The sequence below is a fragment of the Chryseobacterium sp. CBo1 genome (assembly GCF_001693475.1).
In the GTDB taxonomy this organism is placed as follows: Bacteria; Bacteroidota; Bacteroidia; order Flavobacteriales; family Weeksellaceae; genus Chryseobacterium; species Chryseobacterium formosense.
This window is the reverse complement of the sequence record NZ_MAUH01000020.1, coordinates 1-50,689: the sequence shown is the minus strand read 5'-3', so window position 1 is coordinate 50,689 and position 50,689 is coordinate 1. Positions and strand designations below refer to the sequence as shown.

Genomic DNA, 50,689 nt, shown 5'->3' with positions numbered 1-50,689 from the left:
AACATTTGCTGCGATCGGGGCTAAAATATTCAGACAACAAATCAAAGTTTTGTCAAGATTCAAGCATTCATAAGGATAAGATTATAGATAAAAACATCAATAGAAACGGGCTTTAGCCCGTTTAAATAAAAAAATAAAATCAAACGGCTTTAGCCAAAACCTAAAGAAAGATGAGTTTAAAATTAAAATATCTACCGCTTTTACTTCTTCCATTTTCCCTAAGCCTAAACGCTCAGGAAATAAAAGCCGAACTCAACAAAGAAATTAAAAGACAGGAAAAAATTTCCTACATTTTAGATTACCCTCAGAAAGTAAAAGGAAATGTTCCATTGATTGTCTTTCTTCACGGTTCAGGAGAAAGAGGAAACGATTTGGAAAAAGTAAAAGCGCACAGTCCGTTTACCTACAAGAATTTAATTAAAGAACCTGTGGCGATTTTAGCACCACAATGTCCTGAAAATGAATGGTGGGACACGGTAAGTATTTATAATTTAATCAAAGAAATTCAGAGAAAATACAAAATTGATGCTTCCAGAATTTACCTTACAGGGCTTTCGATGGGAGGTTGGGGAACATTAAAATTAGCAATGGAGCATCCCGAAATGTTTGCTTCCGTGGTTTCAGTTTGCGCACCGACAGATCGTGTGATGTATGCGAATATTCATCAGTATAAAGATCTCAATATGAAAATCTTCCACGGAGGAATGGATGATGTTGTTTTACCTGAAAATGCATTTAATTTCTACCAAAAACTCCATCCTGTCAATCCATCAGCAGAACTAACGATTTTCCCGAATGATAATCACAATTCATGGGATTCAACCTACTCAAATCCTGCTTTATACGAATGGATGTTGTCAAAAAGAAAAGAGAAATAATTTATCGTAAATATTCTATGAAACGCCTTTGCGAACAAAAAATATGCAGGGCAATTTTAAACAAAAATCTTTGCGAACTTTGCGTTTAAAATAAAATATAAAAAGAAAAACAAAAAAGAAATATACTTAAAGAAGAAGACGTATGAAATCGAAGATTCACGAATTCCTTAAAAAAATGAAGAAGTTATGAGTAAAAAGTTAATTGTAATAGCCACGTTAGCATTAGCGCCTGTTTTTTCGGCGCAGGAAATGGTAACAAAGCCTGTTCAGTCTTATCAGACTGCACAATACCAGTCGAAGAAAAAGACTTTTGTTGATGCACTTTTAGCTAAAATGACCTTAGACGAAAAAATCGGACAATTAAATTTACCAAGTTCAGGAGATTTTACGACGGGTCTGGCTAAAAATTCAGACATCGGAAAAAAAGTAGAGCAAGGTTTAGTCGGTGGACTTTTCAATATAAAAGGAGCAGATAAAATCAAAGCCGTTCAGAAAGTGGCAGTGGAAAACAGCCGTCTGAAGATTCCGATGATTTTCGGGATGGATGTAATACACGGTTACGAAACAACTTTCCCGATTCCATTAGGTTTAGCAGCTTCTTGGGACATGAATCTGGTTCAGCAATCCGCAAGAGTAGCAGCAAAAGAAGCAGCAGCAGACGGAATCAACTGGACATTCTCGCCAATGGTAGATATTTCCCGTGAGCCAAGATGGGGAAGAGTTTCCGAAGGTTCGGGTGAAGATCCTTATTTAGGAAGTGAAATCGCTAAAAATATGGTTTATGGTTACCAAGGAAAAGACTTGGCAAACGGAACCAATATTTTAGCTTGTGTAAAGCATTTTGCATTGTATGGAGCCGGTGAAGCGGGTAGAGATTACAATACTGTTGACATGAGCCACGTGAGAATGTTCAACGAATATTTTCCCCCTTATAAAGCGGCAGTTGATGCGGGTGTAGCTTCGGTAATGGCTTCTTTCAATGAAGTAGATGGAGTACCGGCAACCGGAAACAGATGGCTGCAGACCGAAGTATTAAGAAATCTATGGAAATTCAAAGGTTTTGTGGTAACTGATTATACAGGAATCAACGAAATGATCGACCACGGAATGGGTAATCTTCAGGAAGTTTCAGCTTTAGCTTTGAAAGCAGGAATCGATATGGATATGGTAGGTGAAGGATTTTTAACAACACTTAAAAAATCTTTATCTGAAGGGAAAGTGACGCAGGCCGAAATCGATATGGCAACGAGAAGAATTCTTGAAGCAAAATATGATTTAGGTTTGTTTGATAATCCTTACAAACACGGAGATGCAAAGTTAGCTGCAAAAGAAGTGTACAGCATGGAAAATCGTAATATTGCAAGAAGCGCTGCTGCTCAGTCTATGGTTTTAATGAAAAACGAAAACCAGGTTTTACCACTGAAAAAAACAGGAACGGTTGCAGTAATTGGTCCTTTAGTAAACAACTCAATGAACATGGCAGGAACATGGAGTGTGGCTACAAAACACGCTATTTCTGTTAATTTAATGCAGGGTCTTGAAGCGAATTATGGTAAAGAGGTGAAATTCCTTTCTGCAAAAGGAGCAAACATTGATTATGATGCTAAATTAGAAGACATTTATGCAGCACACGGTAAGAAAACCGACAGAGACAATCGTTCAAAAGAAGCTTTATTAAAAGAAGCAGTTGACGTTGCCAACAAAGCCGATGTTATCGTTTTAGCGATCGGAGAATCTGCGGAAATGAGCGGTGAATCTTCTTCAAGAACAGAAATCACGATTCCTCAGTCTCAGGTGGATTTGTTAAACGAATTAAAAAAGACAGGAAAACCAATTGCGATGATATTATTTACAGGTCGTCCTTTGGCGTTAACGAATGTAAAAGATACACCTGATGCGATTTTAAATGCATGGTTCCCGGGTTCAGAAGCTGGAAATGCCATTGCAGACGTTCTTTTCGGGAAAGTTAATCCTTCAGGAAAATTGCCTATGACGTTCCCAAGAAGTTTAGGACAAGTGCCGATTTATTATAATGCTAAAAATACGGGTCGTCCTTTAGACCAGAAGTTGGTTGATAAATGTGAATACCAAAGATTCCGTTCCAACTATATGGATGAATGCAATACGCCATTGTATCCGTTCGGTTATGGTTTAAGTTATTCTAAATTCAATTATTCTGATGTAACGGTTTCAAACGCCAATCCAAAAGGAAATCAGACGATTCAGGCTTCGGTTACGGTAACGAATTCCGGAAATTATGACGGAGCGGAAATTGTTCAGCTTTACATCAGAGATTTAGTAGGAACGATTACAAGACCGGTAAAAGAATTGAAAGGTTTCCAGAAAGTAATGTTGAAAAAAGGCGAATCTAAAAAAGTTACTTTCGACATCACTCCGGAACAACTGAAATTCTACAACGGAAATTTGAAATATGATTGGGAAGCGGGAGAATTTGATATCATGATTGGTACAAACTCTGAGCAGGTAAGCCATTCGAAAATAAACTGGACAAAATAATTTGATTTTAATTATAAAAAATAAGCCTTGCAAGTTTAAATATTTGCAAGGCTTTTATTTTCTTTATATTTATAATGTAATACCTTTCAAATAAAGCAATTTCACAAATCATTGATAAATGATGTAACGTTTTATGCATTTGAAACGTCTTATATAATATCGTTTAACCCAATCCATGAAATATGAATCTACATTCCAAAATTTTCGGTATTACACAGGTGGTAATAACAAGTCTCATGATGAATGCACAAACTACTGAAAACAAATTGCCGGGCGATCCGACATTGGTTTCATCGAAAGCAACAATTGATAAGCTTATATCTTACGATAAAGGTAATTTTAAGTATAAAGTGGAAGATTATTTTGCCAGACCAAAAGCTTCACAATTTAAAATTTCTCCTGATGGACAGTATTTATCCTACAAAGAAAAAGATAAGGACAGCAAAAACCATGTCTATGTGAAAGATTTAAAATCGGGTAAAATTACCAAAGCCTTGGTTGAAAAAGATGATCTCATCAGAGGTTACGGCTGGCTCGATAAAAAGCGTCTTTACTACACACAAGATAAAGGCGGAAACGAAAATATTCATTTGTATGCAGCTGATATTGACGGGAAAAACCTGAAAGATCTTACTCCGTACGAAGGAATTACTTTAAATTCTGTACGATTGATCAAAGACACAGAATTTGTAATTGTTACGATGAATAAGAACAATAAACAGATTTTTGAACCTTACAGAATCAATTTCAATACAGGTGAAATGACCCAGCTGTATGAAAACAAAGATGTAAAAAGTCCGATTGATGATTATCTTTTCGACAGAGAAGGCAATCTCAGAGGCTATACAATTCTTGAAAATGGTTTGACTACCAAGCTTTATTATAAAGATCTTCAGACCGGTAAATTTAATCTTATTAAAGCAACTGACTGGAAAGATACCTTTAGTGTAATAGGTTTTAATGACAATTCTAAAAATAAGGATGAAGTTTATTTGATAACCAATATCGACAGTGATAAATCCAGAATTGTATTGTATGATCTGAAGAAAAATGCTTTGATTAAAGAAGTATATTCAAACCCGACTTTTGATGTTTATTCGATATCACAGGCTGGAAAATACAGAAATTATGAACTGGATTACATCAGCTATAACGGAATTAAAAGCGAAACCATTCCGGTAAGCAAGTTTTATAAGGAAATTCATGATAAGCTGACTTCTGAATTTGGTGATAAACAGTTTGGTATTGCTTCTTCAGATGATAAAAACGAAAAATTGTTGGTGGTTGTTGATAGCGATAAATTGTATGGTAAATATTATGAATACGACACGAAATCCAAAACAACCAAGCTTCTTTTTGATTTAATGCCTCAGCTAAAAGAAGAAGATATGGCGGAAATGCGTCCTATTGAGTTCAAAAGCAGAGACGGACTTACCATTCACGGATATATTACCTTACCGAAAGCAGCCTTGAAAGGAGAAAAAGTTCCTTTGATTGTAAATCCTCACGGCGGACCGCAGGGAATCCGAGATGATTGGGGTTTCAATCCTGAAACACAATTGTTTGCAAGTAGAGGATACGCTACATTGCAGGTTAATTTCAGAATTTCAGGTGGTTACGGAAAAGAATTTCAGAAATCAGGATATAAGCAGATCGGCCGTAAAGCGATGGATGATGTGGAAGACGGAGTAAAATATGCAATTGAGCAAGGTTGGATCGACAAAAATAAAGTGGCAATCTATGGTGGAAGTCACGGAGGTTATGCAACTTTAATGGGGTTAATTAAAACTCCGGATTTATATTCTTGCGGAGTTGATTACGTAGGTGTCTCAAATATCTTTACCTTCTTCGATTCTTTCCCCGAATACTGGAAGCCTTACAAAGAAATGGTAAAACAAATCTGGTATGATCTGGATAATCCTGAAGAAGCTGAAATAGCAAAAGAAGTTTCACCCGTTTTTCAGATTGATAAGATTAAAAAACCATTATTTGTTGTTCAGGGAGCAAATGACCCGAGAGTGAATATCAATGAATCTGACCAGATTGTAAAAGCTTTAAGAAACAAGGGATTTGAAGTACCTTACATGGTAAAATATGATGAAGGGCACGGTTTCGGAAAAGAACCCAACAGAATTGAATTTTATAAATCAATGTTAGGATTTTTTGCGGAGAATTTTAAGAAATAAGACTGACAATTTTTATAATTAATTAAACGGGAAGCATTTTTTGCTTTCCGTTTTTTATTTAAACACAAATAAGCACTAATCATGATAGAGTAAAACCAATCTTATACAGGAATTTTAAAATTGTGAAACTCGTGAAGAAATATTTTTGCTATTCGTGTTTAAAAAACACTGATAAACAAAAGAAAAATCGAAATTTCAAAAAAATATTTTAAATTTATTAAAGTAAAACAAAAAGCACAGTCGTCATATCAATATGGAGATTGTCGAAAAAGTACCAATGCCACAGAAGGAAAAGGAAAACATTATTTCTCAGACCGTATCAAACTACGGTGGAAAACTGATGTCTTTCATTCGTCCCAAAGTGAAGAATACCGAAGATGCAGAAGATATTCTGCAGGAAGTCTGGTATCAGTTCAGCAGTCTTACCAATCTCTCAGAAATTGTGAATGTCGGGGGTTGGTTGTACAGAGTTACCGCCAACAAAATCACCGATAAATACCGAAAGAAAAAGACAGAAAACCTTGAAGATTTTGTATATGAAGATGAGGATGGTGAGTTTTCTATAAAAGATATTTTGTTGATGGATGAAAGTGCGGGTCCCGAAGTGAAAATGTTTCAGGACGAGATCTGGAAAAAACTTTTTGAAGCATTGGAAGAACTCCCCGAAAAGCAGAGATTAGTTTATACAGAAAATGAACTAAACGATAAAACTTTACAGCAAATCGCCGATGAACAGGGAGAGAATATCAAAACCATCATCAGTCGAAAAAATTATGCAGTAAAGCATTTGAGAAACAGATTGAGAAAGTTATACGAAGATTTAAATAATTAGAAATAATAGAAATGAATAATAAATATAAAAAAGGTTGGATATTTTTTTTAGTTTGTCCACCACTGATTTTCCTTGCAGTATCTTATATCGTGATGTTGCTTTGGAACTGTCTTTTGCCTGAAATTTTAGGTGTGAAATCGATTACGTTTTGGCAGGCAATGGGAATCCTTGTTTTAAGCAAAATTCTTTTTGGAGGTTTTCACGGGAAGTTCGGACAGGGAATGCGTGAGCTGAAAGAAAAAAAGATGCGTGAAAGAATGCGCGAATTGTCACCGGAAGAACGTGAAAAATTCAAAGAAGTATGGAGAAGCCGTTGCGAAAGCGGATTTTTCAACAGAAATAAATAAATCATCGAATCATTTAAAATTTTTGGAAGTAGTAAAGTAAAAATTAAAGCGGATTCGTCTATATAAAAAAGCCTCAGAGAGGCAAAATGTTAGTAGTAAAATTTAAAATTAAGAAAATGAAAAATTCAGTATTAAAAGGTGTTTTAGGAGCTGTTGCTGTTGCAGGAGTTGCCGTAATAGCCAAAAAAGTAATTGAAAGAAAAAGATTCGTAAAAGGTATTTTTGAAGAATACGGAATTAAAGAAAGATCTCCATTCGGCTTGGCTGATAAAATCAGAGAAATGAATGAAGAGCAATATCAGGAACTGAAAGGAAAGTTCAAGAAAGAATTTGCTTCAAAATGCTGTCACAAAAACTTCGACAGAAAAGAAGAAAAATTTGCGGAAGCATAAAATATTAAACTAAATTGAAATTGTTAAATTCCGGCGCAAAAATGTGTCGGAATTTTTTTGCCACGAATACACGAATTTCTACACTCGTAAATTATTGTGCTACAATAGTTTTAACGGTTTATTTGTCATTCCGCAGGAATCTCAACATGCTGAAAATAATACACTATAGATTCCTCCGGAATGATAAAGAGACTGTTGATTTTTTACTTTTTAGTTGAAAACAAATTTTCACAAAATTTTTAAAATACTGAAACTATACTTAAATAAAAAGCAAAACAATTGCATTTGTGCATTCGTAGCTAAGAATCCATGTCTTTGCTGAGTGAAACGCCTTTGCGACCGAAAAATATTCTCAATCATTTTAAAAAAAACCTTAGCGAACATTGCGTTAAAAACAGATTACTTCACTTTGTTCGCAATGACAAATTCCTTATTTTTGTTAGCCTAAATGAAAGACTACTACTATTTTCTCGGGATTTCTCATGATGCTTCAGAAGAAGACATCAAAAAATCTTACAGAAAGCTTTCATTAAAATATCATCCCGATAAAAACGAAAACGACGATTTTTTTGCTGACCGTTTCAGGGAAATTCAGGAAGCGTATGAAACATTAAGCGACCGAAGCCGAAGAAAAACGTACGATCAGAATTTAGAAAATCACCAGAAAAGTTTCAGATATAATGTTCCGCCGTCGATAAAGACTTTTACGGCAAATAAGATTCATGCAAAAAAGGGAGAGGAGATTATTGTCAATTGGCAGACCAGCAACGCGGATGTAGTAAAAGTTTTACCTTTCGGACTTGAAAAAGCGTATGGAGAAAGGATTTTTAAAATTACAGAATTCAAAGACGGGAAATTTCAGATTTTGCTTCATGCGACCAATTCGCTTTTGCACAAAACAGTCGTTCAGGGAATTACAATTACTGAGGTCTTCGAATCTGATGGCGAAAAATTCAGAGACAGGGCAGAAGAACTATTCAGATCACAGCCAAATAGCGTTACAAATCCTAAAGGGCATCCGAAAATTTTCAGAATATTTTTTGCACTGTTGATTTTAGCTTTGGCGATGTATTTTTTAATCAGCAACTTTACGTAGCGTTCAATATTCGAAATTCAAGATCTTAGATTCAAGGTTCGAAATTAATATTTAAAATTCAGAACTCGAAGTTTCCGAATTGCAAACTTTTAGCATCTATCATTCAGCACCCAGCTTTAAGCCATCTTCTTTCTTCCCGGGCATTTCTTACATCTTTTACCTTTTTTAAATTTCTTACAGCAAGACTTTTTATCACCACATGAAACTTCTTCATAGCTAAAATTATAAGCGGGAGTAAGCGCAGGTACCTTGAACGGAATAATTGTATTCATACTGCAAATATATTAATTTAGAATAAATATAATTAAATAATTTTTCATTTGCTTTAAACGTTGATTTCAAGCGGTTTTGTAAAGGATTATGATATAAATTTCTTTGGTTTTGATTAAAAATGTTTATCCAAAACGATAGGTCTAAATGATTTAACATCACCTTAATATAGGTTGTACAATCACGTAAAAAATCGTAATTTTACGAATCTTTTTTTACAAACAAAATCTAATAAATAAAAATGAATACAGAACAGTTTGTGAGCCGTCACATTTCCTTAAATGAAGCTGATAAACAGGCGATGCTGGAAAAAGTTGGCGTTTCAAATATCGAAGAGTTAATTTCTCAAACCATCCCATCATCCATCCGTTTAGAAAATGATTTGAACATTTCAGAGGCACTTTCTGAGTATCAAATGCTGATCCATTCACAAGAATTGGCAGCTAAAAATACGGATTATACAAGTTATATCGGTTTCGGATATCACAACACCTTGTTACCATCGGCAATTCAGAGAAATATCTTTGAAAATCCTAGCTGGTACACTGCTTATACGCCATATCAGGCTGAAATTGCACAGGGAAGATTAGAAGCTTTGTTAAATTATCAGACAGTAGTTTGTGATTTAACTGGTTTTGCTTTGGCAAACGCATCTTTGCTGGATGAATCTACGGCAGCTGCAGAAGCAATGCACATGTTCTTCAACAACAGAACGAAAGATCAGAAGAAAGGTGGAGCAAACAAATTCTTTATTTCTGACTTGGTTCTACCACAAACCATTTCAGTATTAAAAACAAAAGCTGAAGGTTTAGAAATTGAAATCGTAATTGGTGATCATAAAACACATCAGTTTGATGACTCTTATTACGGAGTTTTACTACAATACCCGGGTAAAAACGGAATCGTTTTAGATTATACAGAAGATATCGTTGAGTACAAAAAATTAGATCTTCAGGTTGTTGTAGCTTGTGATCCTATGGCTTTGGTTAAACTTAAATCTCCAGCTTCAATGGGCGCAGACTGTGCTGTTGGAACTTCTCAGAGATTCGGTATTCCATTGGGTTACGGAGGTCCTCACGCAGCATTTTTCTCTTGTAAAGAAGATTATAAGAGAGATATTCCGGGAAGAATTATCGGGGTTTCTCAGGATATGTACGGAAAACGTGCATTGAGAATGGCTTTGCAGACAAGAGAGCAGCATATTAAGAGAGAAAAAGCAACCTCAAACATCTGTACAGCACAGGTTCTTTTGGCGGTTATGGCGGGAATGTACGCTGTTTATCACGGTCCGAAAGGATTAAACTATATTGCAGATCAGATTCACTTTAAAGCCAATGCTCTGAAAGGCGGATTGAAAGCTTTAGGTTATCAGACCGTTGAAGAGCCAATCTTCGATACAGTAAAAATCCTGATGAGCGAAGATGAAAAAGCGAAACTGACAAGAATGATGCTTGATCATAAGCTGAATCTGAACTACTTTACTGAAGGCGTTGTAAGCATTGCCATCAATGAAAGTACAACATTGGAAAAACTGAATGTTCTGATGGCTTCTTTTGCTCAGTTTAAAGACAAGCAGACTTTCAAATTAGAAATTAAAGAAGGATACAGCATTCCTGAAGAAAATCTTAGAAAAGATGAAATTCTTACGGAAGAAGTATTCAACAAATATCATACTGAGACAGAATTGATGCGTTATATCAAGCGTCTTGAAAGAAAAGATTTATCATTAACACATTCAATGATTTCTTTGGGATCTTGTACAATGAAGCTGAATGCAGCTACCCAAATGTTGCCATTATCTTGGGCAGAGTGGGGAAGTGTTCATCCTTTTGTACCGGTAAATCAGGCAGGAGGTTATCAGCAAATGATTCACGAGCTTGAAAAAGATTTAGCAGAAATCACAGGTTTTGCAGGAACTTCTCTTCAGCCAAATTCAGGAGCTCAGGGAGAATATGCAGGTCTGATGGTGATCAGAGAATATCATATCTCAAGAGGTGAAGGTTACAGAAATGTAGTATTGATTCCGCAGTCTGCACACGGAACAAACCCGGCTTCTGCAGCAATGGCAGGAATGAAGATTGTTGTTGTTAAAAACTTAGAGAACGGAGAAATTGATTTCGAAGATTTAAAAGCTAAAACAGAACAGCATTCTGAAAATCTTTCTTGTGTAATGATCACGTATCCTTCAACATACGGATTCTTCGATGCCAATATTAAAGAGATTACAGCTTTAATTCATGAGCATGGCGGACAAGTTTATATGGACGGAGCAAATATGAACGCTCAGGTAGGATATACAAGTCCTGGAAACATCGGAGCAGACGTTTGTCACCTGAATCTTCACAAAACTTTTGCAATTCCTCATGGAGGGGGAGGTCCTGGAGTTGGCCCGATCTGTGTGGCTAAACACTTGGTTCCTTTCTTGCCGACGAATGCAAACATCAATGTAGGTTCTAAAGAAGCAATCGAAGGAATTTCTGCTGCACCTTACGGTTCTGGTTTAATTCTAAATATTTCTTACGCTTACATTAAAATGCTTGGAACTGCAGGTTTAAAAAAAGCAACTGAACACGCAATCTTAAATGCAAACTATTTAAAAGAAATTTTAGCAGAGCATTTCCCAATTTTATATTCAAACGAAAACGGAAAAGTAGCGCACGAATGTATCGTTGATTTCAGACAATTTAAATCTTTAGGAATTGAGGTTGCTGATGTTGCGAAGAGATTGATGGATTATGGTTTCCACGCTCCTACAGTTTCTTTCCCGGTTGCAGGTACATTAATGATTGAGCCCACTGAGTCTGAAAGCAAAGCAGAAATCGATCGTTTTGCAGAAGCCTTAATTGCAATTAAACATGAAATCGATGAGATTGCAAACGGAGAAGCAGACCAGACAAACAACGTATTGAAAAATGCTCCTCACACTGAGCAGATCGTTATTTCTGATTCTTGGGACAAACCTTACAGCAGAGAAAAAGCAGCCTATCCTTTGGATTGGGTAAGAGACCATAAATTCTTTGCGTCTGTATCTAGAGTTGACGAAGCTTATGGAGACAGAAACTTAGTTTGTACTTGTGAGCCAATTGAAGCTTATATGTAATTGATTTTTAAGATATAATAATTAATCCCTTTCAGTTTTGAGAGGGATTTTTTGTCCTGTCCTAGAAGATTTATTTAACGGAAAAAAAGTATTGGCGAAATGCGGAAAAAAAGGAACTTTAGTTCAATTTTAGACCAATCGTAGCCAATATTTTTTCAATGGAACTAAACTAATCAAAAACGTGGAATTGGAAAATATTGGCGGAAATAAAAGTAAAGTAGTTCAATTAACACTTAAATTCCGCATTTTGCCAATACAATGTTATCTGCAGTTTTTCTATTTAATAAATGGAAATTTTTTTTCAAGATTTTTGTACTCGGTCATAACCTGATATTTATTTTCATATATTTTCATATCCTTTGTAAATATTAAATCTATCACACCCTTTTCAGTAATCATATTTTTATTTGTTATTTGATAAAAATATTCAACTTCATACATACATAAATTTAAACTGTCTTTTTTGACTAATAATTGTTCATAATGTTTTATTTGTTTTTTAATAATGTCAATAGAATCCCTCAGAACATTAAATTTTGCTTCTTTTTCTTTTACAGACTTATATTCTAACTTATCTACGTAGTCTTCATACATTTGCGAACCAAAATCATCAGTTCCATATTTTAGTTCGTACAAATCTTTCGGCGATTTTGATTGTGATAATAAATGGTTTTTATATCTATATAATTGACATATATATACATATAATTCATCTTTATCAGACAATGTGTCAATTCTTAATATTCTCAAAGAGTCTAAGGATTTATAATCTGCATTCTTTTTTAACTCTTCGCTAAAATAAATTTTTGCAGTTTTTAGAAATTCTTTTCTTTGTATTTTTTTTTCGTCTTTACATCCAAATAAAATTGGTAAAATAAACACTAAAATTAACTTGCAAATATTTTTCATGGATGTAGTCTTTAAAAAATTGCAGATAACTTTCAGATTGACTCATTGCGCCAATCCAAACTATAACCAAATGTAGCAAAAATCTTCAAAAATTGATTTATTAAAAATTTTTAAGCTGATCAAATTTTAATATAAATTACAATGATTCTATAATGATTCCATATTTAATGATATGGATAGATTGGTTAGTAAAAACAAATAGATTAAAAAAATCCACTTTCCAAAGAAAGCAGATTTCATATAACAAGACTAAAAAAATATTTTTAATTGCTTGTAACGTTCAGTTTCACTTCCATATTATTTCTTGTCGCATTAGAATACGGACAGATTTCATGAGCTTTTTCTGTTAAAGATTGTGCTTCTTCTAAAGAAACTCCGGGAATATTCACTTCCAGTTCAGCTGCCAATCCGAAACCTCCGTTTTCGATTTGTCCGATGCTTACTTTTGCTTTTACAGTGGTTTCTCCGGTTTCAATTTTAGATTTGCTGATGATGAGGTTTAATGCGCTGTCGAAACAAGCTGCATATCCTGCCGCGAAAAGCATTTCAGGGTTGGTGAAATTATCATTTGAACCGCCTAAAGCCTTGGGCATTCTGACTTCTATATCAAGAATCCCGTTGTCGCTTTTTACGTGTCCGTTTCTTCCGCCTTTTGCGGTAACTGCTGTTGTATATAAGGTTTTCATTTATTTTTCTATTTTGCTTAATATTTTTTGGATGCTTTCTTTCAGTTGAAGCCAATCTTCTTTAGAAACATCAATCTTATTGTGAATCTTTTCCGGGATTGCACAAGCCTTTTGCTGAAGCGCTTTTCCGGATTCTGTAATGGACACTTCAACCACTCTTTCGTCTTCTTTTTTTCTTTTTCGCTGGATGAACCCTTTGGATTCCAGTCTTTTCAAAAGCGGAGTCAAAGTACCACTGTCCAAATAAAGCTTTTCGCCGATACAATTCACCGAAAGACCGTCATTCTCCCACAAAATCATCATCACAAGATATTGCGGATAAGTAATATCCAGCTCATCAAGAAATGGTCGATACAAACCGGTAATTTCTTTTGCAATGACATACAACGGAAAACAAATTTGATTTTCCAGTTTTGGGGTGGTAAGATTGTCCATAAGTGAATGTTTTGGTGAAAATTTTATTTTATTGAGACCTTGCAGCCCGGCTTGAACGGAACTCCTTTTTTGTTTTCCTAAATTTTCTTTTTAATACTGTTTCTAAAGCAAAAAAGAGTGGGAGCGGAAGACATAAATGAGAGAAAAGCGAAAGCTTTTATCGAAATTTACGAACGAAGTTCTTTGCTGCCCTGATTAAAAAATATTACTTTTTAATAATAAATTCTTCCATCGGAATTCTCACTTTCTTCATGTGAGAAAGATAATCGTTTTCTAGGTCTCTGTAGCCTAGATATAATAAACTTACGCTTTTTAAACCTAATTCTTTAAGATTAAGAATTTCATCAACAACTTCATTGCTAAACCCTTCTGCAGGAGTAGAATCGATTTTCAGTTCGGCTGCTTGTGCCATTGCCAATCCTAAGGCGATATAAGTCTGTCTTGCTGTATGTGCGAAATGTTCTTCGGGAGTCTGAGCACCGTATAATTGTTTGATTTTATCGGTATAGCTGCTGAAACGTCCTCTTGGTAAGTCTCTTACATCGGTATGATAATCATAAACTTTGTCAATTTTTTCATCGGAATAGCTATCCCAGGCTGCAAAAACCAAAACGTGAGAAGAATCTCTCATTACTTCGGGGTTTAAAGCACCCTGCACCATTTTTTCTTTTAAATCCTGATTTTCAACCACAATAATCCTAAACGGCTGTAATCCTGATGAAGTCGGAGCCAGTCTTGCTGCTTCTAAAATTTTATTTAAATCTTCTTCAGTTACTTTTTTTGTTGAATCATAAGCTTTTACTGCGTGTCTCCAGTTTAAGTTTTCTATTAATGACATTTTGATAAATTTTTATTTTGAATTGTACGTTGCAAATATATTGCCAAATTAAATTGCGTGCAATTTAATTTTATGAAATATGATTGTTGATAAAATCTATTAATTTTTCAATGAAAATTATACCAATTAAAAAACTGTATCGGAGAGATACAGTTTTTCACATGTTTCTTTTTATCTGATTGTTTAGTAAATTATGTCAACAATATAATATTTTAGCTATAGATTTTAACGTTAATAAGATTTTAACGTTAATAATTGATTCGATGTAGAAATTACTGCAATAGTTTCACAATTTCGGTATAGTTTTTCTCCTTTGCAATATCTAAAGCCGTTTTACCGCTATTGTTTTTTATGGTTAAATCAGGTTTGTACTGAAGAAGGAATTTTACTGTTGCTAAATCTCCTTTTTGAACACAGTACATCAAAGGAGTATCGTTATCTTTATCAATATTGTTGATGTTGGCTCCGTTTTTTATAAGATATTCTGCAATTTCAGTAAAGCCTTTCCCGATCGATGAAGCAAAAGGGGTTGCTTTATCACTGGCTTGTACATCAACTTCTGCTTTATTTTCGACCAAAAGTTTTATAATCTCCAATTTATTGTTTCGTGCAGCAAATCTTAAGGCTGTCCAACCGTTTACGTCTTTATAATTAGGATTGGCATTATTCTTAAGAAGTATTTCGACGATTTTTGTATACCCTTCCTGAGAAGCAATATTCAGAGGGTTTGCAGTCGTTTTTAAAGGTTTGTTGGGATCGGCACCTTTTGCGATCAACAATTCGACAAGTTTTTCATTTCCTTTTCCTGCAGCTGCGTAAAGAGGCGTTATCTGATATTCTTTTGATAATTGATTTACATCTTCTTTTTCCAAAAGCTTACTCACTTTTTCGATATCTTCATCAGCAATTGCCTTAAATATTTTTTGAGAATGAGCTGAAGTGAAGGCAATTAATGCAAGTGCTACAAAGAAACTTTTTGTTTTCATAGGATTAGTTATTTTTTAAGTCAAATATAAATAATAGATCCAAACAAATATATTTCTAAATCGTATTCTTATTAGTAAAAAATTCAATAATGTTTTCTCTGTTCAATAATTCATCAACAAAGTTTTTTAAAGTAGTGGAAGTTAAATTTTTTTCAGATTTAATTTGAATACTTCGTAAACTTCCATCTTTTTGAGGTGCAATTAAAATAACATTTCCATACTTCAAATTATATAACTTCATGTTGACAATGGCAAACTCATCATTTTCAAGGGTGGAAAAAGCAGAAAAATCAATTTTATTGTTTGAAGTTTTTACAAAACCTTGGCAAATCGCATCAGGAAAATTTCTTGAAACAACCTGCGTTCTCATTTTAGGATTCTCTTTATCACCCACAAAATCGGTCAATACCAAAATAGTAAAGAAAATTCTGTCATTTTCACTCACTCGATATGTGTTCAGATTACTTTTTCCTTCAGAAAAGCCGGCATAGGCAATATTTTTTCCTTTAAGATCTGCACCTTTTATGTTTGTGAGTGTGCCTAAACCTGCAAAAGAATTTTTACTGATGCTGTCATAATCGGGATAGGCAAAAATTCCATAGGTAAATGGTCCCATTTCTTTTTTTTCTTCCTTTAATTCCTCGGTTACTCTTTTAAGGTCTAAAGCATTTTCCTGATTCTGAACTTTCAGCTGTTTAGTTCTTATTTTTTCTTGTAGTTGTTTGTTTTGTGCCTGAGAAAAATTAAATAAAATGATCGAAAAAATGATAAATAGAGCTTTCATTATTCTTTTAAAAATATTTGGTTTAGATAGTAGATTTATTAAGACGGATTCTATTTTTTAAAAATAAATAATTATTAATAAGAAAACAATTTAATTCATACAAAAATGAAAAATCTGCTTCAAAAGAAACAGATTTCATATTATTAAAATAAATTTTATTATGCTTTTACCACCAATTCCGCTTCAAAAACATCTACAAAATGCTTTCTGATTTTTGCTTTGATGTCTTCCATTTCTTCGGGAGTCAGTTCTCTTTCAAGCTCTCTTTTTAAAGAAGTTACCTGTTTGTCTTTGATGCCGCAAGGAATAATGTATTCGAAATAACGCATATCAGTATTAATGTTTAAAGCAAAACCATGAAGGGTCACCCAACGGGAAGCTTTTACGCCCATTGCACAAATTTTTCTGGCGTAAGGTTTTCCAACATCCAACCAAACTCCTGTTTCTCCGGGAGAACGTTCGCCTTTCAAACCGTACTCTGCAATCGTTCTGATAATGACTTCTTCCAGATTTCTCATGTATTTGTGAATGTCTGTGAAGAAATTTTCTAGGTCTAAAACGGGATAGCCTACGATTTGTCCGTATCCGTGATAAGTAATATCTCCACCGCGGTTTACTTTTACGAAAGTTGCGTCGATTTCTTTTAACTTATCGATTCCTGCCAACATATTTTCTTCATGTCCGCTTTTTCCCAATGTGTAAACGTGAGGATGCTCTACTAAAAGAAAATGATTGGGCGTTGTAATATGCTGTTCGGCAGGTAAATCTCTGTTTTTAATTTTGGTATCGATAATATCTTTCATCAGCTTTTCCTGATAATCCCATGCAGGCTGATATTCTCTGATCCCTAAATCTTCAAATTCTACGACTTTATTCTGATGTGTGTTCATACCAATTTTTGAATACCCAAATTTAGTGATTTTTATGCTTTTATGGAATGGATGAAATCTATGGCTTTGGTCTTCCAATCTCTATTTTGCAGAAGAATGTTAATAAAAGCGGTTCCGATGATTCCGCCGTCTGCTTTTTCGGTCACATTTTCGAAATCTTCTTTTGATTTAATTCCAAAACCAATCATTACCGGATTTTTTAAAGGGAGAGATGCTAACCTTGAAAGGTAATCTTCGTTTTTTAAAACTGCCTGATCATTTCCTGTTGTAGAGGACGAACTTACGGCATACAAAAATCCTGAGCTTAAAGAATCGAGATATAAGATTCTGTCATCAGAAGTCTCGGGAGTGACAAGAAATGTGAAATTAAGGTTATACTTTTTTAAAATCTTCTGATAATTTTTCTCAAATTCAATCGGCGGTAAATCAGGAATTATTAATCCTGAAACTCCGCTTTCCGAACATTCTCTACAAAAATGTTCAAATCCGAAACTTAAAACCGGATTGATATAACCCATTAAAATAATCGGAATTCTGATTTCATTTTTAATAGATTTTAACTGAGAGAAAAGTTTTTCGATGGTCATTCCGTTTTTCAAAGCCAGTTCGTGAGCCTGAGAAATGACAGGTCCATCAGCAACCGGATCGGAATAGGGCATGCCGATTTCCATCATATTTGCTCCCGAATCTTGGATGAGGTTGATGATTTCTGTAGTGTGTTCTAACTGTGGAATTCCTGCGGTGAAGTAGATGTTGAGGAGTTTGGGCTGGATGTTGGATGCTGGAAGATGGGTGTTATCTTGGTGTGTAAATTTCATTTTTTAACTTTTTACATAATTAATTTTGTTTGATAGGATTTTATCCTATCCTTTAGAATGTCGTCCCGTTGTGACTTTGATGAGGTTTTTGATTTTATGACGAGATTAAACATCCATCTACAAACTTCCATCATCCAGCCTTTTCAAATACGTTTCCATATCCTTATCGCCACGACCGCTTAAACAAATTACAACAATATCATTTTCATTGAATTTCTTTTTATCTAAAACCGCCAATGCATGAGCGCTTTCCAAAGCGGGAATAATTCCCTCTAATTTTGTTAAATCAAATGCTGATCGTAACGCTTCCTCATCATTAATGCTGAAAAATTCAGCCCGTTTTTCTTTAAACAAATTGGCGTGAAACGGCCCGATTCCAGGATAATCTAAACCTGCGGAAATGGAGTGGGGTTCGATAACCTGTCCATCTTTTGTTTGCATGACTAAGCTTTTGCTTCCGTGTAAAACTCCCAATGTCCCGAGAAAAGTTGTTGCGGCAGATTTCCCTGAATCAACTCCCAAACCTCCAGCTTCTGCTGCAATTAATTTTACATTTTCTTCATTCACAAAATGATAAAAGGTTCCTGCTGCATTGCTTCCGCCACCAACACAGGCAATCACGTAATCAGGATTTTCTCTTCCGATTTGTTCAAAAAGTTGTTCTTTAATTTCTTTTGAAATTACACTCTGAAATCTCGCCACCAAATCAGGAAACGGATGAGGGCCAACCACACTTCCAATCACATAATGTGTTGTCACAGGATTATTGATCCAGTCTCTTAAGGCTTCATTAACAGCATCTTTTAAAGTTTTTGAACCCGAAGTTGCGGCCATTACTTTTGTTCCCAACATTTTCATTCTTGCCACATTCGGAGCCTGTCTTTGGATATCGATTTCGCCCATGTAAACGATGCATTCCAAACCCAGAAGTGCACAAGCTGTTGCTGTTGCGACACCGTGTTGTCCGGCTCCGGTTTCCGCTATGATTCTGTTTTTTCCTAAACGTTTCGCCAATAAAACCTGTCCCAAAGCATTATTGATTTTGTGTGCTCCGGTATGATTGAGGTCTTCTCTTTTCAGGTAAACTTGCGTATTATATTTCTGACTTAAATTTTTAGAAAAATAGAGTGGAGTTGCCCGCCCTACATAATTTTTCAATAAATCCTGATATTCATTTTGGAAATCTTCCGATTCAATAATTTCAAGATAATTTTTCTGTAATTCCTCTACATTCGGATAAAGCATTTCGGGAATAAATGCACCTCCAAATTCGCCGTAATATCCGTTTTCGTCGGGGTTTTTATAATTCATGATGTTGTATTTTATAATTAAGAAAGAGTCCCGAAGGGACGATTTATTAAAGGATAGGACGTGAGTCCTATTAATATTAAATTATTATATTTTTGATAGGATTATCATCCTATCCTTTAGAAAAACGTCACTTCGTGACTGGTTCTGATTTAGTCCCAAAGATATTTCTCATCGTAATCCGTTTTGTATTTATCCAGAATATTAATGAACTCTGTTTCAAAATTTTCACCTTTATGATGCTCTCTTTGATTTATGATATAATTAATTGTTGTAAAAATATGTTTTTGGCTCACTGAAAAAGCACCGTAACCATCTTGCCAGAAAAAATCTTCATATTTCCTTCCTTTGGTTTTTATCCATCTTGAAGAATGAGCTTTTATTTCCTGAATCACTTTCATCAACGCATATTTTGGTGACAAAGTCAAAAGAATATGAATGTGATTATCTGTTCCTCCAATTCTGATGGAGGGGCTATTAAGATTTTTGCATATTGTGGATATATAGGCAAAAAGTTCTTTTTCAATGCTTTCATCTATCAAATCATTACGATGTTTCGTACTGAAGATGATATGAACATAATTTCTAACCAATGATTGTGACATTTTCTTTGTGTTTTTATAATCTGTGTTGATAGGATTTGCATCCTATCCTTTAGAAAATCGTCCCGTTGGGACTCTTAAATTACTTATTAATTCTTTTATTTTTCCTAAATCTTTAATTCCAGCTTCTATTTCAAATTTTGAGTTAACATCAATCGCAAATGGTTTTGTGTTAATTATTGATTGTTGATGAATATTTTCCAAAGAAATTCCGCCACTTAAAAAATAAGGGATTGAAATTTCGAGATCATTCAAAATGTTCCAATCAAAGGTTTTTCCGGTTCCGCCGAATACTTTGCTGTCTGTGTCAAATAAGAAATAGTTGATGGTTGAGAGGTTTTGGTTGATCGATTTTTGTAATTCGTTTGAAGATTGATTTCCTATTCTGATTACTTTAATAATTTCTATTTTTTTTCTTAACCTTTGCCTTAACCTTAAAATATAATTTTCATTTTCATCTCCATGAAGCTGGATAAAATTTAAATCTGCTTTTTCACATACTTCAACAATCTTTTCTACAGTTTCATTGACAAAGACGCCGACTTTTCCATCATGTTGAATTTCTGAAATTTGCTCTGAACTCAAGTGATTCAAAACATATCTCGGAGATTTTTCGTAAAAGATAAAGCCTAAAAAGTCAGTTTTTAATGCCACTAACTCACGAATCTGATTCAGCTGAGTTAATCCGCAAACTTTGACTTTTGGTTGATGGGTTTTGGTTGATGGTTGATGGATTTTAGACATAATTAAATCGTAAACTGATAGATTATTAGATTATTAGATTATTACACTCGAAATAAATTCTTTGAACTTTTGAGCAGGATTTTCGTGTTTCATAAAATATTCGCCCATCAAAAATCCGTCAAACCCTTTTTCTTTTAAGTAGTTGAAATCTTCGATGTTGTAAATTCCGCTTTCGGCAACCGATAAAATATCTTTTGGAAGCTGATTTTTCAAAATGACGGAATGCTGTAAATCAACTTTGAAATCTTTTAAATTTCTATTATTAATTCCAACCAAATCAATGTCTGAGTTAAAATGTTGTAGTTCTTCTTCGCTGTGAATTTCCAACAAAACTTCTAATCCTAATTCATGAGAAAGCTGAGTAAATTCCTGAACGTGCTGAGGTGAAAGGCACGCTGCAATTAACAAAACGACATCAGCTCCAATACTTTTTGCTTCGTAAAACTGATACTCATCAATCATAAAATCTTTTCGCAGAATTGGAATATTGATGTGATTTCTCACATTTAAAATATCGTCAAAACTTCCTCCAAAAAAATCGTTATCCGTCAAAATTGAAATTCCGCTTGCGCCAAATTGTTCATAAGCTGAAACGACTTCGAGAGGAGAAACTATATCATTGATAATCCCTTTTGACGGAGATTGTCTTTTAAACTCAGCAATAATCCCTGATTTTGATTGTAGCGTTTCTTTCAAAGAATAAGTTCCTCTTTCAAAAAAATCTGAATCTTTCAACCGTTGCAAAGAAATTTTTGATTTTGAATCCGAAATTTCCTGTTTTTTTCTTGTTATGATTTTGTCTAGAATATTCATTTAGTTGATGGTTTTTTGTTGTTAGTTAATAGAATTTACTAAGAATTGAAATTGATTAGCCATCGACCAACAATTGTAAAGAATTCAATGCTTTACCGTTAAACAAACTTTCTTTCGCCAAGCTCAAACAATTTTCATAATTTCCAAACTTATTGGTGTGATGCAATGCGATCGCTGCGTTTGCTAAAACCACCGCATTTTGTGATTCAGTACCTTTTCCTTCCAAAATATTTCTAAAAATTTTGGCTGATTCTTCGGGCGTGTTTCCGGCTTGGATATCTTCAGGATTAATAGTTTTAAAACCTAAATCCTCCGCAGAATAAATATTTTCACCGCTTTTTGTGATGATTTTACTATCATGAGTCAGGCTGATTTCATCATAACCATCCATTCCGTGTACCAAAACAAAGTCTCTATTTTCTTTCTGTAATAAATACTGATAAATTCTGGCAATCTCAAGATTATAAACTCCGATTACCGAAAACTGAGGTTTTGCAGGATTTACCAAAGGACCAAGAAGATTGAAAAAAGTTCTTAAGCCCAAAGATTTTCTTAAAGCAACAACCGATTGCAAAGCAGGATGAAAATACGGTGCGTGTAAAAAACAGATATTTGCTTTTTCCAAACCCTCATTGAGCTCGTCCGATGTTTTTTTGAATTGATAACCCAAAGCTTCCATCACATTGGAAGAACCTGTAATCGTTGATGCTCCGTAATTGCCATGTTTAGCTACTTTCTGTCCGGTTCCTGCAACGACAAAACATGCAAGGGTAGATATATTGATAGTGTTTTTTCCGTCGCCTCCCGTTCCGACAATATCAATGGTGTCATCCGTATTTAAATTTACGGGAACTGCCATTTGTAACAAGGCTTCTCTAAAGCCTTTCAATTCGTCTAACGTAATGTTTCGCATCAGGAAAATGCTTATAAAAGCAGTAACTTCTGTTGCATTAAATTTATTTTGTGCAATCTCAATCATAATCGCTTTCGCCTCAGATTTTGATAAGGTGTGATGATTGAACAGGTATTGTAGGATTTCTTTCATAATGGTGATTGTTGCTGGTTGCCAGTCCATGGTTATTGGTTTTAATAGTCATCTAATTTCTATTAACCATCAACCAAACCTATTAATCCAATAAAAAATTTTTGATGATTGTTTCTCCATCAGGCGTTAAAATACTTTCCGGATGATATTGAACACCGTGAACATCATATATTTTGTGTTTCAAGCTCATAATCATTCCTTTACTGTCTGTACTTGTAATTTCTAGTTCTTCAGGGAAATTTTCAGGATTGACTGCCCAACTGTGATATCTTCCGACTTCCAAAGTTTGGGGCAAATCTTTGAAAAGCTTATGTTCATTGGTTTGGATGGCTTCCGTCGCAACACCGTGATAAATTTCACTAAGATTGATTAAGTTACCACCAAAAGCTTCTGCAATTGCCTGTTGTCCTAAACAAACGCCCAAAATACTTTTTGTGGGGGCATATTTTTTAATCAAATCCAATAAAATTCCGGCTTCTTCTGGTATTCCGGGACCCGGAGAAAGAATGATTTTGTCATACTTTTCAATTTCCTCCAAACTAATTTGGTCGTTTCTGATAACATCGACTTTCTGATTGAGAACCCGCTCAATAATCTGAACAAGATTGTAGGTGAAGCTGTCGTAATTATCGAAAACGAGAACCTTGGCTTCTGATGAATTATTTATTTCAGTTGTCATTTTTATCTGATGTTTTGTTTTTATAATTAAATTTCAAATTGTGACTAATTTGCGACCCAGCTTGAGCGGAAATCCTTTTTTTGCGTCGGGAAAGACAGGCAAAAAAGATTGAGAGCAGAAGACATAAATGAGGAAAAGCGAATGCTTTTTCGAAATTTACGAACGAAGTTCTCTGTCGCCATAAAAATTTTAAACCAAGCTCTCCGCCTTTTCCACCGCTTTTTTCAAGGCATTGAGTTTATTATTTACTTCTTGGAGCTCACTTTCAGGATCTGATTTTGCTACCAATCCCGCTCCGGCTTGATAATACAGCGTGTTGTTTTTGCTTAGAAAAGTACGAATCATAATGGCTTGATTGCACTCACCATTTAAGCCAATCATTCCGATGCAGCCGCCATAATAACCTCGGGAATCTTTTTCATATTCATTGATTAACTGTAACGCTTTATGTTTTGGAGCGCCGCTTAAAGTTCCCTGAGGAAAAGTGGTCGCAACCATTTCAAAAGGATTGGTATTTTCTTCTAATTCTGCGGTCACTTCACTTACCATGTGAATAACGTGCGAGAAAAGCTGGATTTCTTTCAGTTTTGTAACCATCACATTTTTCCCTAATTTTCCTAAATCGTTTCTTGCTAAATCAACCAGCATCGTGTGTTCTGCATTTTCTTTCGGGTCGTTTTTTAAAGATTCAATAGACTGTAAATCGGTTTCAAAATCGCCTGTTCTTTTGAAAGTTCCTGCAATTGGATGAATGATGGCTTTATTGTTTTTAATAATCAGCTGACTTTCCGGACTTGAACCAAATAATTTGTAATTTCCGTAATCAAAATAAAAAAGATAAGGTGACGGATTGATATTTCTCAAAGCACGATATACATTGAACTCATCGCCCTGAAATTTTTGTTCGAATCTTCTGCTTAAAACCAGCTGAAAAACATCTCCTCTCATAAAATGTTTCTGGGCGACTTCAACCAATTGTAAATAGTCTTCATCGGTAATATTTGATGTTTCTTCGTCAGTTTTTTCAAATGGATAAACGACTGCATTTTTATTTTTAATGAAATCTTCCAGTGTCTTGAATTCAGATTTTACACCGTCAATCTGATTTTCAATAAGATGCATTTCATCATTAAAATGATTAATGGCAATTACATATTGATATAATCTGTAGCGCAAAATCGGGATTTCAACTTCTTGACTTTGAGGTTTAAATGTTACATCTTCAAAAAACTGAACAGCCTCAAAACTTGTGTACCCAAAAAGTGACTGAGCGGTTTTTTCAATTTTATCGTGTGTTTTTTCGCACTCGAAAGTTTTAGAAAAATCATTCAGCAATTTTGGAACGTTTGTGTTTTCTAAAGACTTTTTCTCCGGAGTTTGATTAGGAAATTTGACTTCGTACTCATTTAAGTTTTTAATTTCAATTCCGGCAATTGCATTGATGGCAATGAAGGAAAAATTATTATCGATGTTTTTAGAATCCGAACTTTCCAAAAGAATCGTATCCCGGAATTTATCTCTGATTTGAAGGTAAATATTCATCGGGGTTTGAAGATCGCCCAATGTTTTTTTAGATTTTGTTTTAATTTTTATAATGGAATTCGACATTTTTTAATTTTTTGAGATTTAGACATAAAAAAAAGACTTCAACGCAATCGTCAAAGTCTCTGTATATTTTTCTATAAATTCCGGCTGTGATTTAACAACAAGACAATAGCTTCAGACCCGACGAAGAGTTTGAAAGCCACCACCAATTTTTGTTGTTTGAAATAACCATGGGACAAATGTAGAAATTTTTTTTATATCGAAAACAAAAATTTTAAAAAAGCTGAAATTTATTTTTTATTTCTCTGGAATCAGTTTAAATATGATTTAAAATAGCCTTCAATCTCATCATTAAAACTTTATTTTTTATATTTTTGTGACCAAATTAGAAAAGCAATGAAAAAAGTATTGGCAATCGTATTCTTAGGAAGTTTAGTAGCAGTAAGCTGTTCAAAAAAAGAAGAAAAATCTTTACAGGACAGCAATATCATGTTGGAAGAGCCTGAAGCTCAAGTTGTACCTGCAGATTCAACTAAAAAAGATTCTACACCAGCTCCGGCTGCAACTCCTGCACCTACAGCAACAGATTCTACAGCAACAAAATAATGAAAAAACTGTTTTTGACAGGAATGATAAGCTTGCTTGTTTTTTCCTGCTCTAAAAAAGAAAATTCAGAAGTACAGTCTACAGATTCCGGTGATGTTCCGACTCCCGTGGTTGCAAATGTTTCCGGACAGACTTTGATAGAAACGTCTGACTGTATGGCTTGTCATAATGCTGATGAAAGAATGATAGGACCTTCTTATAAAGAAATTGCTGCCAAATATTCTGAAAAGGATATTGAAACGCTTGCTTCAAAAATTATAGAAGGCGGAAGCGGAGTTTGGGGAGATGTGCCAATGCAGGCGCATCCTCAATTTTCAAAGGATGACGCCAAAAAAATGGTGGAATATATCTTAAAGCAGAAGAAATAAATGTCTTCTGAGAAATCAAATCTGCACCCAAGAAATCTGCATCGCAATCCTTACGATTTTGATTCGCTGATTTCTTGTGTGCCGGAATTGAAACATTATGTTTTTAACAATTCTTACGGAAATTTTACCATTAATTTCAGTATTCCGAAAGCTGTAAAATTGCTTAATAAAGCCTTATTGCAGCACTTTTATGATGTTAAAAACTGGGATATTCCTGACGGAAATCTTTGTCCGCCGATTCCCGGAAGAGCCGATTATGTACATTATATTGGCGATTTGTTGGCTGAAAATTATCACGAAATTCCCAAAGGTTCTGCTGTAAAAGGTTTAGACATCGGAACGGGAGCCAATTTGGTTTACCCGTTGATTGCCAACAAATCCTATGGCTGGAAAATGGTCGGAACAGACATCAACAAAGATTCTTTTCAAAATGCACAGCAGATTTTAAACCAAAATCCTGATTTATCAACTGAAATTAATCTAAGATTTCAGGAAAATTCAAATCACATTTTTAAAAATATTCTTGATCCTAAAGATAAATTTGTATTTTCAATGTGCAATCCGCCGTTTCACGATTCTGAGGAATCTGTATTGAAAGGCAATCTGAGAAAGACAAAAAATCTCAACAAGTCCAAAATTAAAAATCCAAATCTGAATTTCAGCGGACAGCAATCTGAACTTTGGTGTGAAGGCGGAGAAATTGCTTTCGTATCCAAAATGATTGAAGAAAGCGTCGAATTTTCATCGCAAATTCTTTGGTTTACCTGTCTGATTTCAAAGAAAGAAAATCTCTTCAAATTAAATTCACTTTTAAATAAGCTAAAAGCAGTAGAAATTAAAACTATTGAAATGTCTCAAGGTCAAAAAGTTAGCAGAATTTTAGCATGGACTTTTATTTCAAAAAATGAAAGGATAAATTGGCTTAAATAATTTTAGAATTTAACCATTAAGATTTTGGTTAAATGTTTAAGGTTCTTTAAGATTTAAATAAATTTAAAATTAAGCAGTATGCTTAAAATATCTAGGATATTATCTTAATAATTCTTCATTTCTTCATAAATTCTTAATGGTTTAATTTATTTCGGATATATTTTCTAAATAAATCAATCATACAAAATTTAACTTCCATAAAACCTTAAAATTCACTATTTTTGCATTTCGAAAAAATTGAATTACAATGCAATTATCAGAACAGGAAATTATTAGAAGAGAAAAGCTGAATAAGCTTGTTGAAATGGGAATAAACGCATTCCCGGCGGAAGAATACACGATTACAGATACAACAGAATCTATAAAACAGGATTTCGCAGAAAGTAAACAGGTGAAGATTGCGGGAAGATTGATGTCTCGCCGTATTCAGGGGAAAGCTTCTTTTGCTGAATTGCAGGATTCTACAGGTAGAATTCAGGTGTATTTCAACAGAGACGAAATCTGCACCGGTGAAGACAAAACTTTATACAACGACGTTTACAAGCACCTTTTAGATATTGGTGATATCATCGGTATTGAAGGAGAGTTGTTCACCACTCAGGTTGGTGAAAAAACCGTTTTGGTAAAAAACTTTACGCTTCTAACGAAAGCTTTAAGACCACTTCCACAGGCAAAAACTGACGAAAATGGAGTAGTACACGACGGATTCACAGATCCGGAACTAAGATACAGACAACGTTATGTAGATTTAACGGTAAATCCGAATGTGAAAGAAATTTTCGTAAAAAGAACAAAATTGTTCAATGCGATGAGAACTTTCTTCAATGAAGCAGGATATTTTGAGGTTGAAACGCCAATCTTACAGTCGATTCCCGGTGGAGCTGCGGCAAGACCTTTCATTACTCATCACAATGCTTTAGATATTCCATTATATTTAAGAATTGCTAACGAATTATATCTGAAAAGATTGATCGTTGGTGGATTTGACGGAGTTTATGAATTCTCTAAAAACTTCAGAAATGAAGGGATGGACAGAACGCACAACCCGGAATTTACGGCAATGGAAATTTATGTTGCCTACAAAGATTACAACTGGATGATGGATTTCACAGAGAAATTGTTGGAATTCTGTGCAACTTCTGTAAACGGATCTTCAGAATCTGTTTTCGGAGAGCATAAAATCAGCTGGAAAGCACCTTACCCAAGAGTTTCTATGACAGAAGCTATTTTGAAATATACAGGTTTTGACATCACCGGAAAATCTGAGCAGGAATTATTTGATTTTGCAAAATCTATCGGAATCGAGGTTAACGAAACGATGGGTAAAGGAAAATTGATTGACGAAATTTTTGGTGAAAAATGTGAAGGAAACTTCATTCAGCCGACTTTTATTACCGATTATCCGATTGAAATGTCTCCTTTAACGAAAAAACACAGAAGCAAAGAAGGTTTGACGGAACGTTTCGAATTAATGGTTTGCGGAAAAGAAATTGCCAATGCTTATTCTGAGCTGAATGATCCGATCGACCAAAGAGAGCGTTTTGAAGAGCAATTAAAATTGGCTGAAAAAGGTGATGATGAAGCAGGACAATTCATTGATGAGGATTTCCTAAGAGCTCTTGAATACGGAATGCCGCCAACTTCAGGTTTAGGGATCGGAATGGACAGATTGATTATGTTCTTAACAAATAATCCGTCAATCCAGGAAGTATTATTCTTCCCTCAGATGAAGCCGGAAAAAACAGTTCCTCAAATTGAATTGGGAGAAGATGAACATGTGATTCTAGATATTTTGAAGTCTGGGGAGCAAATTGCTTTGGCTGAAGTGAAAACGTTAAGCAAGTTATCCGGTAAAAAATGGGATAAGGCTGCAAAAACTTTAACGAAAGGAGGTTTGGTGAAAGTGGAGAAGGTTGATGAAAATGTTTTGATGAAATTGGTTTAAATTAATTTGAAATAAATTTTAGACTCGGGCGGAAGCGAAGCTTCCGCCCGAGTCTTTTATAAAAATGATTTCCTTACAAACTAATTTTTGGTAAATCACGTTTAGAAGAAAACTATTCCGATGAAAGGCTTTGTTTTATTTTTTTTCCTGTCAATAGCAATACATTCACAAACTCTTACTTCAATTTATTTCGCAAACAACAGTTCCGAACTAAGTTCAGATTCTAAAATAAAGCTTGACAGTTTAGCAAAACTAAACTCAAAACTCACCTTCAGGATTTTTGGTAATGCTAATCCTTTAGGAAATGAGATTTTAAATAAATCCTTATCGGAAAACCGGGCAAAAAATGTTACAAATTATTTGAAAATTAGAATCGAGAAAAATATTCATTTGGCAAGTTCGATTGGATTGGGAATTTCAAAGCAGATCAATGATAATAGTTCTGAGGATTTACTCGCAAAAAACAGACGGGTTGATATTTTCATTGAACGTTTTTTTGATAAAGGAGAAAAAATTTCCAGAAATGCATATCCGAGCTTTTTTGATATGAAAATTGCTTCTATGAAAGTGAAAGATACTTTCTCATTACCCAATGTGAATTTTATTGGAGGACGTCATGTATGGCTTTCCAAAGGGAATAGACGATTGTTTATGCTTTATGAGATTTTAAAGAAAAATCCAACACTTGAAGTCGAACTTCAGGGACATATTTGTTGTGATTATGAAAATTTTGATGGTGAAGATTTAGATTTAAAAACATTTAATCTTTCCTTTACCAGAGCCGATGCAATCCGAAGTTTTTTAATTAAGATGGGAATTGAGCCGCATCGTATTAAAGCTGAAGGTTTGGGACATCTCAATCCCGTTGCTTATCCCGAAGAAACTGAAGAAGACCGTACCAAAAACAGGCGTGTGGAATTGGTTTTAATTAAAAAATAATTCGGTCATGTATATACTTTCACATATCGTTTCTGATATTCTGAACCATAACAGTTAAATGAAAAGAATCCTGCAATTTCTTTTAATCCAAGCTCTTTTTCATCAAGGTAAAGCTTTACTTCTTCTTCATTAAGTTTGATCCAGACTTCCCAAATTCCGTGTGTTCCGCAGCTTACTTCGAGTAAATAGATGTTTTGTTGATCTTTGAAAAGCCTGTAAACATAGGGTTCTAAGGTAATGAGCTGGAAATCTTTTAGACTAAATTCTTCCACCGATTATATTTTAAAATTATAGATTAATTTATTTTCTCTGCTTACTAAATGAGATCATCAGGTAAAACAAAAATGGCAAGATAAATATTGAGCCTAAAATAAGTGCCCATCCTAATGCGGAAATTGTTTTTGCAGCTGCAGAATATTCCATTAATGAAAGATGTTCACCGTTTCCGAATAATATAATATTCGGGTTATGCTGATAAGTTGCTGCAACCAGAATCATAATGATCTGAAATCCGGCTAAAGCTCTTACAGGGAGTAATTTTTGCTTATGCATTGCTCTTAGAATCAATAGTAAACTAATTGTAGCAAAAGAAACAGCCATTATGCCTAAAGGCTTAGAAAAAATCCAATATAAAAGAGGAATGTCAGATAAATAAGCTGATACAAATACTAAAATTCCTGTAATGATCACAAAAAGCATCGTCTGATGCGATTTTCTGATCATTAAACCCAATTCAAAGCGGTCGATCGTTTCCCTCAAAGCAAAAACAGAAGCGAGATAGGCACATAGTGAAACTGTGAAAAGTCCAACTGCAATACCGAACCAGTTGAGCCAGCTGAAAATATACAGATCAGGGAAACTCTGCGCATCCGGATTAATCGAACGTGAAACGGTAGCTGCAGCAATTAAACCGAGAAAAAAGGGTGTCAGTAAACTTGAAAAATAAAATATCTGGGTATAAACCTTTTGCCAATCATCTTTTACTGCATCGTAATGCCTGAAAGTAAAAGCGGTTCCTCTTGCAATAATTCCGACAAGCATCAAAACCAGAGGAATATGCAGATAAGTTGAAAGGGTAGTATATATTTCAGGAAAACCGACAAATAAAATGACGATGGCGATAATCAGCCACATATGATTCGCTTCCCAAACAGGCGCAATCGATTCGTACATAATCGTTTTTGTTTTAGAGCGGTTTTTTTTTCTGGTGAAAAGCTCAACAATTCCGGCTCCGAAATCAGCACCTCCCAATATGACATACGCACAGATAGAAAGCCATAGAAAACCAATAACAACGTAGATCATGATTTTTTGTTTTTAGAATTAAACTGCGCATCTGTAGGATCATATAACTTTGGCACCATTTTGATCTGCCTGTTTAAAAGGAAAATAATAATCAGTGATAAAGACACAAAAATTGCCGTAAAAAAATAAAATGAATACTGAATTCCCGGCATTGGAGTTACGGCATCTGCAGTTCGCATGATTCCGTAAATAATCCAGGGTTGTCTGCCGACTTCGGTGACCGTCCAACCTGCTTCCAAAGCGATATATCCGAAAGGTGTGGCGTATAAAAAGGTTTTTAAAAGCCAATTTCTGGTCAGCCATTCTTTTTTAAAAAATACAGCATATAAATAAATCATTCCGATAATGATCATTACCACTCCAAAGAAAATCATGATCTGAAAAGCATAATGAACGACTGCAATTGGAGGCCATTCGTCTTTAGCAAAATCTTTCAGACCTTTTACTTCAGAATTGAAATCGTTGCTCACCAAAAAACTTAAAACTTTCGGAATTTTTAAAGCATATTTAATTTCTTCTTTTTCTTCATCAGGAATACCGCCGATCACAAATGATGCTCCTCTTTCAGTTTCAAAATGAGCTTCCATTGCAGCTAATTTTATCGGTTGTCTTTCAGCTACGGATTTTGCAGCAATATCTCCGCTCAAAGGAGCTCCGAATGCGCCGATCAAAGCAAACCCGGCAGCAATTCTGAACGCTTTGGTATGGAACTCTACATTCTTTTTTCTCATGATTAAATAAGCATGAACTCCTGCTACCGCAAAACCTGTCGCACAAAATGCCGCAACCGTCATATGCAAAGCCTGCGGAAACCAAGCCTCATTAAACATTGCTTTTATAGGATCTATATTTAAATATTGTCCGTCTACAAAATCAAATCCGGCAGGAGAGTTCATCCATGCATTAGCTGCAACGACCAGAATTCCTGAAGCTAAACCACTTAAGCCAACCAAAAATCCGCAAAACCAATGGAACCATTTATTAAATCTATCCCATCCGTAAAGGAAAAAACCGATTGCAATTGCCTCAATAAAGAAAGCAGTTCCTTCCAATGAAAATGGCATTCCGAAGATCGGCCCGGCGTGTTTCATGAATTCTGGCCAGAGAAGCCCTAGTTCAAAAGAAAGCATTGTTCCGGAAACTGCACCCGTTGCGAAAAGGATAGCTACACCTTTACTCCAGGCTTTGGTGAGACCTTTGTAAACTTCGTTTTTTGTTTTTAAATATTTCCAGTGGGCAAAAGCCATAAGAAAAGGCATTACCATGCCGACACACGAAAAGATGATATGAAAACCGAGCGACATCGCCATCTGAGCGCGCGCAGCCAGAAAATCGTCCATAATATTCCATTTTTCACCTCTAAGGTACGCATTATATGATGTGCTTTTATATGATTTAAAACATTCTGATGAATCAGAAAATCTGCCGTAACTTTAATCTTTTTTTACATTAAATATTGACTTTGTTTTAATTATAAATTGAAAGATTTTTAGATGTATTTAACTTTTATAAGTCGAAAAAAATCACGATATTTGTAGGTCTTTGCATTTAGCAGGATTTTTAATATTTTATATGAGTCAAAAACAATATACAGCTAGTAGTATTCAGGCATTGGAAGGAATGGAGCACGTACGTATGCGTCCTTCAATGTACATTGGTGATGTGGGAGTAAGAGGTCTCCATCATTTGGTTTATGAAGTAGTAGATAACTCTATTGATGAAGCTTTGGCAGGTTACTGCGACACAATTTTCGTCAGCATCAAAGAAGGAAACGGAATCGAGGTTAGCGATAACGGTAGAGGTATTCCGGTTGACTTCCACGAAAAAGAACAAAAATCTGCTCTTGAAGTTGTAATGACAAAAATCGGAGCCGGAGGTAAATTCGATAAAGATTCTTACAAGGTTTCCGGTGGTCTTCACGGAGTTGGGGTATCGTGTGTGAATGCGCTTTCCAACCAGATGGTGACAACGGTTTACAGAGACGGAAATGTATATCAGCAAATTTATTCTAAAGGAAAAGCTCAGACTGAAGTTGAAGAAATCGGTCACAGCGAAAACAGAGGTACAAAGCAGTTTTTCCAGCCTGACGATACAATTTTTACAGAATTAGTTTATAATTACGATACATTAGCAACACGTCTAAGAGAACTTTCTTATCTTAACAAAGGAATCACCATTACGCTTACCGACGAAAGAGAAAAGTTGGAAGATGATACTTTCAGAACAGAAGTTTTTCACTCTGAAGGTGGTTTGAAAGAATTCGTAGCGTTTATCGACGGAAACCGTGAATCGATTATGGAGCACGTGATTTTCATGGAAGGTGAAAGAGACGATATTCCTGTTGAGGTGGCAATGCGTTACAATACATCATTTAATGAAAATCTTCACTCTTACGTAAATAATATCAATACTCACGAAGGAGGTACTCACTTGGCTGGTTTCAGACGTGCTTTGACGAGAACTTTGAAGAAATATGCCGATGAATTAGGACTTCCTGCAAAAGAAAAAGTTGAAATTACGGGTGATGACTTCCGTGAAGGTTTGACAGCTGTAATTTCTGTAAAAGTAATGGAGCCTCAGTTTGAAGGGCAGACCAAAACAAAACTAGGTAACTCGGAAGTTTCAGGAGCGGTTGATAAAATCGTGGGCGAGATGCTGACGAATTTCCTTGAAGAAAATCCCAACGAAGCGAAATTGATCGTACAGAAAGTTGTTTTAGCTGCAAAAGCGAGACAGGCTGCGAAAAAAGCCCGTGAAATGGTTCAGAGAAAATCTCCGATGGGAGGTTCTGGGCTTCCGGGAAAATTATCTGACTGTTCATCAAAAAGCCCTGAAGAATCTGAACTGTTCTTAGTGGAGGGGGATTCCGCAGGTGGAACGGCTAAACAAGGTCGTGACCGTCATTTCCAGGCAATTTTACCATTAAGAGGTAAGATCTTGAATGTTGAGAAATCAATGTTGCATAAGGTTTATGAAAATGAAGAAATCAAAAATATTTATACAGCTCTTGGAGTTTCTGTAGGAACAGAAGAAGACAGCAAAGCTTTAAATATGACAAAACTGAGATACCATAAAATCGTTATCATGACCGATGCCGATATCGATGGTTCTCATATTTCGACATTGATTTTGACTTTCTTCTTCAGATATATGAAAGAACTGATTGAGAACGGATATATTTATATCGCTCAACCTCCTTTATATTTATTGAAAAAAGGGAATAAAAAGCAATATGCTTACAACGAGAAAGAGCGTGAAGAATTTACTTTAGAAATGTCTCCGGACGGGAAAGGAGTAGAGGTTCAACGTTACAAAGGTCTTGGAGAGATGAATCCTGAACAGCTTTGGGAAACAACGTTGAATCCTGAAGGCAGAATTTTAAAACAAGTAACGATTGATAATGCTGTTGAAGCAGATGGTGTTTTCTCAATGTTGATGGGAGATGAGGTTCCGCCAAGAAGAGAATTTATCGAAAAGAATGCTAAATATGCGAAGATTGATGCTTAATTAGTATCTTCAAAATATTATATAAAGACTTCATTCATGTAATGAAGTCTTTTTTTATACCTAATAAATCTCATGATCATGAAAATAAATTAACATTTTATTAAGATTTTTTATATTTTTGAAAAAAATTAATAACGATGATGAAATTATGGTGCGTAGGAGCTCTTTCATTAGCCTCTATTTATTATGCACAAAATTATCCCGTATCTGAAATCAGCGACGTTTTAAAGAAAAATGCAAGTGCAGTTGTAAGAAATGAAAATACAGTTTTAGAAATTAATAAAATTGACGAAATTGTTTATCATAATTTTTCTGCAATCACTGTAATTAATAAAGATGCAGTTGGTTTTGCTATTCCGAGAATTTACTACGAAAAAGGAAATGCTGCATCCAATATTAAAGTAACAGTTTATGACGAAAAAGGTGTAAAAATAAAAAGTTATTCTAAAAGTGACTTTTCTGATGTAGCGGCCAATTCTCAAGGTACATTTTATTCGAATAACAGAGTGATGTATCTTTCTTACACTCCGACAACCTATCCTTATACAATAGAATTCAGCTATGATCAGAAAGATCCAAACACCGTTTTTATTCCTGATTTTACGCCTTATCAAGACTTTAACATTTCATTGCAGAAAAGCAGTTTTAAAATCATTAATAAATCAGGAATTAACTTACGCTCAAAAACTTATGAATCACCATATGGTTTTGCTTCTGTAAAAGTTGCAGACGAAGATGGTGGAAAAGTGTATACTTACGAGAATGTTCCTGCGATTGATCATGAAGATATGGCTCCCAATCCGCAAAAAATACTACCCAAAGTAAGCTTCTCTCTGGATCAGTTTAGCTTAGTCGGAAAAAAAGGTAATATTACAACGTGGAAAGACTTTGGTTTATGGTATTACAATAATCTTTTGACACCAGTTTCGGTTTCTACACCTCAGATAAAATCTGAAATTGCTGCACTGAATCTTTCCGGTTCTACCGAAGAAAAAGTAAAGAAAATTTATCAGTACATGCAAAGCAAGACAAGATACGTTTTTGTAACCTTAGGAATCGGAGGATGGCAACCGATGTTACCCGATGAAGTTCAGAAGAAAGGGTATGGAGACTGTAAAGGTCTTACCAATTATATGAAAACTCTTCTGGATGAAGCAGGAATACCGTCGTATTATGCAATCATAAATTCCAATTCTTCACCGATAAGCTTCGATGCCGATTTCCCTAAAATGGGAGGAAATCATGCTATTCTTGTAATTCCTACAGAAAAAGGAAATATTTGGCTCGAAAATACATCTCAGGAAATGGCATACAATCATTTAGGATACAGTACGACAGACAGAAATGTTCTTGCTGTAAAGCCTACAGGAATTGAGATTATGCAGACTCCGGTTTATTCTTCTGAACAGAATAAAGAAAAACAAATATTAAATATTCAGTTAAATGCAGACAAAACGATAAACGGTAAAGGTAAATTTACATATACAGGTAATCAGTATGATTTTAATTTGTCCTATTCCGGATTGGATCAAACTGAAAAAAATAATGCTGTTAAGAACAGTTTTTCTACTTTAAGTTTCGAAAAAGTTGAAATGTCCGGTTTCAAAAACAACAGAGACATTGCTGCAGTTGATTTTGATTTAGACTTTAAGGCGATCAATTATTCCAAAATGGTAGGCTCAAGTTTTATTTTCAGAGCAGTACCTATTTATTCAGATGCGACCTATCATCAGGATGAAAACAGAAAGCTTCCGTTCGAAAGCCGTTTTTCATTCGAAGACGAGTATGAAATTGTTTATAAGCTTCCTGCAGGCTATTTTATTGAAGAAATGCCCGAAAACGGCAATATCAATTCAGATTTCGGGACTTACAAAATTTCATTTGAGAAAAAAGATGATCAGCTGATTGTCAAAAGATTTTTACAGATGAAAAAAGGACTTCACCCGAAAGAAAAGTACAACGATTACATTGGCTTCAGAAAAAAAATCATGAATGCCGATAATTCTAAAATTTTAATTTCTAAAAAATCATAAATGAAGAAAATATTCTTTGCATTATGTTTTAGTGTATCAACCGTAATTGTTTATGCCCAAAAACATGAATTTCTGAAAATGCCGAAGTTTGACATTGAAGATCTGAAAAAAACAAAATCTGAAATCGAAGAAAAGGCTCCCGCAGAAATTTTATATCGCTCATTACATTATCATATTGATAGTTCAACGGGTAATCTTTTAAAAAAGGTTAAGTACAGAATTAAAATTTATGATAAAGATAAAGCAGAAGATTGGATGAATTTGGAAATCTCGCTTTATGACAATAATCAAGGCAATAAAGAAACTCTCAATTCAATAAAAGCTTATGTTTATAATCTTGAGGATGGTAAAATAGCTGAAACAAAAGTAGATAAAAGCTCGAAATTTAGATCTAAGGAAAGCAAATATTATACTACCAATAAGTTTGCCTTTCCTAATATCAAAAATGGTTCTGTCATTGAGTTTCAATACGAAGTCACCTCACCTTTTATTTATGAAATTCCTCTCGCCTATATTGAAATGGATACACCTTCTGAATATACAGAATATATTTTTGAGTCTCCGACAAATATGTCGTATAACATCGATTTTAGGGGTTCTCTGACTCCCAAATATAAAAAGGTAGCGGAGGAAAACAGTTATGGAGCTCAATATAAAACATACAGATTTGCTTATGAAAATGTGAAAAGCTTTAAAAAGGAAAAGTTTGTAAAAAACAATGATAATTACAGAACTCAGATAAGGGCAGAACTACATTCTACTTTTTTCAATAACGGCTTAAAAAACTACACATCAACCTGGGAAGATATCAGAAAAAAACTCTGGGATCACGAGGATTTTGGAAATCAGTATAAAAAAGATAGATTGGTAAAAGAGATTTTACCAAAAAATATTTCTGATGAAAAAGATCAGCATAAGAAAGCGAATCTTTTATTCGATTTTGTTAAGAACAGCTATACATGGAACGAGCGTTATGGTTTTAGTACAGATAACGGAATCAAAGATTTAATTAAAAATAAAACAGGCAATACAGCAGATCTTAATCTGTTTCTATTAAATGCATTAAGAAGCGAAGGTATTAAAGCGTATCCTATTTTGATTTCTACTATCGGAAATGGTTTTGTAAATCTTACTTTCCCTAATTTGGGTAACTTTAATTACGTCATTGCCTGTGCAGAAATTGATAAGAAAATATACCTTTATGATGCAACATCCAAACAGGCAAAAGAAGATCTTCTTCCTGCAAGAGTATGGAATAGCAACGGTTTGCTTCTACGAGATGACAAAGCAGAACTTATTTCTCTTACGAATATTAAGGAAAGTTACAACAGTCATACCGTTAAAGCAAAAATAAATCCTGATGGTTCAGTTTCGGGCGTTTACCAGGATCAGGATGAAGGGATGGGAGCTCTTAATGCTAAAGAGCGCTTTGATGAGAATCAGGATAAGTATAAAAAAGAGTATAAAGATGTCTTTTCTGTTGATTTTGATAATATCAATTCAAGAGTTTTAGATGGGGGAGAGTTTCGATCTACGATGAGCTTTGCTTCAAATAATATGATTGATAATTTAGGAAAGAGAAAAATCATCAATCCGCTTTTATTTTTGCACCAGACCAAAAATGATTTTGATCAGGAGGAAGAAAGAAAATATATGATTGATTTTATTTCGCCGATCAGCAAGACAAAGGTTGTCGAAATAGAAATTCCTGAAGGATACGATGTTGCTGATTTACCCAAAAGTAAAAAAATTGTAACTGAAGATAAAGAAATCAGTTATTCCTACACGGTGGAAAGAAAAGACAACAGAATAATAACTGTTTCTGAATATAAAATAGCCAGCGCAGATTATCCCAAAGAATATTATCCTGCTTTCAAACAAATCTGGAAAGTAATGTCGGATTCTGAAAGTCAGGTGATGAGCTTAATAAAAAAATAAGTAATTATTTTATCAATATTTAAAAACCATTCATTTTGTGAATGGTTTTTGCATTCTTGTCGGAAAATAAATAATTATGAAAAATACATTTGTGTATATTTTGTTTTCTGCAGCTTTTCTTTTGTCTGCCTGTAAAAAGACAGAAACTAAGACAACGGAGACCAAAACTGAAATTACCGCACCTGAAAAATTTGTAATAGATTCTGTTAAACTTAATGATTCTGTAAAGTTTAATGAGATGCTTTCGGTAGATTATTCGGCGAAGATGCTGGTTTTCCCAACGATAAAAGATAAAGCTCTTTTAGGCAGTATTTATTACGATAAAAAAGGAATTACAGATTATTCAAAACTGGGATTGCAAAAATTTTTAGAAAAAGATAAAGCTGATTTTTTCTCATCCGTAAAAGAGGAAAGCAAAGAATGGATTTCAGATATCGACAGACCGCAAACCTGGGAATCGGGATCATTCATGAAGCTGATTTCACAAAGTGATGACTTCCTGCAGATCGAATATCTTTACACGTCTTACGAAGGCGGCGCACACGGAAATTACTCTTTTAATACAAGGGTTTTCGATCTGAAAAACAATAAAAAATTAGATTTAAAAGACATTACAACAATGCCGAAAGGAAGGTTGGAAGAACTTTTAATGAAAAACATCAACAAAATCCCGAGCGGAACAACAGATTCTGACGGTGCCGTAAATAATTCTGAAATGCTTTTGGTGGATGTCATTCCGGCAAACAAAGATTTTTATTTTGACGAAAAAAATCTTTACTTCCATTACAGTCCGTACGAAATTGCAGCTTTTGCGGCGGGAGATATTGTTATTCCTGTATCGTGGAAAGAGCTCGAAGGAACCATAAATCCCGAATTTAAAAAGAGACTTAAAATTAACTAATATTAATGCTTCCAAATCAGGAAGCATTTTTTATTTTTGTAACAATGGAAAAAGTTGCTTTCATCATCAATCCTTTTTCGGCAAAAAAGAATTATCAGCCATTTCTGAATGATCTTAAAAATAAGGTGCAAAACCCATTGTACTATATCTCTGAATCGATTGCCGGAACAGATGAATTTATTCAACAGCATCTTATTGATGTTGATATTTTTGTAGCAATCGGTGGTGATGGAACAATTTCAACCGTGGCAAAAAATCTGATAAATACCCATAAGGTTTTAGCTATTTTTCCGGCAGGATCAGGAAATGGTTTTTCTAATGAAACACAGTTTAGTAAAAACTTAGATGAATTATTAAATAAATTAAAATCTAAAAAATCCCGTAAGATTGATACGTTTACAGTTAACGGAAAACTTTCAATCAATGTTTCGGGAACAGGTTTCGACGGAAAAGTGGTGAAAGAATTCGAAAAAACCACTCGCGGATTTAAAAATTACATCAAGGTCTCATTAAAAACCTTCTTTAATTATAAACCAATCAAGCTGAAGTTTCTTGATGAAAACTACAAGCAGTATAATGGTAAATATTTAATGGTAAATATAGCAAACACCCGTCAGTTCGGAAATAATGCATATATCGCACCGATGGCAAGTAAAAGTGATGGTCTTGTAGATGTGGTTTTGGTGAAGAAATTTCCACTGACGTATTCGCCACTTTTTGCATTCAGAATGTTTACAAAAAAGCTTAAAGAAGACGATTATATCACATATCTCCCTGTTTCCGAAATCGAATTTAAAGTCAATACCAAAAACTGGCATCTTGACGGGGAATTCAATAAAATAAAATCTCCGATTCATGTAAAAGTTCAGCCTTCAAGCCTGAATATTCTTATTTAAACTCATTATTAAAAGAAAAAGCCTCCCGTAAGGAAGGCTAAAAAAACACAAATGATGAAAAAAAATTATCATTACGATAATAAATCTATTACAAAAATAAGTGAATAATATCCTTATTTTTTATGGCTATAATCATAGACTAAAATTTTATCTAAGATTTTCACTTTATAATTTCACATCTTAAAATTCGGAAAAGGTAAAACTTATTTTCAATTTAAATTTCCAGCTTTTTCTCTATTTCATTAGGATTTGCCAGACAATATTTCAGCTGTTGTTTATCCAATTGTTTTTCCCAGTTGGCTACAACTACTGTTGCTACGGAATTTCCGATAACGTTGGTTAAAGCACGGCATTCGCTCATAAATTTATCGATCCCTAAAATTAAGGTCATTCCCGCAATCGGGATTTCAGGAACTACCGCCAAAGTTGCCGCCAAAGTCACAAAACCTGCTCCTGTGACTCCTGCTGCCCCTTTCGAACTCAGCATGGCAACCAAAAGAAGCATAATTTGTTTTTCTATGGAAAGATCAATATTTAAGGCCTGCGCAATAAATAATGAGGCCAAAGTCATATAAATATTCGTTCCGTCAAGATTAAAAGAATAGCCTGTAGGAACTACTAAACCTACAATTGCTCTGGAACAGCCGGCTTTTTCAAGCTTTTCCATAATCCCCGGAAGTGCAGATTCTGACGAACTTGTTCCTAAAACCAGCAACAATTCTTCTTTAAGATAGTACATCAGTTTAAAAATATTGAAACCGTTATACCACGCAACTGCACCTAAAACCAAAACAACAAAAAGAATAGAGGTGATGTAAAATGTTCCGACTAGAATAATCAGATTTAGAACGGAAGCCAGACCATATTTACCGATCGTAAAAGCCATTGCTCCAAACGCACCAATTGGAGCAAGTTTCATCAGCATATGAACAATTTTAAAGACCGGAGCCGATAATACCTGTAAAAATTCTGTAACCTTTCCGCTTTTTTCCTTTGTTAAAACCAAAGCTACTCCCATGAGAATAGCAACCAGGAGTACCTGAAGAATATTTTCCCCGATTAACGGACTGAATAAGGTTTCAGGAATGATGTTCATGATAAAACCTGTAAGCGTTGTGTCATGAGCTTTTTGCTGATATTGTGAAACATCGCCCGATAAGCTTGCAGGGTCTATGTTTAATCCCGATCCGGGTTTGATTATGTTTCCTACAATTAAACCGATAATTAGTGCTAATGTTGAGAATGTAAAAAAATAAAGCATTGCCTTAATTGCAATTCTGCCCACTTTTTTCAGATCCGTCATATGCGCGATTCCTAAAGTAAGGGTAATGAAAATGACCGGAGCAATGATCATTTTAACAAGTTTAATAAAACCATCGCCTAAAGGTTTCATTTTTTCACCCAGTTCAGGATAAAAGTTTCCGAGAAGAATTCCCAAAGTGATTGCGATAATGACCTGAAAATATAGTTGTTGGTAGAATTTTTTCTTTTTCAAAAGAATATAAGATTTAAAGAGCGAAAATTAATAAAATTTGTTCTAAAAACATGATAAAAGTCAGGTGATTTTCGGCGGTGCTGAAAGTATTGTCTTAACTGAAATCAAATGAAAGCCTTTGCAAGCAGTTTACTGTATTAACAGCTCTTTTAAGGGGTTTTTGTTTTTTTAGCATATAGTTATTTGCCTGTGAAAATTTAAGATTCTTTCATTGTATTCTGTAAATGTTGGAACATTGTCGATACAAAATCCAAAACATTTATTTTATTATTGCCTCGTATATTATGAAAAATATTTTATTTAACCAAGTTTTAACATCTGACAATTTGTCAGTGTGGTGGAAATTTCGTATCTTTGCACTCCTTAAAAACACAAGTTACCATAACTTTTTAAAATCATATAATTTATGCTAAAGACAAAATTTTTTGTCAGACATACGTCTGGCGAAGGCGTAACGCCTATTTATGTAAGAGTAACAAACGGAAGAGCGTTTGACTTTAAAACGCCAACAAAAGAAACCTGCATTGCTTCACATTGGTGTAATGAAAGCGGAATGATGAAAGAGAGATTCTTCGTTGAGCAAAAAGGTAAGTTGGTAGAGAAAAGAGACGGAGCTACAAGAATTTTATTTTTTGAAAGTAGAGAAGTAAATGCAAGGCTTCAAGAATTGGAAAAGAAGATTGAGAAATCTTTTAAGGAATCAGAAGGAATTGAGTTTGATTTGGAATGGTTAAAAAATATTATTAATCCGCCTGTTGTCAAAGAAAATACTATTCCTGATGATTTTGTTGCTTATTGTGATGTTTTTACGGAACAAAAGAAACATCATGTAGGTGAAGAATATTTAGGTAAAATCAAGCGTACAAGAGATATGGTAGCAGAATTTTTAAAGTACAGCAAAAAGAAAAAGTTGAAATTCACTGAATTAAACCAACAATTTGCTTCCGACTTTGGAAATTACATGATTGAAGTTAAAAAGTATTCTAAAAATTATGTTTCAACTACTCTAAAATATATAAGGCTTGTTGCGAACCATGCAGAATTTAACGGTATTAAATTAAGTCCTCAAATCAAAATGGTTAAATCAAAATTGGAGAAAACAGTCTTTCAAATCTTAACACCGGAGGAGCTAACGAGTATTGAAAATCACAATTTTGAAGATTCGGAATTAGATAATATTCGCGATTGGTTAATTATTTCTGTATATTCTGCGCAACGTATATCAGATTTCATGAGGTTTACTACTGATATGATTAGTAGAGAAACAAATGACAAAGGGAAAGAAATGTGTTTTTTGAATTTCACTCAAGATAAAACAGGTCATGTACTACATTTACCTGTGCATCCGAAGATTTTGAAAATACTAAACAAGCGAGATTTTCAATTTCCACCGAAATATGATGAGGATAAGTACAATCTATTGGTAAAAACTGTATGTAAAGATGCAGGAATTACTGAAATGTGTTATGGAGGAATTGAAAAAGAGAAAAGGAAAGTATTTGCCCATTATCCCAAACATGAGCTTATTACAAGCCATATCGGGAGAAGGAGTTTTGCGAGTAATAATTATGGCAAAATACCAACCCCTTTATTGATGAAGGCGACAGGTCATAAAAGTGAGGGAATTTTTTTAAAATATATTGGTAAGGTTGACAACCAACAATCACACGCATTAGCCAGTTATTTTTATGATTAATAAACAATTAAATAATACAGTATGAATAAATCATTAAAAAACCCGCTTTTAAAGCACGATTTAATGTCAATTGATAAGTTTGTATGCGGATATGGAAATCTTGGATTTTTACACCCTGAAATGAGCTTGAAAATGACATTTTTTGACTGTAACGAAGAAACAGAAATTTCGGAGCAAGAGTATGACATGAACAATCATTTTCATGTGTACTTTGTCAATTATGATAAGGTGCTTCCAATTTTCGACTTTGGAATGTTTTACAATGCTATTGCGCCTGTTTTTTCAGAGTTGGCGCATGGCTTTAGAAAAGAATTGAGAAATTACTTACTAACTATTAACGACTTAACAACAAAGAGACAAACTGCCTATGAAATAAAACTACATTTTATTAGTATTGGTGAAATTTTATCGTCACTTGAAAACCTTAACCCACTCCAAAAAGAGGTGATTGATTACTTCGTGGCTCAATACAATGAAGAAATAAAGTATTTGGATAAATTATGCATACAATATTCTGAACCGTTTTCGGGCGATTCTACTGTGTCAAATGATGAAATACTAAAATCTGTTATCGAAAAGATTGTAGGCGATAAAACGGCTGATTTGACAGCTAAAATAAGCTCTTTGGAAAAAAGATTGTTACCTGAACTTTTTTCAATCAAAGAAGCTGCTGATTTCTTAGGGGTGGGTGAAACTACTTTTTGGAGAATGAGAAAAGCAAGGTTGATTCCAGAGTATATGCTTGGAGCGCAAGTATATTTTAAACCCAATGAGATTGTAAGCTGTCTCGTACGAACGAATTAACCTACCTCTAAAGTAGGATTTTCTTTCCTACTGACCTACACACCTAAAAATTTATCGAACGATTTCAAGCATTAGCAAGGGCTTATGTTAGCTACTGCTTTTGCTTGAAGTTTATTTATAACCTACCCTTATTCCTGTAATGGTTTGAGGATTAAAAAAATATGTAAAAATGGCTAAACGAGTCAAAATAAAAAGCAAGAAAGAATTTGCATTAAAGAAGAAAAATAAATTTGAAAAGGAGTACACTCATTTAACGAATAGGATTTTAATACCTTCATCAATAAAGAATTACATCGATGGAATCGTAGAAATCGAACCACCAAATTTCAAGTTGAAATTTAAAATCGAGTGGTTTTATTACATCGTAAATACAATTTTAAGAAAGCAAAATTCTTACAGTAATAAGGAATTAGAGAATGCTTCGATTACCCTAAATGCTAAAATTATGAGAAGTTGGGTTTCAAATTGTAATGAATACATGGATTGGCTAATTGAAAAAGATGTTATTGAGCTTACAGATAATCATTCGGCTGGTCACAGTTCAAGAAAATACCGTTTTTCTGAGTTTATAATGGGTTTACTTAAAAAGGATTTAGAAATAATTGTGACAGAACTTGAAAATTTAAATTCAGGCAACGTAATTCTTGAAAAATCAATTCAGGAATCATCTGTTTATGCTGAAAATGAGCATCTTTTGAAGTGGTTTAATGATAAATTGGTGATAGATTTTGAAGGTGCTAAAAACTATATTCAGGATGTGATATTTTACGAAAGTGAATATTTTGATTTAAAATTTAAAAAGGTTCATTGGAACTACCAAATATTGGCTTTACATCATAAAGTTTTTTACGCAACCCGAAATGAGGAAAGTGATTTTCGTTTACATACAGTTTTAACGAGCTTGAAGAAATTATTTAAACCTTTTGTTACCTATGGTGGTCGAGAAATTATAGGTTATGATTTAAAAAATTCACAACCGTTTTTCTTGGTATTTCTAATAGAATCTATAATGAATAATAATAGTAAAATTGATAATATATTAAGTAGAACCTATAATAAAAGTTATTATAATTCCTATATGTTGCAAAAAATCACTCAAACGATTTGTAGTAAGGAGTTTCAGGATGAATATGAGGTTTTCAGATTTTGGGTACTTGATGGCAGAATTTATGAAAATATGACGGAGATAATTGCACCTGACAAGCATTTGAGAAAATACTGTAACTACAAATATGATGAAAGACTAAATTATAAAATTAGAGAAATACATTATAGTCTACGAAATATGATGAAAGGAGTATTTTTTACGCTATTATTTTGTGGAGTAAAAACAAAAGACAAGCATTATCATACTTTCAAACGTGCTTTTCCGAATTTAGTTGGATTAATTGAGATTTTCAAAATGAAAAAGAACTCTGATTTTTCCAAGTTATTACAAAATATCGAATCGGAGTGCATTATTGATTTTGTAACAAAGAAAATTGCAGAACAATATCCCGAAATGCCATTATTTACGATACATGATTCTGTAAGTACAACGGTTGAGTATGGAGAAGTTTTGAAAACTCTAATGCCTTACTATATAAGCCAATTTACGGGTTTAACGCCTAAAATAGAAGAGGAAAAATGGAAGAAACATGATTATCAAGTTGACTATAAAAAGAGAGTTGAATTGCATCCAGAATGGTATGCTTATAACGGTTTTTAAGGTGTTTTGATTAAGCAGAATTTTAACTAAATAGATATTAAAAAGAAGAACAGGTTGGTAATGCCTGTTTTTTTTCTTGAATTTAGGAATCTAAAATTTTTTTTAATTTTTTCAGTAGGATACTGCTAAAAATTCATTTCTGAAAATTTGTATAATGTTTTTAAACTACAACATACAGAATATACAATCTATTAATTTCAAGTAATGTTCTCGTAATATCTTGTTCAAGAAAATATAATTTCATATTTCACTTTATTACGATTAAATTTGAATAATTTATTTTATAACAAATTATTAAACATTTAGTTATGAGTGAAAAAGATATGAAAAATCTCATTAGTTCGTTTAGACCACAACCATTTAAATTTATGGAATTAACGCTTGATGTAATTGAAGGAGACCCAAATCAGCCACGTAAAGCGTTTGGTTTTGGAGCAGGAGGTGATTATAACCGACTTATGAAATCAATTTCGCATTACGGGATTGAAGACCCTATCAAAGTAAGTGAAATTGAAGAAGGTCGCTTTTTAATTATGGATGGGCATAGACGATTTTCATGTGCGAAGGAGTTAGGACTTGAAACTGTGCCTTGTAGGGTATACCCTAAGATGAGCGAAGGTGAATTTGAAGCTCGAAGGTTCGAAATGCAAAATAATCGCAGAAGCTGGAAGCCAATGGAAAAAGCAAATGCCATTCATAAAATTACAGCAGAATATAAGGGTTCTACGAAAAAGGAATTAGCTAACTTGTTAGGAATCTCACCAATACATTTATCTCATTATATTGAATTAAGAGATATGAGAGTCGAATATTTAGAATTAATGTCGGACTATAATATGAAAGAATATCAACGTATTGCTTTTATGCAAATGCTTCCTAAACTTAGGAAAATTAAACAATATGAAATTGATAATATTATAAAAATTTTATTTAAAAAAATAAGTGATAATGTAATGTTCGTAGCTAACGATTTTAAAATCTTATCCAAAATTTTCACAAATGCTTCTCTTCATGAAGAGGAAATACTAAATTTTCTTACCGAACCTTTAATGACTGTTAATGAACTTTCTGAAAAGTCTCGGCTTTCAGGATTTTCCAGTCAGATTAAAATTTTAATAAAAGAATTAACCGCAAAGAAAAATTTTAATATTAATTTGACTGAAAAGGAACAAAATTTACTAGAAGACCTTCATAAACTTATGGGAACCTTTACAAACAATGCTGAATATTTCTCAACAGAAGTTTAAAAATGCAATTGCATACTATCGACACTCTGCTGAAGATAAGCAAGAAAACTCAATAGCAATTCAACGCAGTCATGTTGAGAGATTTGCTTATGAACACAACCTTGAAATAATACATGAAGAAGCAGACGAGGGAGTAAGTGGGCTACTTGCCAATAGACCTGGCTTTGAACGACTTTTTATCGAATGGATTGAAAATCCTGTAGCACCTCATTTTGAATATGTTCTGGTTTACGATGTTTCCCGATGGGGTCGCTTTCAAGATCAAGACCAAGCAGGTCATTATGTATATTTATGTAGAAAGCACAATAAAGAGGTTGTTTATGTTTCAAGGGGCTTTCCCGATATATCTAATCAACTATTTTCAAGTTTAGAAATTTCTATTCAAAGATATATGGCGGCAGAGTATAGCCGTCAATTGAGCGAAAAAGTATTTCACGGATGCATAAAAGTTTCACAACAAGGTTATTCTGCGGGAGGTAAAGCAGCCTATGGAATGACACGACAATTACTTGATGTCAACAAAAAACCTATTCGGATTCTAAATGCAAGGGAGCATAAGCAAATAGCTAATGAACGGGTTACTTTTACACCTAAAAATGATGAAACAACTGAAATCGTAAGGAAAATATTTGACTTATTTGTAAATGAACGATTTTCTATTATAGAAATTGCAGAATATTTTAATCAAAAAGGAATATTTTCAGCGAATGCAAAAAAATGGGACACATCGAAAATAATAAGGCTGCTTACTAATGAAATCTATATTGGTACTCGAATATACAATAAAACGTGGGGCAAGCTGAAGCAAAAATCTGTCAAAAATAAACGCTCAGAGTGGATTATAGTTCCGAATGCTTTTGAAGCCACGATTGATAAAGAGGTTTTTAAGAAAGCACAGGAAAAGATTTATTGGCTATTTCCAAGTAACTGGCGAAAAGGAATTCATGCAATCAAGAAAGCAAAAAAAAATATTTGCAATGATATTCTACAGTGGCTTACAAGTAAAGGTGCAAGCGAATTTGAAGCCAATGAAATAATTTTGGAACTGCCTATTATTTTTAGTATCAAACTTGAAAATATAACTAATGTATATTGGTGTTTTTTGATTTCAGAAAAAATACGAGCCTATGATAATGTTTTAGGAATAAGCGTTCTGTATGATTCAAAAAAAATAATTGAAGAGCTTTTCGTATTTTCAACTCAAAATTTTACTTCTACAAACTTTCTTATTTTAATGGAAAATACCCCGCTATACCATAAGAGTAAAATTGAAACTAAAAATTTAGAAGAAGTTATTTTAAATCTTCTAAAACAAATTAATGAATCAAGACGATGGTTTAGAAAGAAGTATAAATTCTTAGAAAATTTAATATAATTTTTTGTGTGAGTACAGCAATCGTATCAATATTATACTGAAAATTGTTAAATATAACGTTTGGTTTTACCTGTATTTTAAAACATGTACCTTCTTTTAGCAAAGATAATTGTAGTTAACAATAAACTATCGTGTTATCAACAGGCTTTGAAGCATTTAAAATTTTTCTCCCTAAAAATACTTTTTCACAGCATTAATTATTATTTTCAAGCCAAGCATGAAATAGTAAGCACAGCCTATATAAAAAACGAGATATGCCAACAGAGTCAAAAGAAGTGAAACGTCATCCCAAACGCTGTATTGTTTGTACTCAAATGGAATACACTCTTTTTGAAATTGCAATATCATTTTGTGTTATCAATCAGGTTTTTAATAATTATTTCTATGGTCTCATTTAACCATTTTATAACTATTCGAGTTTGTTCAGCAGAGCCATAATCTATATTTCTATTATCTAAATTTTTAGAGATAGCATCTTTGAAGTGGCTTATTATTTTGTATTTCGCATCTGCGCTAATTTCCCAAGTTTTAATATCATTAATTATATTTTCAATAGTAGCTTTTACAGTTTGAAAATTACTATCATAGTTTTGCTGTTTTTGTCTTAAAGCACGTTCTATCAAATCAAGATGATATGGTTGGGTATAATTGCCATATTGTCGTGGTTGTCTTTCATATTGCGTTTTGTTCAGATTGTAATATTCCCAATGTCTTGAGAGACTATTGTACTTTTTATAACCAATTATATTCCCTGAGGAATCGAAATAATCATAACGTTTGTAGAGTGAATTATATTTCTCGGTGACAGACTGAGAAAAATACATACTTCCAAATAATAGAAATGCTAAAAAAATAATATTTTTCATGGATAGAGCGATTTTTTTCACTCAGCTCCAAAGTGAAAATTTTTAATACATAAAGGCGTGGAACTTTAGCTTACTGTTACTGAGGGACTGGTATCCCGATACACAAATAAACCAAGTCCACGCCAAGCGTGAACATTAGGTCTATTTATCTCGTGTATCTTTAAATTACCAGTTTTCAGTAACAAGTATAAATAGCTAACGCTTTTTTTTCGTAAATGTCCTCCAAATGAACTATTTCATTTTGACAATTTTTTCTATATCAATAATTAAACCGTTTTAGTTGTTTCTAGTTTGCAAAAGTGATGAAAAAATCAATATCCTGAAACTGATTTTTTGTTTATATTAATTTTTTGGCAACAATACCTTAATTACACTAATCTATTATTATTATTATTATTATTTTAGCAGAATACTTATTAATCAAAAATTTCCCCGTTTCTAATTTGTTGCATAAACTTATTCATTAGGTTTTGTATTTGTTCAAAATTTGGAATTGATCCTATCTTTAAATCAATTATTATTACATCATTATCTGAAATCAAATTATCTTTAACTTGTTCATTGATGATTATTGGCAATTGATTTATTCCGTTTACAATAATTTTTGTCCAACCTTTTTGCAGTTGTTGCAATTCTTTTAAAGAATCGGGAGGTGTCAATGATCTGTTTTCCAATTCCCACTCAAAGAATTTGATACAGATATACTCCATCTTATTTATTGCAGATTTCATATCAAAAATGCTCAGTTCGGAATCAGTTCCCCCATAGGATTTTATCAAATCATCAAATGCCCTTCGAAACATTTGAATCAATTTTAAATAATCCTCATGACGATCAGCTTGGGAGCTTAAATAATCAATAACATTTAGGGTTTTTGATTTTACAAATACAAGGTCTTTTGCTAGCTCATTATATTTTTGATTTATATTAACTAGTCTGTCTTTAATCAACTCTGATGAAAGTGTGTATTGCCAAAACCTTTTCTGTTCGATCGCTATTCTTTTAATCTCTAATTTTTCATCTTTAAGATCAATAATATTTGAATAAGAATACTCTTTTAAGCTTTTTCGTACTTGATTAGTAAAAGGTCCCAGAGCTGCTAGCAAATTATTGTCTTCCCTAGTACTATCGTATTTTCCTGGATTAATACCTAGTAAATCACTAGGTAAGTGTAAATCATCACATAGATCTGGTATCACAAAAAATAATTTATCTGTACCTAACCGTCCTATAAATAATCCTAACTCAAAAATAACGTTATCACGTATTGTACTAAATAATTTCTCTCTAATTTTTGTAACATTGTAAATCGTCAGCAAAAAGTAGACATTATATAGTATAAAAGTTAAGGAGTGTTTTCAAAAAAAGAATTACATTTAATTATGGAAACACCTAAAAAGAAAAGTTCCGAAAAATTCGTAAAAGACATC

The 50,689-nt window shown here is 33.8% G+C and carries 45 protein-coding genes; 23 read left to right on the top strand and 22 right to left on the bottom strand.

Annotated features, from left to right (window positions below; all coding sequences use genetic code 11):
* Nucleotides 1-170 precede the first annotated feature (170 nt).
* The 7 genes from BA768_RS12245 to BA768_RS12215 all read left to right on the top strand — a co-directional run bounded on the left by BA768_RS12245 (nucleotide 171) and on the right by BA768_RS12215 (nucleotide 8,248).
* Nucleotides 171-878, top strand: a complete 708-nt coding sequence (locus tag BA768_RS12245; protein WP_065720974.1) for a prolyl oligopeptidase family serine peptidase — start codon at nucleotides 171-173, stop codon at nucleotides 876-878.
* 186 nt (nucleotides 879-1,064) lie between these two features.
* Nucleotides 1,065-3,395, top strand: coding sequence for a beta-glucosidase BglX (gene bglX, locus BA768_RS12240; RefSeq protein WP_065720973.1), 2,331 nt, complete (start codon nucleotides 1,065-1,067; stop codon nucleotides 3,393-3,395).
* Between the two features lie 182 nt (nucleotides 3,396-3,577).
* Nucleotides 3,578-5,581, top strand: a complete 2,004-nt coding sequence (locus tag BA768_RS12235) for a S9 family peptidase (RefSeq protein ID WP_065720972.1) — start codon at nucleotides 3,578-3,580, stop codon at nucleotides 5,579-5,581.
* A 253-nt stretch (nucleotides 5,582-5,834) separates the two neighbouring features.
* Nucleotides 5,835-6,413: an RNA polymerase sigma factor gene (locus BA768_RS12230; RefSeq protein WP_034675417.1), complete on the top strand. Its 579-nt coding sequence runs from the start codon at nucleotides 5,835-5,837 to the stop codon at nucleotides 6,411-6,413.
* Between the two features lie 11 nt (nucleotides 6,414-6,424).
* Complete coding sequence (locus tag BA768_RS12225; protein WP_034675418.1) at nucleotides 6,425-6,760, top strand: hypothetical protein; 336 nt, start codon at nucleotides 6,425-6,427, stop codon at nucleotides 6,758-6,760.
* A 116-nt stretch (nucleotides 6,761-6,876) separates the two neighbouring features.
* Complete coding sequence (locus tag BA768_RS12220; RefSeq protein WP_065720978.1) at nucleotides 6,877-7,152, top strand: hypothetical protein; 276 nt, start codon at nucleotides 6,877-6,879, stop codon at nucleotides 7,150-7,152.
* 448 nt (nucleotides 7,153-7,600) lie between these two features.
* Nucleotides 7,601-8,248, top strand: coding sequence for a J domain-containing protein (locus BA768_RS12215; protein WP_065720971.1), 648 nt, complete (start codon nucleotides 7,601-7,603; stop codon nucleotides 8,246-8,248).
* 116 nt (nucleotides 8,249-8,364) lie between these two features.
* Here BA768_RS12215 and BA768_RS21295 read toward each other — a convergent pair whose 3' ends face one another.
* Nucleotides 8,365-8,520, bottom strand: a complete 156-nt coding sequence (locus BA768_RS21295) for a hypothetical protein (RefSeq protein WP_165571775.1) — start codon at nucleotides 8,518-8,520, stop codon at nucleotides 8,365-8,367.
* Nucleotides 8,521-8,759: 239 nt separating this feature from the next.
* On the opposite strand from BA768_RS21295, the gene gcvP reads away from it, so the two are divergent.
* Nucleotides 8,760-11,618, top strand: coding sequence for an aminomethyl-transferring glycine dehydrogenase (gene gcvP / locus BA768_RS12210; RefSeq protein ID WP_065720970.1), 2,859 nt, complete (start codon nucleotides 8,760-8,762; stop codon nucleotides 11,616-11,618).
* A gap of 276 nt (nucleotides 11,619-11,894) precedes the next feature.
* On the opposite strand, the gene BA768_RS12205 is transcribed toward gcvP, so the two are convergent.
* The 15 genes from BA768_RS12205 to BA768_RS12135 form a co-directional block, all read right to left on the bottom strand.
* Nucleotides 11,895-12,527, bottom strand: a complete 633-nt coding sequence (locus tag BA768_RS12205) for a hypothetical protein (RefSeq protein ID WP_065720969.1) — start codon at nucleotides 12,525-12,527, stop codon at nucleotides 11,895-11,897.
* Nucleotides 12,528-12,790: 263 nt separating this feature from the next.
* Nucleotides 12,791-13,213, bottom strand: a complete 423-nt coding sequence (locus BA768_RS12200; RefSeq protein ID WP_065720968.1) for an organic hydroperoxide resistance protein — start codon at nucleotides 13,211-13,213, stop codon at nucleotides 12,791-12,793.
* Nucleotides 13,214-13,648, bottom strand: a complete 435-nt coding sequence (locus tag BA768_RS12195) for a MarR family winged helix-turn-helix transcriptional regulator (protein WP_065720967.1) — start codon at nucleotides 13,646-13,648, stop codon at nucleotides 13,214-13,216. It abuts the gene before it with no gap.
* Nucleotides 13,649-13,853: 205 nt separating this feature from the next.
* Entirely contained in the window at nucleotides 13,854-14,486 is a 633-nt protein-coding gene (locus BA768_RS12190; RefSeq protein WP_065720966.1) for an NAD(P)H-dependent oxidoreductase, read from the bottom strand.
* Nucleotides 14,487-14,758: 272 nt separating this feature from the next.
* Nucleotides 14,759-15,472, bottom strand: coding sequence for an ankyrin repeat domain-containing protein (locus BA768_RS12185; RefSeq protein WP_034675433.1), 714 nt, complete (start codon nucleotides 15,470-15,472; stop codon nucleotides 14,759-14,761).
* Between the two features lie 55 nt (nucleotides 15,473-15,527).
* On the bottom strand, nucleotides 15,528-16,256 hold the full coding sequence (locus BA768_RS12180; protein WP_034675447.1) for a hypothetical protein: 729 nt from the start codon (nucleotides 16,254-16,256) through the stop codon (nucleotides 15,528-15,530).
* A 158-nt stretch (nucleotides 16,257-16,414) separates the two neighbouring features.
* Nucleotides 16,415-17,146, bottom strand: coding sequence for a lipoyl(octanoyl) transferase LipB (lipB, locus tag BA768_RS12175; RefSeq protein ID WP_065720965.1), 732 nt, complete (start codon nucleotides 17,144-17,146; stop codon nucleotides 16,415-16,417).
* 32 nt (nucleotides 17,147-17,178) lie between these two features.
* A complete protein-coding gene (gene trpA / locus BA768_RS12170) occupies nucleotides 17,179-17,964 on the bottom strand; it encodes a tryptophan synthase subunit alpha (protein WP_065720964.1) in 786 nt (261 codons plus the stop codon).
* Nucleotides 17,965-18,081: 117 nt separating this feature from the next.
* Nucleotides 18,082-19,275 (bottom strand): tryptophan synthase subunit beta, encoded by a 1,194-nt coding sequence (gene trpB, locus BA768_RS12165; RefSeq protein WP_065720963.1) that lies wholly within the window; start codon nucleotides 19,273-19,275, stop codon nucleotides 18,082-18,084.
* Nucleotides 19,276-19,424: 149 nt separating this feature from the next.
* On the bottom strand, nucleotides 19,425-19,877 hold the full coding sequence (tnpA, locus tag BA768_RS12160; protein ID WP_034675456.1) for an IS200/IS605 family transposase: 453 nt from the start codon (nucleotides 19,875-19,877) through the stop codon (nucleotides 19,425-19,427).
* 42 nt (nucleotides 19,878-19,919) lie between these two features.
* Nucleotides 19,920-20,618, bottom strand: coding sequence for a phosphoribosylanthranilate isomerase (locus BA768_RS12155; protein WP_065720962.1), 699 nt, complete (start codon nucleotides 20,616-20,618; stop codon nucleotides 19,920-19,922).
* A 33-nt stretch (nucleotides 20,619-20,651) separates the two neighbouring features.
* Complete coding sequence (gene trpC, locus BA768_RS12150; protein ID WP_065720961.1) at nucleotides 20,652-21,431, bottom strand: indole-3-glycerol phosphate synthase TrpC; 780 nt, start codon at nucleotides 21,429-21,431, stop codon at nucleotides 20,652-20,654.
* A 55-nt stretch (nucleotides 21,432-21,486) separates the two neighbouring features.
* Nucleotides 21,487-22,476 carry an anthranilate phosphoribosyltransferase gene (gene trpD, locus BA768_RS12145; protein ID WP_065720977.1) on the bottom strand — a complete coding sequence of 330 codons (990 nt, stop codon included), beginning with the start codon at nucleotides 22,474-22,476 and terminating at the stop codon, nucleotides 21,487-21,489.
* Nucleotides 22,477-22,558: 82 nt separating this feature from the next.
* Entirely contained in the window at nucleotides 22,559-23,155 is a 597-nt protein-coding gene (locus tag BA768_RS12140) for an anthranilate synthase component II (protein ID WP_065720960.1), read from the bottom strand.
* A 189-nt stretch (nucleotides 23,156-23,344) separates the two neighbouring features.
* The gene (locus tag BA768_RS12135; RefSeq protein ID WP_185114196.1) at nucleotides 23,345-24,763 is read right to left on the bottom strand and encodes an anthranilate synthase component I family protein; all 1,419 of its coding nucleotides are present in this window, start codon (nucleotides 24,761-24,763) and stop codon (nucleotides 23,345-23,347) included.
* Nucleotides 24,764-25,096: 333 nt separating this feature from the next.
* Between BA768_RS12135 and BA768_RS12130 the strand changes: the two genes are divergently transcribed.
* The 5 genes from BA768_RS12130 to BA768_RS12110 all read left to right on the top strand — a co-directional run bounded on the left by BA768_RS12130 (nucleotide 25,097) and on the right by BA768_RS12110 (nucleotide 29,488).
* Nucleotides 25,097-25,306 (top strand): hypothetical protein, encoded by a 210-nt coding sequence (locus tag BA768_RS12130; RefSeq protein WP_065720959.1) that lies wholly within the window; start codon nucleotides 25,097-25,099, stop codon nucleotides 25,304-25,306.
* Nucleotides 25,306-25,674 (top strand): c-type cytochrome, encoded by a 369-nt coding sequence (locus BA768_RS12125; RefSeq protein ID WP_065720958.1) that lies wholly within the window; start codon nucleotides 25,306-25,308, stop codon nucleotides 25,672-25,674. The genes BA768_RS12130 and BA768_RS12125 overlap by 1 nt, the downstream gene beginning before the upstream one ends.
* Nucleotides 25,675-26,604: a 23S rRNA (adenine(1618)-N(6))-methyltransferase RlmF gene (rlmF, locus tag BA768_RS12120; RefSeq protein ID WP_065720957.1), complete on the top strand. Its 930-nt coding sequence runs from the start codon at nucleotides 25,675-25,677 to the stop codon at nucleotides 26,602-26,604.
* A 247-nt stretch (nucleotides 26,605-26,851) separates the two neighbouring features.
* On the top strand, nucleotides 26,852-28,549 hold the full coding sequence (gene lysS / locus BA768_RS12115; RefSeq protein ID WP_065720956.1) for a lysine--tRNA ligase: 1,698 nt from the start codon (nucleotides 26,852-26,854) through the stop codon (nucleotides 28,547-28,549).
* A 120-nt stretch (nucleotides 28,550-28,669) separates the two neighbouring features.
* Entirely contained in the window at nucleotides 28,670-29,488 is an 819-nt protein-coding gene (locus tag BA768_RS12110) for an OmpA family protein (protein WP_065720955.1), read from the top strand.
* Between the two features lie 5 nt (nucleotides 29,489-29,493).
* Here BA768_RS12110 and BA768_RS12105 read toward each other — a convergent pair whose 3' ends face one another.
* Genes BA768_RS12105 through BA768_RS12095 form a run of 3 tightly spaced genes read right to left on the bottom strand, consistent with a single transcriptional unit; the run spans nucleotide 29,494 to nucleotide 32,133 of the window.
* A complete protein-coding gene (locus BA768_RS12105; RefSeq protein ID WP_065720954.1) occupies nucleotides 29,494-29,760 on the bottom strand; it encodes a hypothetical protein in 267 nt (88 codons plus the stop codon).
* Between the two features lie 28 nt (nucleotides 29,761-29,788).
* Nucleotides 29,789-30,793: a cytochrome d ubiquinol oxidase subunit II gene (locus BA768_RS12100; RefSeq protein ID WP_065720953.1), complete on the bottom strand. Its 1,005-nt coding sequence runs from the start codon at nucleotides 30,791-30,793 to the stop codon at nucleotides 29,789-29,791.
* Complete coding sequence (locus BA768_RS12095) at nucleotides 30,790-32,133, bottom strand: cytochrome ubiquinol oxidase subunit I (protein ID WP_065720952.1); 1,344 nt, start codon at nucleotides 32,131-32,133, stop codon at nucleotides 30,790-30,792. The genes BA768_RS12100 and BA768_RS12095 overlap by 4 nt, the downstream gene beginning before the upstream one ends.
* Nucleotides 32,134-32,365: 232 nt before the next feature.
* On the opposite strand from BA768_RS12095, the gene gyrB reads away from it, so the two are divergent.
* The 5 genes from gyrB to BA768_RS12070 all read left to right on the top strand — a co-directional run bounded on the left by gyrB (nucleotide 32,366) and on the right by BA768_RS12070 (nucleotide 40,068).
* Nucleotides 32,366-34,300: a DNA topoisomerase (ATP-hydrolyzing) subunit B gene (gyrB, locus tag BA768_RS12090; RefSeq protein ID WP_034675483.1), complete on the top strand. Its 1,935-nt coding sequence runs from the start codon at nucleotides 32,366-32,368 to the stop codon at nucleotides 34,298-34,300.
* Nucleotides 34,301-34,437: 137 nt separating this feature from the next.
* Nucleotides 34,438-36,333: a DUF3857 domain-containing protein gene (locus tag BA768_RS12085; RefSeq protein WP_065720951.1), complete on the top strand. Its 1,896-nt coding sequence runs from the start codon at nucleotides 34,438-34,440 to the stop codon at nucleotides 36,331-36,333.
* A complete protein-coding gene (locus BA768_RS12080) occupies nucleotides 36,334-38,271 on the top strand; it encodes a DUF3857 domain-containing protein (protein ID WP_065720950.1) in 1,938 nt (645 codons plus the stop codon).
* Nucleotides 38,272-38,347: 76 nt separating this feature from the next.
* Nucleotides 38,348-39,172 (top strand): DUF3298 and DUF4163 domain-containing protein, encoded by an 825-nt coding sequence (locus BA768_RS12075; protein ID WP_065720949.1) that lies wholly within the window; start codon nucleotides 38,348-38,350, stop codon nucleotides 39,170-39,172.
* A 5-nt stretch (nucleotides 39,173-39,177) separates the two neighbouring features.
* Entirely contained in the window at nucleotides 39,178-40,068 is an 891-nt protein-coding gene (locus BA768_RS12070; RefSeq protein WP_410493515.1) for a diacylglycerol/lipid kinase family protein, read from the top strand.
* A gap of 214 nt (nucleotides 40,069-40,282) precedes the next feature.
* On the opposite strand, the gene BA768_RS12065 is transcribed toward BA768_RS12070, so the two are convergent.
* A complete protein-coding gene (locus tag BA768_RS12065; protein WP_065720948.1) occupies nucleotides 40,283-41,563 on the bottom strand; it encodes a dicarboxylate/amino acid:cation symporter in 1,281 nt (426 codons plus the stop codon).
* Nucleotides 41,564-41,969: 406 nt separating this feature from the next.
* Here BA768_RS12065 and BA768_RS12060 point away from each other — a divergent pair, with 406 nt between their 5' ends.
* The 5 genes from BA768_RS12060 to BA768_RS12040 all read left to right on the top strand — a co-directional run bounded on the left by BA768_RS12060 (nucleotide 41,970) and on the right by BA768_RS12040 (nucleotide 48,393).
* Entirely contained in the window at nucleotides 41,970-43,259 is a 1,290-nt protein-coding gene (locus BA768_RS12060; RefSeq protein ID WP_065720947.1) for a phage integrase SAM-like domain-containing protein, read from the top strand.
* A gap of 21 nt (nucleotides 43,260-43,280) precedes the next feature.
* Nucleotides 43,281-44,063 carry a helix-turn-helix domain-containing protein gene (locus BA768_RS12055; protein WP_065720946.1) on the top strand — a complete coding sequence of 261 codons (783 nt, stop codon included), beginning with the start codon at nucleotides 43,281-43,283 and terminating at the stop codon, nucleotides 44,061-44,063.
* A gap of 331 nt (nucleotides 44,064-44,394) precedes the next feature.
* Entirely contained in the window at nucleotides 44,395-45,771 is a 1,377-nt protein-coding gene (locus tag BA768_RS12050; protein WP_123947109.1) for a hypothetical protein, read from the top strand.
* 308 nt (nucleotides 45,772-46,079) lie between these two features.
* Complete coding sequence (locus BA768_RS12045; protein WP_065720944.1) at nucleotides 46,080-47,018, top strand: ParB/RepB/Spo0J family partition protein; 939 nt, start codon at nucleotides 46,080-46,082, stop codon at nucleotides 47,016-47,018.
* On the top strand, nucleotides 46,990-48,393 hold the full coding sequence (locus BA768_RS12040; RefSeq protein ID WP_065720943.1) for a recombinase family protein: 1,404 nt from the start codon (nucleotides 46,990-46,992) through the stop codon (nucleotides 48,391-48,393). The genes BA768_RS12045 and BA768_RS12040 overlap by 29 nt, the downstream gene beginning before the upstream one ends.
* Before the next feature lie 344 nt (nucleotides 48,394-48,737).
* Here BA768_RS12040 and BA768_RS12035 read toward each other — a convergent pair whose 3' ends face one another.
* Nucleotides 48,738-49,259, bottom strand: coding sequence for a hypothetical protein (locus BA768_RS12035; RefSeq protein WP_065720942.1), 522 nt, complete (start codon nucleotides 49,257-49,259; stop codon nucleotides 48,738-48,740).
* Between the two features lie 416 nt (nucleotides 49,260-49,675).
* The gene (locus BA768_RS12030; RefSeq protein ID WP_065720941.1) at nucleotides 49,676-50,578 is read right to left on the bottom strand and encodes a TIR domain-containing protein; all 903 of its coding nucleotides are present in this window, start codon (nucleotides 50,576-50,578) and stop codon (nucleotides 49,676-49,678) included.
* Between the last annotated feature and the right edge of the window lie 111 nt (nucleotides 50,579-50,689).

Coding starts and splice junctions, on each gene's coding strand:
- BA768_RS12100 (WP_065720953.1), bottom strand. CDS start 30,793: ATGATCTACGTTGTTATTGGTTTTCTATGGCTTTCTATCTGTGCGTAT.
- BA768_RS12230 (WP_034675417.1), top strand. CDS start 5,835: ATGGAGATTGTCGAAAAAGTACCAATGCCACAGAAGGAAAAGGAAAAC.
- BA768_RS12085 (WP_065720951.1), top strand. CDS start 34,438: ATGATGAAATTATGGTGCGTAGGAGCTCTTTCATTAGCCTCTATTTAT.
- BA768_RS12215 (WP_065720971.1), top strand. CDS start 7,601: ATGAAAGACTACTACTATTTTCTCGGGATTTCTCATGATGCTTCAGAA.
- BA768_RS12070 (WP_410493515.1), top strand. CDS start 39,178: ATGCTTCCAAATCAGGAAGCATTTTTTATTTTTGTAACAATGGAAAAA.
- BA768_RS12125 (WP_065720958.1), top strand. CDS start 25,306: ATGAAAAAACTGTTTTTGACAGGAATGATAAGCTTGCTTGTTTTTTCC.
- BA768_RS12205 (WP_065720969.1), bottom strand. CDS start 12,527: ATGAAAAATATTTGCAAGTTAATTTTAGTGTTTATTTTACCAATTTTA.
- BA768_RS12235 (WP_065720972.1), top strand. CDS start 3,578: ATGAATCTACATTCCAAAATTTTCGGTATTACACAGGTGGTAATAACA.
- BA768_RS12155 (WP_065720962.1), bottom strand. CDS start 20,618: ATGTCTAAAATCCATCAACCATCAACCAAAACCCATCAACCAAAAGTC.
- trpD (WP_065720977.1), bottom strand. CDS start 22,476: ATGAAAGAAATCCTACAATACCTGTTCAATCATCACACCTTATCAAAA.
- BA768_RS12225 (WP_034675418.1), top strand. CDS start 6,425: ATGAATAATAAATATAAAAAAGGTTGGATATTTTTTTTAGTTTGTCCA.
- BA768_RS12045 (WP_065720944.1), top strand. CDS start 46,080: ATGAGTGAAAAAGATATGAAAAATCTCATTAGTTCGTTTAGACCACAA.
- BA768_RS12080 (WP_065720950.1), top strand. CDS start 36,334: ATGAAGAAAATATTCTTTGCATTATGTTTTAGTGTATCAACCGTAATT.
- trpB (WP_065720963.1), bottom strand. CDS start 19,275: ATGAATTATAAAAACCCCGACGAAAACGGATATTACGGCGAATTTGGA.
- bglX (WP_065720973.1), top strand. CDS start 1,065: ATGAGTAAAAAGTTAATTGTAATAGCCACGTTAGCATTAGCGCCTGTT.
- BA768_RS12110 (WP_065720955.1), top strand. CDS start 28,670: ATGAAAGGCTTTGTTTTATTTTTTTTCCTGTCAATAGCAATACATTCA.
- BA768_RS12180 (WP_034675447.1), bottom strand. CDS start 16,256: ATGAAAGCTCTATTTATCATTTTTTCGATCATTTTATTTAATTTTTCT.
- BA768_RS12035 (WP_065720942.1), bottom strand. CDS start 49,259: ATGAAAAATATTATTTTTTTAGCATTTCTATTATTTGGAAGTATGTAT.
- BA768_RS12190 (WP_065720966.1), bottom strand. CDS start 14,486: ATGTCATTAATAGAAAACTTAAACTGGAGACACGCAGTAAAAGCTTAT.
- BA768_RS12220 (WP_065720978.1), top strand. CDS start 6,877: ATGAAAAATTCAGTATTAAAAGGTGTTTTAGGAGCTGTTGCTGTTGCA.
- BA768_RS12040 (WP_065720943.1), top strand. CDS start 46,990: ATGCTGAATATTTCTCAACAGAAGTTTAAAAATGCAATTGCATACTAT.
- trpC (WP_065720961.1), bottom strand. CDS start 21,431: ATGAATATTCTAGACAAAATCATAACAAGAAAAAAACAGGAAATTTCG.
- BA768_RS12200 (WP_065720968.1), bottom strand. CDS start 13,213: ATGAAAACCTTATATACAACAGCAGTTACCGCAAAAGGCGGAAGAAAC.
- BA768_RS12130 (WP_065720959.1), top strand. CDS start 25,097: ATGAAAAAAGTATTGGCAATCGTATTCTTAGGAAGTTTAGTAGCAGTA.
- BA768_RS12060 (WP_065720947.1), top strand. CDS start 41,970: ATGCTAAAGACAAAATTTTTTGTCAGACATACGTCTGGCGAAGGCGTA.
- gyrB (WP_034675483.1), top strand. CDS start 32,366: ATGAGTCAAAAACAATATACAGCTAGTAGTATTCAGGCATTGGAAGGA.
- BA768_RS12055 (WP_065720946.1), top strand. CDS start 43,281: ATGAATAAATCATTAAAAAACCCGCTTTTAAAGCACGATTTAATGTCA.
- BA768_RS21295 (WP_165571775.1), bottom strand. CDS start 8,520: ATGAATACAATTATTCCGTTCAAGGTACCTGCGCTTACTCCCGCTTAT.
- BA768_RS12245 (WP_065720974.1), top strand. CDS start 171: ATGAGTTTAAAATTAAAATATCTACCGCTTTTACTTCTTCCATTTTCC.
- lipB (WP_065720965.1), bottom strand. CDS start 17,146: ATGAACACACATCAGAATAAAGTCGTAGAATTTGAAGATTTAGGGATC.
- trpA (WP_065720964.1), bottom strand. CDS start 17,964: ATGAAATTTACACACCAAGATAACACCCATCTTCCAGCATCCAACATC.
- tnpA (WP_034675456.1), bottom strand. CDS start 19,877: ATGTCACAATCATTGGTTAGAAATTATGTTCATATCATCTTCAGTACG.
- lysS (WP_065720956.1), top strand. CDS start 26,852: ATGCAATTATCAGAACAGGAAATTATTAGAAGAGAAAAGCTGAATAAG.
- BA768_RS12140 (WP_065720960.1), bottom strand. CDS start 23,155: ATGACAACTGAAATAAATAATTCATCAGAAGCCAAGGTTCTCGTTTTC.
- rlmF (WP_065720957.1), top strand. CDS start 25,675: ATGTCTTCTGAGAAATCAAATCTGCACCCAAGAAATCTGCATCGCAAT.
- BA768_RS12095 (WP_065720952.1), bottom strand. CDS start 32,133: ATGGACGATTTTCTGGCTGCGCGCGCTCAGATGGCGATGTCGCTCGGT.
- BA768_RS12195 (WP_065720967.1), bottom strand. CDS start 13,648: ATGGACAATCTTACCACCCCAAAACTGGAAAATCAAATTTGTTTTCCG.
- gcvP (WP_065720970.1), top strand. CDS start 8,760: ATGAATACAGAACAGTTTGTGAGCCGTCACATTTCCTTAAATGAAGCT.
- BA768_RS12135 (WP_185114196.1), bottom strand. CDS start 24,763: ATGTCGAATTCCATTATAAAAATTAAAACAAAATCTAAAAAAACATTG.
- BA768_RS12185 (WP_034675433.1), bottom strand. CDS start 15,472: ATGAAAACAAAAAGTTTCTTTGTAGCACTTGCATTAATTGCCTTCACT.
- BA768_RS12075 (WP_065720949.1), top strand. CDS start 38,348: ATGAAAAATACATTTGTGTATATTTTGTTTTCTGCAGCTTTTCTTTTG.